The organism is Shewanella sp., assembly GCF_041630135.1.
In the GTDB taxonomy this organism is placed as follows: Bacteria; Pseudomonadota; Gammaproteobacteria; order Enterobacterales; family Shewanellaceae; genus Shewanella.
Genome location: NZ_JBFKLW010000022.1, coordinates 1 through 57,564 on the forward strand (window position 1 = coordinate 1; position 57,564 = coordinate 57,564).

The 57,564-nt window shown below is 53.4% G+C and carries 50 protein-coding genes and 1 pseudogene; 39 read left to right on the forward strand and 12 right to left on the reverse strand.

The features are described 5' to 3' along the window. From ABYK60_RS07990 to ABYK60_RS08000, 3 genes are all read left to right on the forward strand, one after another. The coding region (locus ABYK60_RS07990) for a CoA-acylating methylmalonate-semialdehyde dehydrogenase (RefSeq protein ID WP_372871450.1) at positions 1-1,293 on the forward strand (1,293 nt) is incomplete at its 5' end. 39 nt (positions 1,294-1,332) lie between these two features. Further along, positions 1,333-1,698 (forward strand): cupin domain-containing protein, encoded by a 366-nt coding sequence (locus tag ABYK60_RS07995; RefSeq protein WP_372871451.1) that lies wholly within the window; start codon positions 1,333-1,335, stop codon positions 1,696-1,698. Between the two features lie 109 nt (positions 1,699-1,807). Next, positions 1,808-2,536, forward strand: a complete 729-nt coding sequence (locus ABYK60_RS08000; RefSeq protein ID WP_372871453.1) for a TorF family putative porin — start codon at positions 1,808-1,810, stop codon at positions 2,534-2,536. A gap of 68 nt (positions 2,537-2,604) precedes the next feature. Here the strand turns inward: ABYK60_RS08000 and ABYK60_RS08005 are convergent, their stop codons facing one another. Further along, the gene (locus ABYK60_RS08005) at positions 2,605-2,787 is read right to left on the reverse strand and encodes a hypothetical protein (protein WP_372871454.1); all 183 of its coding nucleotides are present in this window, start codon (positions 2,785-2,787) and stop codon (positions 2,605-2,607) included. A gap of 161 nt (positions 2,788-2,948) precedes the next feature. Here ABYK60_RS08005 and ABYK60_RS08010 point away from each other — a divergent pair, with 161 nt between their 5' ends. The 7 genes from ABYK60_RS08010 to ABYK60_RS08040 all read left to right on the forward strand — a co-directional run bounded on the left by ABYK60_RS08010 (position 2,949) and on the right by ABYK60_RS08040 (position 9,598). Continuing rightward, positions 2,949-3,293 carry a DUF3634 family protein gene (locus ABYK60_RS08010; protein WP_372871455.1) on the forward strand — a complete coding sequence of 115 codons (345 nt, stop codon included), beginning with the start codon at positions 2,949-2,951 and terminating at the stop codon, positions 3,291-3,293. Positions 3,294-3,565: 272 nt separating this feature from the next. After that, positions 3,566-5,662: an alkyl/aryl-sulfatase gene (locus ABYK60_RS08015; protein WP_372871456.1), complete on the forward strand. Its 2,097-nt coding sequence runs from the start codon at positions 3,566-3,568 to the stop codon at positions 5,660-5,662. Between the two features lie 64 nt (positions 5,663-5,726). Further along, positions 5,727-6,671 carry a LysR family transcriptional regulator gene (locus tag ABYK60_RS08020; RefSeq protein ID WP_372871457.1) on the forward strand — a complete coding sequence of 315 codons (945 nt, stop codon included), beginning with the start codon at positions 5,727-5,729 and terminating at the stop codon, positions 6,669-6,671. A gap of 144 nt (positions 6,672-6,815) precedes the next feature. Further along, complete coding sequence (locus tag ABYK60_RS08025; protein ID WP_372871458.1) at positions 6,816-7,712, forward strand: DUF6662 family protein; 897 nt, start codon at positions 6,816-6,818, stop codon at positions 7,710-7,712. A gap of 43 nt (positions 7,713-7,755) precedes the next feature. Next, the gene (locus ABYK60_RS08030) at positions 7,756-8,307 is read left to right on the forward strand and encodes an FMN-binding protein (RefSeq protein ID WP_372871460.1); all 552 of its coding nucleotides are present in this window, start codon (positions 7,756-7,758) and stop codon (positions 8,305-8,307) included. A 5-nt stretch (positions 8,308-8,312) separates the two neighbouring features. Beyond that, positions 8,313-9,122, forward strand: a complete 810-nt coding sequence (locus ABYK60_RS08035) for an FAD:protein FMN transferase (protein ID WP_372871461.1) — start codon at positions 8,313-8,315, stop codon at positions 9,120-9,122. Beyond that, on the forward strand, positions 9,119-9,598 hold the full coding sequence (locus ABYK60_RS08040; protein WP_372871462.1) for a hypothetical protein: 480 nt from the start codon (positions 9,119-9,121) through the stop codon (positions 9,596-9,598). Before ABYK60_RS08035 ends, ABYK60_RS08040 begins: the two co-directional genes overlap by 4 nt. Before the next feature lies 1 nt (position 9,599). Here the strand turns inward: ABYK60_RS08040 and ABYK60_RS08045 are convergent, their stop codons facing one another. Continuing rightward, complete coding sequence (locus tag ABYK60_RS08045) at positions 9,600-10,175, reverse strand: hypothetical protein (protein WP_372871463.1); 576 nt, start codon at positions 10,173-10,175, stop codon at positions 9,600-9,602. Then, positions 10,172-13,051, reverse strand: a complete 2,880-nt coding sequence (gene glnE, locus ABYK60_RS08050; protein WP_372871464.1) for a bifunctional [glutamate--ammonia ligase]-adenylyl-L-tyrosine phosphorylase/[glutamate--ammonia-ligase] adenylyltransferase — start codon at positions 13,049-13,051, stop codon at positions 10,172-10,174. The genes ABYK60_RS08045 and glnE overlap by 4 nt, the downstream gene beginning before the upstream one ends. Before the next feature lie 198 nt (positions 13,052-13,249). On the opposite strand from glnE, the gene ABYK60_RS08055 reads away from it, so the two are divergent. The 8 genes from ABYK60_RS08055 (at position 13,250) to ABYK60_RS08090 (ending at position 20,004) form a co-directional block, all read left to right on the forward strand. Then, positions 13,250-14,227 (forward strand): hypothetical protein, encoded by a 978-nt coding sequence (locus ABYK60_RS08055; RefSeq protein WP_372871465.1) that lies wholly within the window; start codon positions 13,250-13,252, stop codon positions 14,225-14,227. A gap of 21 nt (positions 14,228-14,248) precedes the next feature. Further along, positions 14,249-15,148 carry a DUF350 domain-containing protein gene (locus ABYK60_RS08060; RefSeq protein ID WP_372871466.1) on the forward strand — a complete coding sequence of 300 codons (900 nt, stop codon included), beginning with the start codon at positions 14,249-14,251 and terminating at the stop codon, positions 15,146-15,148. 13 nt (positions 15,149-15,161) lie between these two features. Continuing rightward, positions 15,162-16,886 (forward strand): polyamine aminopropyltransferase, encoded by a 1,725-nt coding sequence (locus tag ABYK60_RS08065; protein WP_372871467.1) that lies wholly within the window; start codon positions 15,162-15,164, stop codon positions 16,884-16,886. A 101-nt stretch (positions 16,887-16,987) separates the two neighbouring features. Continuing rightward, the gene (locus ABYK60_RS08070) at positions 16,988-17,401 is read left to right on the forward strand and encodes a YjfI family protein (protein WP_126167876.1); all 414 of its coding nucleotides are present in this window, start codon (positions 16,988-16,990) and stop codon (positions 17,399-17,401) included. Between the two features lie 11 nt (positions 17,402-17,412). Then, on the forward strand, positions 17,413-18,102 hold the full coding sequence (locus ABYK60_RS08075; RefSeq protein ID WP_372871468.1) for a PspA/IM30 family protein: 690 nt from the start codon (positions 17,413-17,415) through the stop codon (positions 18,100-18,102). An 86-nt stretch (positions 18,103-18,188) separates the two neighbouring features. Next, positions 18,189-18,836 carry a hypothetical protein gene (locus tag ABYK60_RS08080; protein WP_372871470.1) on the forward strand — a complete coding sequence of 216 codons (648 nt, stop codon included), beginning with the start codon at positions 18,189-18,191 and terminating at the stop codon, positions 18,834-18,836. Further along, on the forward strand, positions 18,833-19,162 hold the full coding sequence (locus ABYK60_RS08085; RefSeq protein ID WP_372871471.1) for a hypothetical protein: 330 nt from the start codon (positions 18,833-18,835) through the stop codon (positions 19,160-19,162). The genes ABYK60_RS08080 and ABYK60_RS08085 overlap by 4 nt, the downstream gene beginning before the upstream one ends. A 26-nt stretch (positions 19,163-19,188) precedes the next feature. Beyond that, positions 19,189-20,004, forward strand: a complete 816-nt coding sequence (locus ABYK60_RS08090) for a potassium channel family protein (protein ID WP_372871473.1) — start codon at positions 19,189-19,191, stop codon at positions 20,002-20,004. Positions 20,005-20,115: 111 nt separating this feature from the next. Here ABYK60_RS08090 and ABYK60_RS08095 read toward each other — a convergent pair whose 3' ends face one another. Further along, positions 20,116-21,603, reverse strand: a complete 1,488-nt coding sequence (locus ABYK60_RS08095) for an inorganic triphosphatase (RefSeq protein WP_372871474.1) — start codon at positions 21,601-21,603, stop codon at positions 20,116-20,118. Between the two features lie 209 nt (positions 21,604-21,812). Here ABYK60_RS08095 and ABYK60_RS08100 point away from each other — a divergent pair, with 209 nt between their 5' ends. From ABYK60_RS08100 to ABYK60_RS08120, 5 genes are all read left to right on the forward strand, one after another. Further along, entirely contained in the window at positions 21,813-22,493 is a 681-nt protein-coding gene (locus tag ABYK60_RS08100; protein WP_372871475.1) for a TIGR00153 family protein, read from the forward strand. Positions 22,494-22,507: 14 nt separating this feature from the next. Then, positions 22,508-23,779: an inorganic phosphate transporter gene (locus ABYK60_RS08105; protein WP_372871476.1), complete on the forward strand. Its 1,272-nt coding sequence runs from the start codon at positions 22,508-22,510 to the stop codon at positions 23,777-23,779. A 123-nt stretch (positions 23,780-23,902) separates the two neighbouring features. Beyond that, positions 23,903-24,505 carry a TIGR04211 family SH3 domain-containing protein gene (locus ABYK60_RS08110; protein WP_372871478.1) on the forward strand — a complete coding sequence of 201 codons (603 nt, stop codon included), beginning with the start codon at positions 23,903-23,905 and terminating at the stop codon, positions 24,503-24,505. Between the two features lie 274 nt (positions 24,506-24,779). Continuing rightward, the gene (putA, locus tag ABYK60_RS08115; protein WP_372871479.1) at positions 24,780-27,956 is read left to right on the forward strand and encodes a bifunctional proline dehydrogenase/L-glutamate gamma-semialdehyde dehydrogenase PutA; all 3,177 of its coding nucleotides are present in this window, start codon (positions 24,780-24,782) and stop codon (positions 27,954-27,956) included. A 115-nt stretch (positions 27,957-28,071) separates the two neighbouring features. Further along, on the forward strand, positions 28,072-28,248 hold the full coding sequence (locus ABYK60_RS08120; RefSeq protein WP_372871480.1) for a helix-turn-helix domain-containing protein: 177 nt from the start codon (positions 28,072-28,074) through the stop codon (positions 28,246-28,248). A 72-nt stretch (positions 28,249-28,320) separates the two neighbouring features. On the opposite strand, the gene cydC is transcribed toward ABYK60_RS08120, so the two are convergent. From cydC to ABYK60_RS08135, 3 genes are all read right to left on the reverse strand, one after another. Next, complete coding sequence (cydC, locus tag ABYK60_RS08125; RefSeq protein ID WP_372871481.1) at positions 28,321-30,048, reverse strand: cysteine/glutathione ABC transporter ATP-binding protein/permease CydC; 1,728 nt, start codon at positions 30,046-30,048, stop codon at positions 28,321-28,323. Then, on the reverse strand, positions 30,045-31,832 hold the full coding sequence (cydD, locus tag ABYK60_RS08130) for a cysteine/glutathione ABC transporter permease/ATP-binding protein CydD (protein ID WP_372871482.1): 1,788 nt from the start codon (positions 31,830-31,832) through the stop codon (positions 30,045-30,047). The genes cydC and cydD overlap by 4 nt, the downstream gene beginning before the upstream one ends. A gap of 323 nt (positions 31,833-32,155) precedes the next feature. Then, a complete protein-coding gene (locus tag ABYK60_RS08135) occupies positions 32,156-33,256 on the reverse strand; it encodes a DUF3626 domain-containing protein (protein ID WP_372871483.1) in 1,101 nt (366 codons plus the stop codon). A 285-nt stretch (positions 33,257-33,541) separates the two neighbouring features. Here ABYK60_RS08135 and nirK point away from each other — a divergent pair, with 285 nt between their 5' ends. The 5 genes from nirK (at position 33,542) to ABYK60_RS08160 (ending at position 37,701) form a co-directional block, all read left to right on the forward strand. Beyond that, complete coding sequence (gene nirK / locus ABYK60_RS08140) at positions 33,542-34,723, forward strand: copper-containing nitrite reductase (RefSeq protein ID WP_372871484.1); 1,182 nt, start codon at positions 33,542-33,544, stop codon at positions 34,721-34,723. Positions 34,724-34,770: 47 nt separating this feature from the next. Next, entirely contained in the window at positions 34,771-35,616 is an 846-nt protein-coding gene (locus ABYK60_RS08145) for a hypothetical protein (protein ID WP_372871485.1), read from the forward strand. A gap of 13 nt (positions 35,617-35,629) precedes the next feature. Further along, complete coding sequence (locus ABYK60_RS08150) at positions 35,630-36,256, forward strand: SCO family protein (RefSeq protein WP_372871486.1); 627 nt, start codon at positions 35,630-35,632, stop codon at positions 36,254-36,256. Between the two features lie 17 nt (positions 36,257-36,273). Then, entirely contained in the window at positions 36,274-36,735 is a 462-nt protein-coding gene (locus tag ABYK60_RS08155; RefSeq protein WP_372871487.1) for a copper chaperone PCu(A)C, read from the forward strand. A 192-nt stretch (positions 36,736-36,927) separates the two neighbouring features. Next, on the forward strand, positions 36,928-37,701 hold the full coding sequence (locus tag ABYK60_RS08160; RefSeq protein WP_372871488.1) for a Crp/Fnr family transcriptional regulator: 774 nt from the start codon (positions 36,928-36,930) through the stop codon (positions 37,699-37,701). Between the two features lies 1 nt (position 37,702). Here ABYK60_RS08160 and ABYK60_RS08165 read toward each other — a convergent pair whose 3' ends face one another. Then, positions 37,703-38,212 carry a hypothetical protein gene (locus ABYK60_RS08165; RefSeq protein ID WP_372871489.1) on the reverse strand — a complete coding sequence of 170 codons (510 nt, stop codon included), beginning with the start codon at positions 38,210-38,212 and terminating at the stop codon, positions 37,703-37,705. Between the two features lie 224 nt (positions 38,213-38,436). Between ABYK60_RS08165 and ABYK60_RS08170 the strand changes: the two genes are divergently transcribed. Then, the gene (locus ABYK60_RS08170; RefSeq protein WP_372871490.1) at positions 38,437-40,062 is read left to right on the forward strand and encodes a DEAD/DEAH box helicase; all 1,626 of its coding nucleotides are present in this window, start codon (positions 38,437-38,439) and stop codon (positions 40,060-40,062) included. Between the two features lie 63 nt (positions 40,063-40,125). Here the strand turns inward: ABYK60_RS08170 and ABYK60_RS08175 are convergent, their stop codons facing one another. After that, complete coding sequence (locus tag ABYK60_RS08175) at positions 40,126-40,911, reverse strand: MerR family transcriptional regulator (protein WP_372871491.1); 786 nt, start codon at positions 40,909-40,911, stop codon at positions 40,126-40,128. 225 nt (positions 40,912-41,136) lie between these two features. On the opposite strand from ABYK60_RS08175, the gene yqfB reads away from it, so the two are divergent. The 10 genes and pseudogenes from yqfB (at position 41,137) to ABYK60_RS08225 (ending at position 53,914) form a co-directional block, all read left to right on the forward strand. Further along, entirely contained in the window at positions 41,137-41,466 is a 330-nt protein-coding gene (gene yqfB / locus ABYK60_RS08180; protein ID WP_372871492.1) for a N(4)-acetylcytidine aminohydrolase, read from the forward strand. Positions 41,467-41,598: 132 nt separating this feature from the next. Continuing rightward, positions 41,599-42,393: pseudogene (locus ABYK60_RS08185) on the forward strand (PhzF family phenazine biosynthesis protein). 150 nt (positions 42,394-42,543) lie between these two features. Beyond that, positions 42,544-43,023 (forward strand): CopD family protein, encoded by a 480-nt coding sequence (locus tag ABYK60_RS08190; RefSeq protein ID WP_372871493.1) that lies wholly within the window; start codon positions 42,544-42,546, stop codon positions 43,021-43,023. A gap of 235 nt (positions 43,024-43,258) precedes the next feature. Continuing rightward, positions 43,259-44,026 carry an FKBP-type peptidyl-prolyl cis-trans isomerase gene (locus tag ABYK60_RS08195; RefSeq protein ID WP_372871494.1) on the forward strand — a complete coding sequence of 256 codons (768 nt, stop codon included), beginning with the start codon at positions 43,259-43,261 and terminating at the stop codon, positions 44,024-44,026. A gap of 487 nt (positions 44,027-44,513) precedes the next feature. Then, positions 44,514-49,733 (forward strand): S8 family serine peptidase, encoded by a 5,220-nt coding sequence (locus tag ABYK60_RS08200; RefSeq protein ID WP_372871495.1) that lies wholly within the window; start codon positions 44,514-44,516, stop codon positions 49,731-49,733. A gap of 284 nt (positions 49,734-50,017) precedes the next feature. Then, the gene (locus ABYK60_RS08205) at positions 50,018-50,899 is read left to right on the forward strand and encodes a MipA/OmpV family protein (protein WP_372871497.1); all 882 of its coding nucleotides are present in this window, start codon (positions 50,018-50,020) and stop codon (positions 50,897-50,899) included. Between the two features lie 56 nt (positions 50,900-50,955). Then, positions 50,956-51,300 carry a DUF3019 domain-containing protein gene (locus ABYK60_RS08210; protein WP_372871498.1) on the forward strand — a complete coding sequence of 115 codons (345 nt, stop codon included), beginning with the start codon at positions 50,956-50,958 and terminating at the stop codon, positions 51,298-51,300. Next, complete coding sequence (locus tag ABYK60_RS08215; protein ID WP_372871505.1) at positions 51,300-52,001, forward strand: response regulator transcription factor; 702 nt, start codon at positions 51,300-51,302, stop codon at positions 51,999-52,001. The genes ABYK60_RS08210 and ABYK60_RS08215 overlap by 1 nt, the downstream gene beginning before the upstream one ends. Continuing rightward, positions 51,995-53,233, forward strand: a complete 1,239-nt coding sequence (locus ABYK60_RS08220; RefSeq protein WP_372871500.1) for a sensor histidine kinase — start codon at positions 51,995-51,997, stop codon at positions 53,231-53,233. Before ABYK60_RS08215 ends, ABYK60_RS08220 begins: the two co-directional genes overlap by 7 nt. 117 nt (positions 53,234-53,350) lie before the next feature. Further along, positions 53,351-53,914 (forward strand): peptidylprolyl isomerase, encoded by a 564-nt coding sequence (locus tag ABYK60_RS08225; RefSeq protein WP_372871501.1) that lies wholly within the window; start codon positions 53,351-53,353, stop codon positions 53,912-53,914. A gap of 170 nt (positions 53,915-54,084) precedes the next feature. Here ABYK60_RS08225 and ABYK60_RS08230 read toward each other — a convergent pair whose 3' ends face one another. The 3 genes from ABYK60_RS08230 to ABYK60_RS08240 all read right to left on the reverse strand — a co-directional run bounded on the left by ABYK60_RS08230 (position 54,085) and on the right by ABYK60_RS08240 (position 57,460). Beyond that, complete coding sequence (locus ABYK60_RS08230) at positions 54,085-55,206, reverse strand: hypothetical protein (protein ID WP_372871502.1); 1,122 nt, start codon at positions 55,204-55,206, stop codon at positions 54,085-54,087. Between the two features lie 96 nt (positions 55,207-55,302). Then, the gene (locus tag ABYK60_RS08235; RefSeq protein WP_372871503.1) at positions 55,303-56,187 is read right to left on the reverse strand and encodes a DUF2927 domain-containing protein; all 885 of its coding nucleotides are present in this window, start codon (positions 56,185-56,187) and stop codon (positions 55,303-55,305) included. 406 nt (positions 56,188-56,593) lie between these two features. Then, positions 56,594-57,460: a hypothetical protein gene (locus ABYK60_RS08240; RefSeq protein WP_372871504.1), complete on the reverse strand. Its 867-nt coding sequence runs from the start codon at positions 57,458-57,460 to the stop codon at positions 56,594-56,596. Between the last annotated feature and the right edge of the window lie 104 nt (positions 57,461-57,564).

The window sequence follows — 57,564 nt, forward strand, 5'->3', positions numbered from 1 at the left end:
ATTCTGTTTAAGTTTAAGGCGCTGGTCGAAGCCAATATGGACGAGCTGGCTGAGCTTATTACCCGCGAGCACGGCAAGGTGCTGGACGATGCCAAGGGCGAGCTTATCCGTGGTCTCGAAGTAGTGGAATTTGCCTGCGGTATTCCGCATCTGCTCAAGGGTGAACACACAGCTCAGGTAGGCACAGGTGTTGATGCCTGGGCCGTCAACCAGGCGCTGGGGGTAGTGGCAGGTATCGCGCCATTCAACTTCCCGGTGATGGTACCCATGTGGATGTTCCCCATCGCCATCGCCTGCGGCAACACTTTCATCATGAAGCCTTCTGAAAAAGACCCAAGCTCAGTGATGCGTATTGCCGAGCTATTGAAAGAAGCCGGTCTGCCCGATGGTGTATTCAACGTAGTCAACGGTGATAAAGAAGCCGTAGATACCTTGTTGACTCATAAAGACGTACAGGCAGTAAGTTTCGTGGGTTCAACTCCGATTGCCGAATACATCTATGCCACAGCCTCGGCTCATGGCAAGCGGGTACAGGCCCTCGGCGGTGCCAAGAACCATATGCTGGTGATGCCGGATGCAGATCTGGATCAGGCTGTGAACGCCCTGATGGGTGCAGCTTACGGCTCGGCAGGTGAGCGCTGTATGGCCATTTCCGTAGTGCTTGCTGTAGGTGATGCGGGTGATGCCCTGGTTGAAAAACTGCTGCCCAAAATTGCCGCCCTCAAGGTGGGCAACGGTCTGACTCCCGAGATGGAAATGGGCCCGCTGATTTCGGCTCAGCATCTGGACAAGGTTTCCGGCTATGTGGAGGCCGGCGTACGTGAAGGCGCCAAGCTACTGGTTGATGGCCGCACGCTGTCAATGGAAGACAAGGCCAATGGCTACTTCCTCGGCGCCTGCCTGTTCGATGAGGTTACGCCCGAGATGACTATCTACAAAGAGGAAATCTTCGGCCCAGTGCTCTGTATCGTACGCGTCCCTGACTACGCCAGCGCCCTGCAGTTGGTAAACGAGCATGAGTTTGGTAACGGCACTGCCATCTTTACCCAAAGCGGTGAAGCGGCACGCCACTTCTGCCATCACGTGCAGGTGGGCATGGTGGGTGTAAACGTGCCAATTCCTGTGCCGATGGCTTTCCACAGCTTTGGCGGCTGGAAGCGCTCTCTGTTTGGCCCACTACATATGCACGGCCCTGACGGCGTACGTTTCTACACCAAGCGCAAAGCCATCACGGCTCGCTGGCCACAGGGCAAGCAACTGGCTGCAGAGTTTGTCATGCCAACCATGAAGTAAAACCGTTGGGGCGCCTTTGCGCCCCTTTTGGAGCTATGGATGACTATCACGGTCAAAGATATTCAACACTTTGCCAATGCAAAAACTGAAACGGAGCGCTACTTTCTCGCCGATGAAAAGCGAATAGAGGGCAATCCTGAACAAGCACTTACCAACCATTATTCCAGTGGCTGCGGCCAGTTTCACGTCGGGATATGGCAAAGTGCTGGCGGCAAATGGAATGTCAACTATACTGAACACGAATATTGTGACATCCTCGAAGGGTGCAGCATCATCCGCGACGCAGACGGCAACAGTCTGACAGTGGAAGCTGGAGACAAATTCGTAATCCCCGCCGGTTTTCAAGGCACATGGGAAGTGGTTGAACATTGCAAAAAAGTCTATGTGATATTTGAGCAAAACTGATTTGTAAAACCCGCCATGAGGTCACAGCCCAGTGCTGATGTTTGGCAACCAATGAGGACGGATGCTTCGGCGTCGTCCCTGTCAACAAAAGTAAAATGGAGAATCAAGCGTGGATAAATATTTCAATAAAAACAAGCTTGCACAGCTGACCGGGATCCTTCTGACAGGTGCGCTGCTGTCACCCCTGGCCAACGCCGGCGAACTGACCGGTGAAGTTGGCGTTGCCAATGACTATCGCTTCCGCGGTATCTCCCAAACTGACAGCAGTTTGCAGGTATCTGGGGGAATCGATTACTCAACTGATTCAGGCTTCTTCGTAGGTGCCTGGGCCAGTAACGTGGATTTCGGTGAAGAGGACGGTACCAATATCGAACTCGACGTATACGCCGGCTATTACCATGAAGTAAATGATGATTTATCTTTTGACGTCACCCTGTATCGCTACAATTATTTCGGCGAAACCAGTGATTATGACTACTACGAAGCCAGTATTGGTGCCGACTTCAGCGGTTTACGTATCGCCTACTGGTATACCAATGACTACAGCGGCTCAGACTATGATTATCAATACCTTGAGATGAATTACAGCTGGGAGTTTGCCGAAAACTGGAGCCTGGATCTCCACGTAGGTAACAACTTCGGTGACGCCGTAGAAGATGAAGAATTTGGCTTTGGTGACAGATTTATCGACTACTCCATCGGCGTATCCACTGAAGTCGCCGGATTCGGTCTGTCGCTGGCCTGGTTGGATACCAACATCCCCAGCTACGCAACCATCAAAGACGACCTGTTCAACAGCGAAGGAACTGTACTGGCCAGTGTCAGCTACGCTTTCTAAGCGACGGTCTTTCTCCCTTCCCACCAATAAAAAACCGCCCTCAGGGGCGGTTTTTTTACTATGCCATGCTATTTATCAGCATTGATTCTCGGCACATTGCCCCGCTCCAACTGCAGCTGAATCATCCGCCAGTCACGACTGAGCTTAGTCAATTCGTCTTGGCGTTCAGGGAAAAAACGAGTCATGTTTTCAATCATTTTGGCTTGTGCGTCACACATTTGTGACCAGCTTGCCGCATTGGTAAGAGGCATATCGTCATCCTTAACTCTGGGGGGAGGCAAAATCCATTATCATATAGCACGACTTTAGTATGCGAATTCACGCTCCACAAGTGTCATAAATGAGACAGGAACCACTTTTCAGATAAAAACTTAAGGGGTATCTTAAGAAAAAAGTAACAACGGAAGACAATATGACAGCTAACTTACTGAAAATTTTGTTTATTGCCATTGGTATTTATATTCTCTACCGACTGATATTCAGCAATAAAAAAGGCCTTACGCTGTTTGAGATCCATTTCAAAGAAGGCCGTATGACCAGTCACAAGGGCAAGATCCCGGAGAAGTTCGAGCGGGAATGCCGTCAGCTGGCAAAGGCTGAAAAGCTCACCGGCACTATCCGGGCCGAGCGCGCCGGCAATGTACGACTGCATATTTCAGCCAACGTGGCCGACGGCGTTGCCCAGCGGATCCGCAATCTGTTTCCGTTTGAGCTATACGATCGCAAAACCGTCGACCACAGCAAACAAAGCCTCTGACAAACTTAATTGAATCACTTCCATTTACGTCGACCTTAGGGTCGGCGTTTTTGTTTTCCTGGCTGACGTTTTGTTGCCTATGGCGCGTGTTAAAAGCTTAGCTGTTACGCCTGAGGCACCGTTCAGAGGCACCTATATCAGGCTGCTTTAATCCCCCACCATACATTCACAACATAAATATCAAAACCACACTTACATGCATTTATTGAAATACATTGTCTTTTTAAACTCGGTGCTATCGGCAAAATGCCTATTCATCAAGGAGCACCAAGATGCTAAAACTTTCCGTTGTCTCTGTGGCTGTCATTGCAATCTTATCAACGCCTGTCGCATCGGCAGGTACTGCCCATGGCGCGGGTCAGGATGAGCATGCCCTGACCACCAGCTTCAGTTACCAGGGCAAACCGGCAACCGAGGCCACCAAGGCCCACAACGCCGCTGTTGAAGCCAGCCTGAACTTTGCTGACCAGGCCGCGTTCAACAACACCCGTGCCAAGCTGATTGCCACACTGGATGATGCCAGTGCCGCGCAACTGGCAGATAAGTTCGAGTTCATCGGTGACAAAACACCGGAGACCGTAAACCCATCTCTCTATCGCCAGGCCCAGCTCAATAATGAAGCCTATGGCCTGTATGAAGTCAGAGACGGCATTTATCAGGTGCGTGGCACCGACCTCGCCAATATGAGCTTTGTCCGCACCGACAATGGCTGGATTGTGTTCGACCCACTCACTACCTATGAATCCGCCAAAGCAACCCTCGACTTTGCGCTCAAACATCTGCCCGGCGGCGATAAGCCGGTAGTCGCCATGGTGTACTCCCACTCCCACGCCGACCACTTCGGCGGTTCACGGGCTGTAGCCGAGCGCTTCCCACAGGTGAAAATTTACGGCTCCCACAACATCACTTCCGAAATGGTGGATGAGAATGTGCTGGCGGGTAATGCCATGGCGCGAAGAACCTCGTATCAGTACGGTGCCACTTTGTCATACAACGACACCGGCATTGTGGATGCAGCGCTTTCCAACGGTATCGCCAAAGGCGAAATCACTTACATAGTGCCTCACTTTGAAACCAACGCGCAGGGCCAGAAGTTCGAGAAGATAAACATCGACGGCCTCGACATCATCTTTATGGACGCCTCGGGTACCGAAGCGCCGTCAGAGGCGGTCGCCTATATTCCGTCGATGCAAGCCATTTGGGGCGCCGAGGTGATGTATCACGGTATGCACAACGTCTACACACTGCGAGGTGCCAAGGTACGCGATGCTCTAAAGTGGTCAAAAACCATCAATCAGATGCTTGAAACATGGGGCGATAAGGCCGAGTTTCTGTTCGCTGCCCACAGCGCCCCGGTATGGGACAAAGCCAATATTCAGGCCTATATGAAACTGCAACGGGACAACTACGGCTTTGTGCACAATCAGTCTCTGCGGCTGGCCAACTCCGGCGTGGTGATGCAGGACATCGGCTGGGAAATCGAAAAAGTGCTGCCTGATAGCATTCAGAAAGCCTGGCATACCAATGGCTACCATGGCACTTACAGCCACAATGCCCGCGCCGTATACAACATGTACCTTGGTTATTTCGATATGAACCCGGCGAACCTCAACCCCCTGCCCACCAAGGCAGAAGCGACTAAATTTGTGGAGTATATGGGCGGTGCCAAGTCGGTGCTGAAAAAAGCCAAAAAGGATTACCGCCAGGGTGAATACAACTTTGTCGCCACAGCCCTGAATAAGGTAGTGATTGCCGAGCCCGAAAATCTCGAGGCCCGTAACCTGCTGGCCGACACTTACGAGCAACTTGGCTATCAATCCGAAGGCGCTGGCTGGCGAAATGTGTACCTGTCCGGCGCTCAGGAGCTCAGAGTAGGCATTCAGGACGGCGAGTTAAAATCGGCCTCAGCCGACGTAATCGCTAACCTGCCGATTGGCAGCCTGCTCGATTACATGGCCACCCGGATAGACTCGCTTAAGGCGCAGCATCACAGTTTTGGCATGAATCTGGTACTGCCGGACATTGGCGAAACCTATTACGTAGAGCTGGCCAACGGCAACCTGAATAACATCAAGGTCGACCAGCCCAAAGCCGGGGCCGACCTTACACTGACCCTCAACAATCGTGATGCCATCGCCATGAATCTGGGCCAGGTCAGCCTCAAGCAGCTGTTTGAAAGCGGCAAGGCCAAATCAGCGGGCGATACCCAGGTGCTGGCCACCCTGAAAAGCCTGATGGTGGATTTCGACCCACGATTTGAGATTGTGCCGCTGCCAAACGAAGCCGCCGCCGAAGCCAATCGCAGCATCTACTATCAGGCCAGCCCGGCTCACAGCGACAATCACTGGGGGCGCAGGCATCAGCACTAACCCACTCCCTTTCTGAGGCAGCAGGCGCTGCCTCTTTTTTTATGCAGTGATAGGAGGTACCTTATTGTTTTACCTGAAACAAATACAGGGTTACATGGGCGACTACGGCAAGCTGGATCTCAACCTGTTGCGGGTGTTTTTGTGTGTTTATCAGCACAGCTCTTTTACCCGCGCAGCCGATATTCTGGGGTTAACCCAATCGTCGGTCAGCAACGCCATTGCCAGACTCAAAACCCAGATAGGCGAAGAGCTTTTTGTTCGTGCCGGGCGCGGCATTACCCCCACCGCCGCAGGCCATCAGCTGTATCAGGGCTTATCTATCGCCATGGAAGACATTGCCGCCACCCTGGATGCCTTCAAAGCTTTCAACCCGGCCACCAGTACCCGCCAATTCACTGTATATACCTACGAAGCAGCAACCCACACATTGCAACCGCTGCTTGAACCTCTGCTTCGTGGGCTCAAACTTGGCATTGTATTTAAAGATATGACCGCCGATCCCGAAGGCGTTTATCAGGCGCTTTACAGTGGCAGCGCCGACATGGTGATTGACATACTTCCCCCCTCAGGCAACAGCACCAAAAACCAACTGCTTATTGAAGAAGAGTTTGTCTGCGTGGCTGCGGGCAATCACCCGCGGATCCGAGGCGACCTGTCAGCCGAGCAGTTTGCCGCCGAGCGTCACTGTGTGCTCAATCTGAGTCGCCACGGCCTGAGTCTGGGGGAAATCTTCTGCGAAGAGCCTTTGCCAGAACGGCGTATCTATAGCGAGAACAGCAGTGAAATCAGCATGATGGCAAGCGTCGCCCGCAGTGAAGCCATTGGTATCGCCCCCTCCAGACTGGCCCACGCCTACGCACCTTTACTGCAATTACAGGTGCTGCCCTTCCCATTCAAGAGCCGCCCCATTCCGGTTTACATGGTTTGGCCACGACGGGTCGATAATCAGCCAGCCCACCGCTGGTTAAGGGAAATACTTAGCCAGGCCGTCTCCCAACAGCAAACTTAAAATAAACTTAAAGTTATTTATCGTTTCAATATCAATAGCATAAGAAAATAACCACTCAAAACATTAATACAAACCATTTTCATTTGCATCTTTATTATCTAAAATGCGCAGCAGTTTGGACATAACATCAAGATGGGAATGAACATGAAAGCAACAAAATTTCAGCTGTGCACCCTTGCCCTGCTGACTGCAGCTGTCAGCCAGCAAAGCGTTGCCGGTGAAGATCTGTTTGGTTATATCAAGGGCGCCGAAGCCCTGCCAAAAGGGGCTTCCGAGCTGTATCAAAAAATCACGGTTCGTGATGGCAAGAGCCTGGGTTCGTATCAGGGCATCGACTTCGAAACTGAATACGAATACGGGGTTTCCAGCAAGTTTTCATCGTCGGTATCAGCCAAATTTATGTCGCTCGATACCGATGGTCTGTCAATTGATGGCTATCTGCCCGGCGCCAAAGACATCGGCTTTAAAGCCTCCGGTGTGGAGGTCGGAATGGCTTACATGTTCCTGAGCCCCGCCATGGAGACGCTGGGCCTGCAGGCCAGCCTGTCGCTGGATTACGACTGGATTGACAAACACTCAGGCTACGACAAGGACACACTGTCGCTGGAGCTTGGCCTGCAAACCCAGAAGTATCTGCTGGAAGGCGAGCTGGTATGGCTTGGCAACCTCGCCGTAGAAGCCACCTATGCCGATCGCGCCCCCATCGACAATCTGCCTGAAGACTTCGATTGGCCAACCGATCCGGAAATGGAAATCGAACTTAAATTTGGCACAGGCCTGAGCTACCGATTCGCACCAAACTGGTTTGTCAGCGCTGAAGTGCTGTACGAAACCGAGTTTGAAACCGAAGTCGGACAAGAGCGCTGGTCCTGGTTTGCCGGCCCGTCTATCCACTATGGCAGCGCCAACTGGTGGGCAACCCTCACATGGCTCCCACAGCTGGCCGGAGGCGGCGAGCAGTTTGATGGCCAGGACACCAGCCTGCACCTGATAGAAAAAACCGAGCAGGAATGGCGCTTTAAGGTTGCCTATAACTTCTGATGCTGACCGGGGCATGGCCGCCATGCCCCTATCGGAGCCTTGTATGTCAAATTCTGTTTTCAATAACAGCCTCTGGTTTATCCCTATGGCTTTTGTGGCGGCGCCAGCTGTGGCCGCAGATTACCTGAGTATTCCCCAGGCGCAGCAGCTGCTGTTTCCTGCCGCCGGCAGCTTTGTGGAACGCCCAACGCTGTTTGACAGCGATGCCCGCAGTGCCATCAAGTCGCTCGCTGGAACCCGTCAACGTCAAGACCATCAACCTATATGGAGGGTGGAAAAGGACGGCCAGCTACAAGGCTGGTTTATCGTCGATGATGTGATTGGCAAGCACGAATACATCACCTATGCCACCGCCATCAGCCCCAGTGGCGAAGTCCTTGGCATAGAAGTATTGAGCTACCGTGAAACCCATGGCGGCGAGGTGCGCGAAGCCAATTGGCGAGCCAACTTTACAGGCAAGACCCTGAAGGATCCCTTCAAGCTGGAAGAGGACGTACCCAACATCAGCGGTGCCACCCTGAGCTGTCGTAACCTGCTTGACGGGGTAAAACGGCTACTGGTGATCCATCAGCTGTTTTTAAGCCAGCCTGCCTGACAGCCGTGAGCATCAGACGCGCCCGGCCACTGCTTGGCACCTTCTGCGAAATTTGCATCAGTGACGCAGGAGACGCCAACCCCAATGCTGCCGTTGAAGCGGCTTTTGCCGTTTTAAAACAAATTGATGTGCAGCTTTCATTTCACCGGCCTGACAGTGAACTGTCGCGTCTGAATGGGAGCGCTGGCGAGTGGCTCAGCCTCAGTCGTCACAGCATGCGGGTGCTCAAACTGGCCAGAAGCCTTGGGAAGTTAAGCGGCAATCGCTTTAATATCACCCTCGGCGGTGAGCTGGTCAGTCTTGGTGCCCTGCCCCTGCACCAAGACGCCCCCTATTTGCCACGTGGCAACTGGCAAGACATTGAGCTTAAGCCTAATAAAGCCCGGCTTAAACGCCCTGTGCTGCTTACTCTGGATGGCATTGCCAAGGGCTACGGGGTGGATTTGGCGGTTGCCAGCCTCAAGCGCCATGGCATTAAATCTGGCTCTGTCAACGCAGGCGGCGATTTAAAGGCGTTCGGCGACATTGCCACCCGGGTGCAACTGCGCTCCGATGAGGGCTTTGAAGACAGCCTCTGGCTTTGCAATCAGGCACTGGCAAGTTCACGCCATGGCGCTATGCCAACATCCGCCTTTCCGGCGCTGGTTATCACCGACAGCCAGCCATCAGCAACAGCACAGCTGCACACTGTCATAGCCCCTTTTGCCTGGCGTGCCGACGCACTCACCAAGATTGCCGCCTTCGGCGAACCCGGCCTTGTCCGCGCCCTTGGCGGCCTATTGCCAACCGAATTGATAGCGAGACACACACCATGAAACGCCTGAATGGTTACCCGGACAGTTTTTTCTATTTACTGCTTACGGCCATGTTTGCCTGCAGCCTGTCAGGCCTTGCCATGTACCCCTGGGTGATGGAATTTAAACTGCAGTGGGAGCTGGATTTCAGCTTGCCTGGCAGCCTCAGGCAGGGGATTGTGAGCACCCATGCCCTGTCAGCATCAATACTGCTGATACTGCTGGGTGCACTGTGGCAAGTGCACATTCGCGCAGGATGGCGCAGAAAAGAAAACCATTTCAGCGGTAGCTTTATGGCACTGGCGCTGCTGCTGTTGATGCTAACCGGGATTGGACTGTATTACCTGAGCAGCAGCAATAGCCAGTTGGCGGCAAGTTTACTGCACTCAGCACTTGGCCTAGGGCTTTCACTGAGCTTTATCCGGCATTGGTTATGTGGGATGCAGATCCGCAGCGCTCATATCCGGCAGGTCAAACACCGCCGGAAAAAGGACTGAATCATAACAGAGGTTCAAGCCTTGGTTGATACAGCCCCCGCACTACACTAACCAGGGTTTCAATACGGGCATCACTGAGCTGACGGTAGTCAAAATAAGGGCAGACTATCACCCGATTTTCCCTATCGATGGCAAAGGATTCATTGAGCCATTCGAGGATAAAACCAGCGTCATTGCGTTGTGCCAGCGCCTGACCATACCCCCTCCCCATGATGATATGCAGCGGCGCAGCGGCAGCAGTTTTGGGGGGTGGTACTGAAAACATCAGCGCAGTAGCAGAACCAGCCTGCAATAAACAGGCATCACGATAATCCTGCCACCGCTCAAAGACAGCAACAGGTGCCAACGCCGGACGCAGCGCCTCAACTATCAGCGGCTCTTTTGCCAGAGCCCACAACAGCTTGGCATATACATTGAAGACTTTTCGCCAGCCATTGCCACAGGCATGGCCAATAGCCGCAATCTCGCCATCAACCATACTCTGCCAGCCCTGAAGCTGTTCCAGATGCATAAAGGCCGGGCGTTTATCGATACAGGCTGCTATCAGATATTCGCCGTCGCCCAATCCACAGCTCACTCGCCGCTCTCCAACTGTTCAGGCTGACCGTCACCCAGAATGTCCCGATAAATTACCAGCACCCGCTCACTGTGATCCGATACTGCAATATAAGGCAATTGACCGGCCTCCTGCTGTAGCGTCAATCTATGATTTTCATCCCTCAGGGTGCAGTAAGCCGCAATCAGCTGCTGGGCCAGATTCAACGGCAGAATGTCCAGTTCGGCCGCCGTCTGGAAGATCCGCACATTATCAGACCATACGCTTAACTCATCGTGCTCGAAGCTGTTTTTCAAAACCAGATACTGGGCGATAAATTCGATGTCGGCGATGCCGCCGGGGCTTTGTTTGAGGTCAAACAAGTCCCCAGTCACCTTCAACAGATGCTCACGCATCTTGGTGCGCATCTCCCGCACGTCCTGTCTCAGCTTGTCAGCATCACGCCGTAAACCCAGAACCTCGGCGCGGATACGACTGAACTGCCCGGCCAGTTGATTATCACCAAACACAAAACGCGAACGTACCAGCGCCTGATGCTCCCAGGTCCAGGCCTCTTCGCGCTGGTACTCACCAAAGCGCTCAATCTCACTGACCAAGAGCCCCGAGGCACCGGATGGCCGCAGGCGCATATCCACTTCATACAACTCACCTGAGGTCGTTCGGGTAGAAAAGAGGTGCAGAATGCGCTGGGCGAGCTTGACGTAAAAATGGCCAATCTCAATCTGGCGATCACCATTGGTAACGCCACTGCCCTGATGATTATGCAGAAATACCAAATCCAAATCTGAGCCGTAACCCAACTCAATGCCGCCGAGCTTGCCATACGCTATCACCGCAAACCCCATCTCACCGGGTTCAAGGTGACCCGGCACCCCGTGACGCGCGGCAACCTGGTTCCAGGCCTGATGCACCACCTGCTCTATAATCGCCTCGGCAAGGAAGGTTAAGTGATCACTCACCTGCATAATGGGCAACACCCCCGTCACATCAGCGGCGGCTATCTTAAGCTGTTGGATCAGCTTGAACTGTCGCAGCGCCTCCATTTGTTGCTCCATATCCTCTTCAGGCACCCTGAGCAGGTACTGGCGCAACTCACTGCCGTAATCATCCAGCGAGGTAATGTCGTACAGTGCAGCCGGGTCGATAAGCTCATCCAGCAGCATGGGGAACCTGGCCAGCTGATCGGCAATCCAGGGGCTGGCGCAGCAAAGGCTGACGAGCTGCGCACGGGCGCCGGGGTTTTCACACAGGAGTTCAAGGTAAGTGGTTCGGGTCAGCACCTGTTCGACCACATTAAACACTGGCGCAAAGGCTGCCGAGGGTTTGGGCATGGCCACCAACTCGCCAAGCAGTTTGGGCATCAGCCGGTCGAGGGTTTCCCGGCCGCGGGGGCCAATGGGACGCCGTGCCATGGTTTCGCGCCAACCCTTCAGCAGCGGCCAGAATGCGTCATCATCAATTTGCTGATCTTTCAGCAGCGCCTCGGCGTGATCTTCTTCCTGCACATTCCAGAACTGCCAGGTCCAATGCTCATGATTTTCTTCAGCTTCTTCACCACCAACCGTATCGCGGAAATGCCGGTGAATTTTCCCCATCGCCGCTTCGATATGGGTGCGAAGGTCAATTTCATTAGCCATGCCCAATGGCGCGCAAAGCCGTTGCCAATCGAGGCGATTGTCCGGCAGAGTCTGGGTTTGTTTATCATCGATGGCCTGCAGCAGGTTTTCGACCCGTCTGAGCAGCACATAGGCATTTTTCAGCTCATCCACCGCCAGATATTCCAGTTGTCCCAGACTGTAGAGGGTGTCGATGGCGCCAAACAGACTTTGGGTGCGCAGGCTTGGCTCGCGGCCACCGCGGATAAGCTGGAAACTTTGCACCACGAATTCCACTTCGCGAATGCCACCGGCCCCGAGCTTGATATTGTCGGTCAGCTGGCGACGTCGCACTTCCTGGGCAATTTGCTGCTTCATCCGTCTCAGGGATTCGATGGCAGAAAAGTCAATATAGCGGCGATAAACGAAGGGGCGCAGCAAACTGTGCAGCTCATCGCTGTAGCCGCACCAGGGGCCGAGCGCACGGGCTTTGACCATGGCATAACGCTCCCAGTCACGGCCCTGTTCCTGATAATAATCTTCAAGGGCGCTGTAGCTGACCACCAGCGGGCCACTGTCGCCGTATGGGCGCAGGCGCATATCGACTCTGAATACAAAACCATCCACTGTGACCTGCCCCAACAGGTTTACCAGCCTTTGCCCCATGCGGATAAAAAATTGCTGATTATCCAGTGCCCGTCTGCCACCCTGGGTTTCGCCGTGTTCGGGAAAGGTAAAAATCAGGTCAATATCGGAGGAAAAATTCAGCTCACGGCCACCCAGCTTACCCATGCCGAGGATCATCAACGGCTGCGGTTTGCCTTGAGTATCAGAAGGTGTCCCCAGGCTTTGGCACATATCACGATAAAGCCAGTCGCGGCCGGCTATGATTAGCGCCTCCGCCAGGGCAGAGATATCCAGCAAAGATTCTTTCAATGCAACTCTGCCGGTAAAATCACGCCAGGCAAGACGTGCCATTTGAAAGTTCCGGTAACGGCGCAGCACCGCCTTGGCTTCTTCTTCTGTGCCGGCATGTTGCAGCTGAACATGCAGTTCCCTGTCAAAACTGGCACGATCAACGGTATCGAGTAAACCACCAAACAGCAGATTAATGCGTTCAGGATGGCGCAGCATCTCACGGGCAATAAAGTCACTCAGCCCGGCCAACTGGCATAGTTCTGTCCTTTGCTCATCATTCAGCGCAGCCAGACCATCTGGCCAGTGATTCACCAGCGACTCCAGCCATTTTGTGCCCTTATCAAGAATATCCTGCGGTATTTCCAGCTGCTGCGTTTGCGACATACTAATCCCTGGCGCCTAAGTATCGACATATTATGTCGAGAATGATATAGGTAGTGCATTGCCGGCGACGGGATTGACCCGGGACGACTGTGACCGGTTAAGGTTACTATAAACCTTCGGCGATGACCTAGAGCGATAATATATCACTGATATTTGGTCAGGTTCCCGGTTATAAATGGCAGGATAAACGGAGTTAAAATGACAGGATGGCTTAGCCGCATACTGCTCCCTCTGGGCGCCGTATTGCTGATGCTGACTCTTGCCGGCTGTTCCGATAATGGAGCGGCCGAACAGGCAAGGCAAATTGAAAAGTATACAGAGCTGAACAAAGGGCGTTTGGCAGCCCTCGGCGCCATGCTGGATAAGGGCGAAGTACGGAACGCAACCCTTATCAGACACTATGCCGAGCAGCTCAATCAGAAAGACCCCTCATTGGCTCCCATAGTGACAGCGCTGGCCTCGGATGCAGGTAAGGGGCCCTTGTTCGAGAGTCTTCGGCGACGGCTTGATGAGGCCCAAAACCCCGCTAACTTTGTCGATGAAACCATGCGGCTGGATGAGCTTGAAAATCTCTATCAGGCAGCGGATCCGGCGCTCTATAACGACATGTTGTCCGACCCGTTAAACGCCCTTGCTGACATGTCCGGCGGCAGCCTGCCACGGGTGAATGCGGTCAGCCGTGAGTCGGAGCTTACCGGTAATGGCGACGACTTCGGCCCCGGCAGCCAACTGATTGGTAACCCTACCTACGGCGAGTGGCAGACCGGCAGTAATGGCACCTCATTCTGGGCCTGGTACGGCATGTACTCCATGTTTTCCAATCTGTTCCACCGCCCGGTGTATTACGACAACTGGTCCAGCCGTCGTCACTACAGTTACTACAACGATGTAGGCCGATATCGTTACAGCTCTCCTCGGGATGTACTCAAGCAGCAGCAGGTTTTCACCCAAACCAAAAAGCGCTTTGACAATCAGGGAAAACGCTTCGACAGCCCCTACGCCAAGACCCGCAACGGTGCCACAGGTCTCTCACGCCAAAGCCAGCAGGCGCCCAGTGTAGCTCAGGCCACCAAGGCCAGCACCGAGCGGCAGAAGTTTCGTTCAAATTACGCCAAGGACAGCAGTTTCCGAAACTCAGGAAACCGTACCAGCCGCAGCTCCCGTCGCGGCAAGTGATAACAGAATAAGGATAAAAAGATGACACTGTTACAAGATTATGGCCTGACACAGGAACTGCTGATCATTTTGGCCATCGATCTGGCCATCGCCGTTCTGCTGCTTACCGCAATGCGCTATCTGCAGGGCTGGAGCGTCAAGGTAAACAGCAGCAAAGAGCTGGCCGAAAAGGACAATTTTGCCTTTGGGATCAGCACAGCCGGTGCCGTTCTGGCGTTGGGAGTCGTGCTGACCGGCGCCATCACAGGTGCCGCCGCCCCCAACTATGTAACTGAAGCCATCGGCATGAGCACCTACGGCCTGTTTGGTATGCTGCTGATTAAAGTTGGCCGGGTGATGCACGACAAAATCGCCCTCAACAACATCGATAAGAACGCTCATATTCTCAAAGGCAATGTGTCCGTGGCACTGGTGGATGCCGCCGCCGCTGTGGCTACCGCCATCATCATCCGCGCCAGCCTGCTGTGGGTGGACGACCTGACCATCAATACCTTTATCGCCATTACCACAGCCTTTGTGGTGTCTCAGCTGATGCTGGTTCTGCTGACGCGGATGCGTGAAAACCGCTATAGCACCCGTAATCAGGGAGCCTGCATGCAAGAGGCGCTGGCCAAAGGTCATACGGCGCTCGCTATCCGTCATTCGGGTCATATGCTGGCCATGGCGCTCACCTTCAATGCCGCCAGTCACTTTATTATGTTTGAGCCCACGGCCTATGTGGTCAACCTGCTTAGCTGGCTGTGTTTCTCAGTGGTGATGCTGCTGGTTCTGAGCCTGCTGCTTAAGTTGGTAAAACTGTTGGTACTGGCACGTATTGACCTCGCCGATGAAGTAGAGCGTCAGCACAACGTGGGTCTTGCCGCGGTGGAAGTGGCCATCAGCATTGCTATTGCGCTGATCCTTACCGGCCTGATGGCATAAGGTGACGAATAAAATGCAAAACGCGCCTGCAGCCAGCAGCGCTAACGTTATGCCGGTGCCCGCCAGACACCTTGGCTGGGCTGACGATGCCCTGTTACTGGGGATTATGGCCGCCCTCGCCGGCTGCGGCCTGATTTACGAATATCTGCTGAGCCACTATGCCGGGCGCATCCTCGGCGCCATGGAAGCGGCCATCTATACCATGATTGGTCTGATGATTGTGGCCATGGGTGTGGGTGCCTTTGCCGCCAGAGCCATTCGCAATCCTTTCATTGGCTTTGCCCTGCTGGAGTTGGCAGTAGCGCTGCTCGGCGCCGGCAGCGTTCTGCTGTGCGCCGCAGCCATTGGCCTCACGCAAACCCTGCCACAACTGCTCGCAGATACCTTTGGCCTGCCGCCGGATCTGATGCCAAATGGCGGCCTGTTGGGCGCGCTGCAAAAAGCGGCCCAGTATCTGCCCTATATGGTAGGCACATTGCTGGGGCTGATGATTGGCATGGAAATTCCGCTGATTGCCCGGGTGCGCCAGGCGCTGTCAGATGAGCATCTATTACATAACGCCGGCACCATTTACGGCGCCGACTACATAGGTGCAGGCGTAGGCGCTGCCATCTGGGTCGGGCTGATGCTGGCAATGGATATTCAGCTGGCCGCAGCGCTCACAGCCAGCGTTAACCTGTTGGCGGGCTTTGCCTTTATCTTCCGTTTTCGCGCACGCCTGAGCGGTTTTGGCTGGCTGCTTGCCGGGCATATTCTGGCATCCTTTGCGCTGGTGCTGCTCGCGGTAAAAGGGCCGCCACTGGAGCAGGACTTCAATAATCTGCTCTACAAAGACAAGGTTATCTACACTGAGGCCACCCGCTTTCAGCAGTTGGTGTTTACCGAACGCCCACGGGGTCAGGCCGAGCCTGTGTATTCCCTTTACCTCAATGGCAGGCTGCAATTTTCCACCCAGGATGAGCATATCTACCACGGCTTTTTGGTGTGGCCACCTATGATGGCCGCTACGCGCCAGCAGCGGATATTGATTGTCGGCGGCGGTGACGGCCTGGCAGCACGGGATGCACTGCGCTGGAATCCACAAGAGGTGGTACTGATGGATTTGGATGAGCAGCTGGTGACGCTGTTTCAATCGCCACCACCGACCATGCCAAGACGCCTGGCCGAGCGGCTAATCCGCCAGAATGCTAATGCCCTCAATGATCCGCGGGTGCGGCTTATCTTTGATGATGCCTTCAACGGCATCGACCGCCTGATTGCAGCCGGTGAACACTTCGATGTGATTTTGGTGGACTTGCCTGACCCCAATCATCCGGACTTATCCAAGCTGTATTCGGATTTGTTTTATCGCAAGCTCAAAGAAGTGCTCAGCCACGATGGCGCGATAGCAATTCAGTCCACCTCTCCCTGGCACGCCACCCGCGCCTTTTTAAGCATTGGCAAAACCCTCGAATCGGCGGGTTTTAAGGTGGCAAGATATCATCAGAATGTGCCGAGCTTCGGCGAATGGGGCTGGACCCTGGGCACCCTCAATGGCTCACCCGAGCAGCGGGTTCTGGACGGCACGGCACCGGCTCACCCCTGGGTAAACAAAGAGATGATTGGCGCAGCCTTTGCCTTCCCACCCGGGTTTCTGCTGCGTGAACAAGAGGTGGACATCAACCATTTCGGTACCCAGGTGATTTATCAATACCACCTGGAAGCCTGGAAAGAAGAGAGCGGTATCAACCTTTTTTAGCAACTCGCCAGGGCGGCGAAATTTCGGCCAAGATAACGCTTGACATATTATGTCCCGATGTTATCTTGAAACACAGACATAATATGTCAGAGAGGACGACTATGAATATCCACGCTATCGCCAATCACCTTAACGGACTGGGTGACAACAGCCAGACCGGTTTCCGGTTTGACTGCTATCCCATCGAAGGTGACGTGGAGGTGTTGCAGGTCAATATCGTAGGCCGGGAGGAGATCCCGATTTTTGTGTCGGTTACCGATAACCAGGTGCTGTGTATCAGCTATCTGTGGGGTGAAGACGAAGTCAAACCCGAAACCCGTGCCGATATGTTTGAAACCATGCTGGAGCTGAACATTCCCATGCCACTGTCGGCCTTTGCCAAAATTGACGACAAGTATGTGGTGTATGGCGCACTGTCACTCAAATCCAGCATGGCCGAAATCGAGCAGGAGCTCAGCGTCCTGTCCGATAACTGTCTCGAAGTTATTGCCGAAATGGCCGATTACCTGAACTAAGGAGCTGCATTATGGGCATTCTCAACAAGATCCTGACCGCCTTTCGCGGTGGTGCCAACGAAGTAGGCCAAAGCATTGTCGACGCCAATGCCACACGCATTTTCGAGCAGGAAATCCGTGACGCCGAAAAACACCTGACCAAAGCCAAGCGCGACCTGACCGAAGTGATGGCCAAGGAAATGGCCGCCGCCCGCGAAGTGGATCGCCTCAAGCGTGCCATTAGCGAACACGAAGGCTATGCCACCCAGGCGCTGGAAAAAGGCAACGAAGCACTGGCGCTGGAAGTGGCTGAGAAAATCGCCCAGCTGGAAATGGAGCTGGCCGAGCAGCAGTCTTCAAACGAAGCTTTCTCCAACAACGCCGCCAAGCTGAAAGATCTGGTGAAAAAGACTGAGCGTCAGCTGGCCGATTATCAGCGTCAGCTGTCGATGGTCAAAACCACGGAAAGCGTGCAAAAAGCCACCGCCTCCATCACAGACTCTTTTGCGTCGAGTAACTCCAAACTACTGAACGCCAAAGATTCGCTGGAGCGCATCAAGGCCCGTCAGCAACAGTTTGACGACCGCATGAAGGCAGCCGAGACCCTGGATGCCGAAAACAGCGACAAGTCGCTGGCTGCCAAACTGGCAGAAGCCGGCATTGGCGAGCAAAAGAGTGACGCCAACGCGGTACTCGAAAGGCTCAAGTCCCGTAAGGGCTAAGCACCAGCTTGATAACACCCGGTCACAGTGCCGGGTGTTATCGTTTGCTTTTCAGGGCATACATTCGCTTCACATGGAGGCACCCAATGAGCTTTCTTAAAGGCCTGTTTGGCGATAAGTCGCCCAAGGCCAGGGTTATTCGTCACCCCCGTGAATTAATGCGCGGCGATATCATCAGTCTGGATAACGATTTTGGCTTGCCGGCGCAGCTTCGTGACCAGTCACTGGAAGTGATTGCCATTAACACCTACGAGTTTGAGCGCAACCAGGAAATCGAGTGGCAACTCAAGGGCGCGGGTGGCGATACCCTGTTTATGACCCTGGTTGATGACGATGAGCCTCAGGTACATTTAAGCCTGAAAATCAGCCGCGCCGAAGTTGAAACCCTGTTTGGACTCGACGCCTTTGGAAATATTTTTGAAGAAGACTCCCAGGCCAGTCTCAGCACCCAGCATATCCCCGAGAGACTTGAGCAGTGGCTTGGAAATCAATACCATGAAGTGAGTTTCGCCTTATTCGGCTATTTTCACCGCGAGGATTATCGTGGCCTCAAACCGCCTCAGGATGCCAATGGCGCCACCGGCGAGCCCTTCGAACGCTATGAACTGGAAGACGACAGCGAACAGTTCAGCCTCGAAGTGGAAGTGTTTGAAGGTGGCGAAACCGATGTTCTCGTCGGCCTGACAAGACCGCTCAGCCTCATTCGCGAGTACTGGCCCGGAAATCATTCATGACCAAGACCAAACACCCGCTGCCGGAAACATGGCAGCAAAATCAAAAGGCCGCCAAGGCGACTCAGGTGGCCTTCGATCTGGATGAAAAATTTCAATACCAGATCCGCAAAGCCGCCCTGGATGCCAATCGCAGCCCATCGGATCAGATACGCACCATATTAGGCTTGGCGGTAGCCAAGCGCCCAACCCGGCCCAGATTAACTGTATCGCTGAGTCCTGAGGATTATGTGGCTCTTGCCGAGAAATACGGCCTCAGCGCCGATGCACAACTTGAAATCAAAAAACGGGTACTGGAAGACCTGGTTCAGTTTGTTTCAGAGGACTGAACAAGGTATCCATCAGAGGGAATCAGATGTCTGAACCGACACAGGGCCATGTAAGGCGCATCAAGGCACCTGCGCCCATCGAACTGGCGATGATGCTGCTGTCACTGCTGGCGGTTATTGTGGTGCTGGTGATGACCTTTGGCCGGCTCGACGAGGAAACCTACCGCCTGCTGTTTATGATAGACACGGGTATTTGCAGCATCTTTATGCTGAATTTCTTTACCGGTCTGTTTCGCGCCAAAGACAAACTATTTTTTATCCGCCACCACTGGATAGATTTTGTCGCCAGTATTCCTGCCATCGAAGCGCTGCGTTTCGCGCGACTGTTCCAGATTTTACGGGTTATCCGCCTTATCCGCATGAGCCGCTCACTGCTGTCGCAGGTATTGCGTCAGCGCAAGCAGGCCACCTTGGCCAGCCTGCTGGTTGCATTGGTGACCATATTAACCCTGTCATCTGTGGCCATATTGCTGGTTGAATCACCCGCCGAAGGTTCCAATATTCTCACCGCCGAGCAAGCCATCTGGTGGGCCATGGTGACCATTTCCACCGTGGGCTATGGCGATCATTATCCTGTGACTACCGCGGGCCATATTGTAGGCTCCATGGTGATTGTCTGTGGCGTCAGCTTCTTCGGTATCATCTCGGGCTATATGGCCTCGGTGTTTGTGGCGCCGGATGAAGAGGAACGTCAGGAGGCACACGCCGAAAACCTGCGCCAGGAGATGGAGCAGGCGCTTAAACGCATGGAAGAAAATCAGGCGATTATGCTCAGAGAAATGGCGGCAATGCGCAGGGCTCTTAAAGACGTGCACGACAATAACGATGATGCCCACACATAACCTGATGCTTTCCCCGGGCACCGAAGTCAGTCACTACCAAAAAGCCCGCCAATAAAGGCGGGCTTTACTTTTTAATATTCCCAATGGATACGTCGGCGTAGCTCCCGCCTATTAACGCCAGTAAGGCACCTGAGCCAAAGCACTCTTGTAGCTTTGCTGCAAAGCATGCATCAGACTCAGCGCCTTATCTTCGAGCCAGTCCAGCATTTCAGAATCGGCTCCTGCCATATCACCAAGCAATTCATAAGCACGCAAGACATCTATCCCCCGGCGTAAGTCCTGCCATGGCGCACGGTACAGTCTGCGGGTCTCGGGACTGTAAAGCTCACCATAGGCAAGGCCGACCAACAAAGCGTCATCAAGGGCAGCGGTCACGGTGAGAAAATCACTGGTAGAAGCTTTGGCAGGCATCAACTTCTGGATATCCTCCCAAGACGCCTGCTGCATCTGGTTGGCAAGCTGTCTTATGTCCATAGTACTCTCAAGACGGTTACCAAATAACAGAGTCACCAGTTCCAACTGCACCTTGCCATAGACCGGCAGACGCCACAGAGACTCGAGCCTTGCCGCAACACTCTCCTGCCCCATCCAATTTTGCGCTTCGGTTTGCCAGCGAACCGCATCGGTGCGCCGACCAAACAGGGAGTCACGGTTTTCGGCAATGGCTGAGAGCGCTATGGCATCGTCAACAAAAACGAGCGCACGACGAATTTGACCAAAGCCACTTTGCAGCGATTCTGTCAGCACACCAAACTGACGACAGCTGGCTTCAAGCAACCCAATACAGGTCCTTAGCCTTGCCCACAGTGCTGCGGCACTTTGAGGATCGCTAATCGACTGACCTATGGCATCTTCAAGCAGCTGCCAACGCTCGAGCGCCGTTTCAAGCATGGCAGCAAAAGCCTCGGCCGCGCTGCAGTTGGGCGGCAGCGGCACTGTATCGAGCTGCGCCAGCACAGATTTGCTGCCAAGTCCCGCCAGGCGGTAACCCCGCTGAGCCTTACTGGCCTTGCCAAGACGCATAGGCACCCGTGATATCAGCTTTTCTGCGAGTGCGAGCAAATCGCCAGCCTGGCCAGATACAAGCTCAAACTCCAATTCGCACAAAGGCTCTTCCCGATTCCCACTGCGAATAATGCCTTCATCGAGAGCTATCTCAATTTGGCTTGTCCCTTCGGTCACCAGCCAGGTCAGACGGCGAAAGTCGGTATGAAACACACAATTGAGCTTAGCCTGGGTATCTGCCAAATCGGCCCCTGCCGGCCAGATATGCGCCGGAAACAGCGCCAGTTCCGGGATATCAGTCTCAATATCAACATTATATTCAGGCCGGCTGTGAATACCGCCGACCACTTTTCCGGCAGTTTTGATGGTTTGCTCACGCTTGTCGTTAAAGCCACGGACCCGTAACCCCATGTCCCAGCGTCTAAGCTGCATGTCCTCAGTATCGAAGTACCCATTACTGAGCATGACATCAGCCTGAAAACCGGCTAAAAATAGGCGATTAATCTCAGCAATGAGCTGTTCTTTATAGGCGGGAAGAAAAAAAAGCTTGAGTTCTATCTCGGTTTCCATGAGGTTCAGACCTTGCTGCGTCATTAAAATTTCATCAAACAGACATCCGAGCGTCACAATGTCACACAGCTGTCATAATTCACCACTATGATTTGCGGCGCGGGTTAGGTTATAACCCGATAGTATAAAGACTGACGTCTTTTAGGTAAAAACACAGTTTCAATACGGGGACGCATGGGTTAACATGCGCCCGCAATTTCCAATAGTGGAATAACCTAAATAGGTAAACGGCTATGCCAGTAAACTCCATTTTGGGCGTGTTTGCAAAATCGCCAATCAAGCCTCTGCAAGAGCACATCGACAAGGTGCACGAGTGTGCCAATATCCTGGTTCCCTTCTTTGAAGCCACAACTTCCGGCGACTGGGATAAAGCAACCGAACTTCGCAAGCAAATCAATAAAGCAGAAAAAGACGCGGACTCACTGAAGCGTGAAATCCGTCTGACGCTGCCTGGCGGTCTGTTCATGCCTGTTGAACGAACCGATCTGCTGGAACTGTTGACCCAGCAAGACAAGATTGCCAATAAAACAAAAGACATCTCCGGTCGAATCATCGGCCGAAACCTGGTTATCCCTACACCCATCCAGGAACCTTTTATGGCCTACCTCAAGCGTTGTCTGGACGCGGTAGCATTGGCCAAAGACGCCATTAACGAACTCGACGAACTGCTTGAAGCCGGTTTCCGTGGTCGTGAAGTGACCCTGGTAGAAAAGATGGTCAGTGAACTCGACGCTATCGAAGAAGACACTGATGATCTGCAAATCGCCGTCCGTCGCGGCCTGTATGCTGTTGAAGAAGGCATGAGTCCTGTTGACGTGATGTTTCTCTATAAAATCATCGAATGGGTCGGCGATCTGGCTGATCTTGCCGAGCGAGTCGGTTCACGTTTAGAGCTGATGTTGGCTCGCGTATAACGAAGGTTTCTATTATGGCTGATATTTTTGTCACCTATGGCCCATGGCTTATTGGCATTGCGGCTGCGTTCGGATTCTTGATGGCTTGGGGTATTGGCGCCAACGACGTGGCCAATGCCATGGGCACCTCCGTAGGCTCCAATGCAATTACCATCAAGCAGGCAATCATCATTGCGATGATCTTTGAATTTGCCGGTGCCTATCTGGCAGGCGGTGAAGTAACCAGTACCATCCGTAAAGGCATCATCGATGCCAGCTATTTCACCGATGTTCCACATTTGCTGGTATACGGCATGATTTCAGCGCTGCTGGCAGCAGGGATCTGGCTGGTAGTTGCTTCCGCGCTGGGCTGGCCGGTTTCTACCACCCACTCAATCATCGGTGCCATTGTTGGCTTCGCTGCTGTGGGTGTCGGTACCGAAGCCGTAGCCTGGGGTAAGGTTACCGGTATTGTAGGTTCCTGGGTCGTAACCCCGGCCATATCTGGTTTTATCGCCTTCCTGATATTCCAGAGTGCCCAAAAGCTGATTTTCAACACCGACAGCCCGCTGGATAACGCCAAACGTTATGTGCCCTTCTATATGGCACTTGCCGGTTTTGTTATGTCGCTGGTAACCATCAAGAAAGGCTTGAAGCACGTTGGTTTGCACTTCTCAGCTGCTGAGGCTTATGCCCTTGCCATAGCTGTTGGTATTGTTGTTGCCATTGTGGGCAAAATCTTCATCAACCGCCTCAAAATGGCCGATAAGAGTGATCGTCACACTCAGTTTGCCAACGTTGAGAAAGTGTTTGCAGTACTGATGGTCGTTTCTGCCTGTTGTATGGCATTCGCCCACGGTTCCAACGACGTTGCCAACGCCATTGGCCCTCTGGCTGCAGTGGTTTCTGTGGTAAACAACAACGGTGAAATTACATCCAAAGCACCGCTGGATTGGTGGATCCTGCCCATTGGTGCTTTCGGTATTGTGTTTGGTCTGGCCATCTTTGGTAAGCGTGTAATGCAAACCATTGGTAAGAACATCACCCATCTGACCCCAAGCCGTGGTTTTGCTGCCGAGTTGGCTGCCGCCTCTACCGTGGTTATCGCCTCCGGTACCGGTCTGCCTATCTCTACCACTCAAACGCTGGTAGGTGCGGTTCTTGGTGTCGGTATGGCTCGTGGTATCGCCGCTATCAACCTGGGTGTTGTGCGTAACATCGTGGTGAGCTGGGTTGTAACCCTGCCTGCAGGTGCCGGCCTCTCCATCGTGTTCTTCTACATCATCCGCGGTATTTTCGGCGGTTGAGATTTCAGTCTAAATCACTGAACAAGAGCCAAAATCAGGAGGGAAGTCGCAAGACTTCCCTCTTGCATTGAGCGCCCCAAATCCCTAGCATGGTGGCATACTTTTGCTGATGAGATCTTATCTGTGCTCAGACCTCTTTTTGTTGCCGGAGCTCTGCTCCTTTCCCCCGCGCTGATGGCCGAAAGCCAGCCCCGCTTTATCTCCGATAATATCTACGTCTATATGCACAATGGCCCGGGTACAAGCTTTCGCATTCTGGGTAGTGTCAGCGCAGGCACACCGGTGACCTTCACCGGTGAAACCGCCGACGAGTATGCCAAAATCATCGACAATCGTGGCCGTGAAGGTTGGGTTCGCGCCGATGCCCTGAGCAGCGACAAAAGCCTCAGACAACAGCTGGAAGAAGCAGAACAAGCTCTTGCTGAAAGCCAAGCCGCGCTGGTTTCCAACAAGACTGAGTATGAAGATGTTGATGGCACCATAAGCGCATTACGTGAACAACTCGCCAAGGCCGATGAATTGGTGCGCATTGCCTCCGCCGAAAAGGTAAGCGCGCAAGAAGCCCGAGATAAAGCGCTGGCAGAGGTACAGTCTCTCAAAGAAAACGAGCGCGTTCGCCATTGGCAGGAAGGTGGCATCATTGCCGCTATCGGGCTGCTTCTTGGCGTGATCCTGGTTTACCTGCCCAAACCACAGCGCAAGCGTCGAAGTCGCTGGATGAATTAATTCAAAACCATTGTTCAAAAACACCAAGGCCCTGGCAAATTCAAACACCGGGGCCTTGTCAATTGTGCATTACGCACACCCCGTTTAATCCAAATCAAACAATCTTCACATTGTTTACCCTGCCAGTGTCACCGATCACAATTTGCATGTATAATTCACGCGCCCGAGACGTCAAATTGTATACAAAATGAAAAAAGACGTCCGCCGGAGCCTTGGGTGTCGCCATGCCGCACTGCCCGATTCCCCCTTAACCGGCCCAGATGGAAAGATAACTATGTTCAAAGCGAGTGAAGTACTGGCAGGTCGTTATGACAACGCCAATCTCGACGAATTGTTCAGTCTGATCAGTCAAAACTACATAGTTGATGAGGAGTCCTACCTCAAAGAACTGATTGAACTGGTTCCGTCGAGCGACGAAGAGATTACCCGCATTACCAGCCGTGCCCACGATCTGGTCGCCAAAGTACGCCAGTATGAAAAGAAAGGCCTCATGGTAGGCATAGATGCCTTCCTGCAACAGTATTCTCTGGAAACTCAGGAAGGCATTATTCTGATGTGTCTTGCTGAAGCCCTGCTGCGTATCCCAGATGCCGAAACCGCCGATGCGCTTATTGCGGACAAACTCTCCGGCGCCAAGTGGGATGAGCACATGTCCAAGAGTGACTCAGTGCTGGTGAACGCTTCCACCTGGGGTTTGATGCTGACCGGAAAAATCATTCAGCTCGACAAAAATATTGATGGCACGCCAAGCAATTTGCTGGGCCGTCTGGTAAACCGTCTGGGTGAACCTGTTATTCGTCAGGCCATGCTCGCTGCCATGAAAATCATGGGCAAGCAATTCGTGCTGGGGCGCACTATCGAAGAAGGCCTTAAAAATGCCATCGACAAGCGCAAGCTTGGTTACACCCATTCCTATGACATGCTGGGTGAAGCAGCGCTGACCACCAAGGACGCCGAAAAATACTTCCGCGATTACGCCAACGCCATTCAGGCATTGGGTACCGGCCAGTTCGATGAAAACGAAGCCCCGCGTCCAACCATTTCCATCAAGCTCTCAGCCCTGCATCCACGTTATGAAGTCGCCAACGAAGACAGGGTAATGACTGAGCTGTACGACACGCTGATCAAGCTCACTGAGCAGGCGCGCCGCCTTAATGTCGGCATTCAGATCGACGCTGAAGAGGTCGATCGTCTTGAACTGTCACTGAAGCTGTTCAAAAAATTGTATCAATCCGATGCTGCCAAAGGCTGGGGATTGCTCGGTATTGTGGTACAGGCCTACTCCAAGCGGGCCTTGCCAGTCCTTATGTGGCTGACCCGTCTTGCCCGGGAACAGGGGGATGAAATCCCACTGCGTCTGGTGAAAGGCGCCTACTGGGACAGCGAACTGAAATGGGCACAGCAAGCCGGTGAAGGTGGCTATCCTCTGTTTACCCGCAAGGCAGGCACTGACGTGTCCTACCTCGCCTGCGCCCGTTATCTGCTGTCTGAGGCCACCCGCGGAGTTATCTATCCACAGTTTGCCAGCCACAATGCCCAAACTGTAGCCGCCATTACCGACATGGCCGGTGACCGCAAATATGAATTCCAGCGCCTGCACGGCATGGGGCAGGAACTGTATGACACAGTGCTGGCCGAGGCCGCGGTATCTACAGTAAGAATCTATGCCCCAATCGGTGCACACAAAGACCTGCTGCCTTATCTGGTACGCCGCCTGCTGGAAAACGGTGCCAATACCTCATTTGTACACAAACTGGTTGATCCCAAGACTCCCATTGAGTCACTGGTAACTCACCCTCTTAAAACTCTGCAAGGCTACAAGACCCTGGCAAACAACAAGATAGTGCAGCCAGCCGATATCTTCGGTGCTGAGCGCAAAAACTCCAAGGGACTCAATATGAACATCATTTCCGAATCTGAGCCTTTCTTCGCCGCGCTGGAGAAGTTTAAGGATACCCAGTGGAGCGCAGGCCCACTGGTCAATGGTGAAACCCTGTCAGGCGAAGTCCATGACGTGTTAAGCCCTTACGACACCACTCAAAAAGTAGGCCAGGTAGCCTTTGCCAATGAAGCCGCCATCGAGCAGGCGCTGGCCGGTGCCGATCGTGCCTTCGCTTCCTGGTGCCGTACACCGGTTGAAACCCGCGCCAATGCACTGCAAAAGCTGGCTGACCTTCTGGAAGAAAACCGCGAAGAACTGATTGCCCTCTGTACCCGTGAGGCCGGTAAGAGCATTCAGGACGGTATTGACGAAGTGCGTGAAGCCGTTGATTTCTGCCGTTATTACGCCGTTCAGGCCAAGAAGATGATGAGCAAGCCTGAACTGCTGCCCGGCCCCACTGGTGAACTGAACGAGCTGTTCCTTCAGGGCCGCGGCCCATTCGTTTGTATCAGCCCGTGGAACTTCCCGCTGGCCATCTTCCTCGGTCAGGTGGCGGCTGCTCTGGCAACAGGTAATACCGTTATCGCCAAACCTGCCGAGCAGACATGTATCGTTGGGTATCGCGCTGTACAACTGGCTCACCAGGCTGGCATTCCAAAAGATGTGTTGCAATTCCTGCCTGGCACAGGTGCGGTAGTCGGCGCCAAACTGACTTCGGATGAGCGTATCGGCGGCGTTTGCTTCACCGGCTCAACTGTAACCGCCAAGGTCATCAACCGTACCCTGGCTGGCCGTGACGGTGCCATCATTCCGCTGATCGCCGAAACCGGTGGCCAGAATGCCATGGTGGTTGATTCCACCAGCCAGCCTGAGCAGGTGGTGAATGACGTTGTATCTTCAGCCTTCACCAGTGCCGGTCAGCGCTGCTCTGCCCTGCGGGTACTCTACCTGCAGACCGATATTGCTGACCGCGTATTGGATGTACTCAAGGGTGCAATGGATGAACTGACCGTAGGTAACCCAAACTCGGTGAAAACCGACGTAGGCCCGGTAATCGATGCGGCAGCAAAAGCCAATCTGAACGCACACATCGACCACATCCAGCAGGTTGGACGCCCAATCCACCAGCTGCGTCTGCCTGAAGCGTGCGCAAATGGCCACTTCGTTGCACCTACTGCTGTGGAAATTGATTCCATCAAGGTGCTGACCAAGGAACACTTTGGCCCCATTCTGCACGTAGTGCGCTACAAGGCTGCTGATTTAGGCAAGGTTATCGACGACATTAACTCTACCGGTTTCGGGTTGACGCTCGGGATCCACAGCCGCAACGAAGGCCATGCGCTAGAAGTGGCCGACAAGGTGAACGTGGGTAATGTGTACATCAACCGCAACCAGATTGGTGCTGTGGTTGGCGTACAGCCGTTCGGTGGTCAGGGCCTGTCTGGTACTGGTCCAAAGGCCGGCGGCCCACACTACCTGACCCGTTTTGTGACCGAGAAGACCCGTACCAATAACATCACCGCCATCGGTGGTAACGCCACCCTGCTCTCTCTGGGTGACGCTGATTGATAATGCTTTTCGCATAAAAAAGCCGGGCACATGCCCGGCTTTTTGTTTTTTTGCCTTGGGCAGACTTTGTCTATACTTGAGAAATCCCCATAGCAAACCACACAGGACAGGCCAGATGAGCGATAAGAAGCTGACATTGGACGAAGTTGCCAAAATCCTCAACAAGACTCCGGTGACCATCAAACGATACGCCAGAGAAAATCTGCTTTCTGCCGAAGGCGAAGGTGACAACCTGTTGTTCAAAGAAGACGAAGTAATGCGCTATCTTGAGTTTTCAAAGCGGCTCGGTTGAACACAAAATCCATAATTGCGAAATAAAAACAGGGCCAAGGCCCTGTTTTTATTTTACTGACACCGACGCGTTTCAGCCCTTGGCAAGCGACAACGCCCGATACGCCGGGTGGCTGCCAAGCAGCTCATCATGGCTGCCGCTGGCCACAATCCGGCCATTCTCCAGCAAATGAATCGCGTCCATTTGCCCCATGGCGGTCAGACGATGGCTAATCATAATCAGGGTTTTGCCCTCGGCGTGGGCAAACAGCTGCGCCAGCATCCGCCGCTCGGTGCGTCTGTCGAGCCCTTCGGTGGGCTCATCAAGCAGCAGCAACGGCGTGTCTCTGAGCAGCGCCCGGGCAATACCAATCCGGCGCTGCTCGCCTCCGGACAATATCCGGCCACCCTCACCTATCCAGACTTTAAGCCCTTCCTCACCCTCAGCAAGGTAAGCCAAATCCACTTTGGCAAGTACATCCAGCAACGCCTCATCGCTTGGTTTGTGCGCGCAGGCAATGACAAGGTTATCCCTGAGCGCGCCGGCAAACAGGTGTACCCGCTGGCTCACCACTGTCATAGAGGCACGCAGGGCAGATTCCGAGAGCTGCGCAATATCCGTATTGGCGATTGAAATGCTGCCCCTGTCTGCATCATAGCCCCGGGTCAGCAGGGTAAAGAGACTCGACTTGCCTACTCCGGTTTTACCCAGAATTGCCACTCGTGAGCCCGCCGTGACGGTCAGCTCAAGGCCGCTGAGCACCTGGGTATTGGCATCATAGCCAAAATGCACCGCATCGAAACGCACATCACCGGCAGCGGCCTGAGTCTGCATGCCAAAGCCAATGGAAGACTCAGTATCTATCAATCCCTTCACCCGGTCGCAGGCTGCAAAGCAGCCTGAGAGCTGGGTAAAGGCGCCAGCCAGCGGCATCATCATTTCCATTACCGCCAATGAGGCAAACAGCACCATGGCCGCCAGAGGCCCCGGGGGCACCCGCTCACCCACTCCGGATGCCGCCAGATACAAGATGGTCAGCACCAGCGCGCCATGGGCGAGAATAATGGCCGCCTGGGACAGGCCCTGCAGACTCGCCATCCGCGCCTGGGCTTTTTGCCAATCGCTTTCCATACCATCGAGCACATTGCGATAGCCAATCAGGGCGCCAAACAGCGACAGCTCGGCAATGCCGCCGAGATACTCCATGGCCAGCACCCTATAACGACGCTTACCGTTTACCACGGCGGCAGCGCTGTATCGCCCAAGCCAATAAAAAGTTAGTGGGATCAAAAACAAACAACCCAGCAAACCACCGCAAATCACCAAGGCAAGCCTGGTGTCGAACCAACCAATAAAGGCAAACAGCGCCAACAATACAGCTAAAAAGGCCCCCATGGGCACCATCAACCGCAGATAAAAGTGGTCCAGAGTATCTATGTCGGCCACCAGCCGATTTAAGAGCTCACCACGGCGAAAGTGACTCAGCTCGCGATCGCCAAGGGGCATGAGCGCGCGCCATACCTTCACCCTGAGCTCGGTCAAAAGGCGGAAGGTGGCCTCGTGGGTCGCCAGGCGCTCGCCGTAACGGCTGGCGGTGCGGGCGATGGATAAAAAACGCACCCCGCCTGCGGGGGTAAAGAAGTTAAATGCCTGAGCGGTCGCGACGCTGAGCCCGGCCACCGCCGTGGCCGATAAAAACCAACCGGAAAGCGACAGCAGCCCAATCCCCGCCAGCAGCGTGGTGATAGCCAGCAGCAAGCCGGTGAACATCATCAGCCATTGGCGTTTAAGCAAGGGCAAGAAGAGCTTAATCAGACTCATGATGCATCTCCCTTTGCTAAGGCCAATTCACAAGCTGGCAGACCAGACTCTGCTAACAGCGCAGCAAAGAGCCCCCGGGAAGCAGCAAGTTCGCTGACACGGCCCCGCTCAACAATGCGCCCGCCTTCCATCACCAGCACCCCATCAAGGCGCTCAAGCTCATCCAGGCGGTGGCTGACCATCAGCAGGCTTTTTCCCTGACTTTCACTGTAAATGGCAGCCATCACCCGCTGTTCACTGTCCACATCCAGACTGGCGCCGGGCTCATCAAGCAGGAACAGCTCAGGTTTTCCTGCCAGCGCCCGTGCCAGGGCAAAGCGCTGTGCCTGACCCACTGAAAGCCCGCCACCACCCTCGGCAATGCTGTGCTCCAGCCCTCCCGGAAGGGCTGCGACAAAATCACCAATCTGCGCCTTATGGCACAGAGCCAACAGCGCATCGTCATCAAGGTTGCGACCCATGGCGATATTGTCCCTCAGGGTGCCGTGGAACAAATGCGGCTCCTGACCAAGCCAGGCTATCGTTCGGCGCCAATCATCCATGTCCAGTTCGTTGAAGTTCACCCCACCCACGGAAAGCTCACCACTGATGGGCAAAAAGCCCAACAAGGCATTCAGCAGGCTGGTTTTACCTGAGCCAGATGGCCCAACAATCGCCAGCCGCTCCCCCGCCTTAAAGGTAAAGCTAATGGGCCCGGCGAGTTTGGTCCCCTGATGGCTGTAGATACACAGATCTTTGGCAACAATTTCAAGCTGCTGCGGCAACGCTTGCTGGCCCTGATGCGCTGAGTTTTCGACGCTTAGCAGCTCAGACAGCGCTTCAGCTGCCGCCACCGCCTGCGCCTTGGCATGGTAGTGAGTGCCCATGTCGCGCAGAGGCTGATAAAACTCAGGCGCCAACATCAGTACAAACAGGCCGGTAAACAGGCTGATGCACAAATCGTAATGGCCAAAATCCAGATGGCCGAGATAGCTGAAGCCAAAGTACACCGCCACCAGGGCTATGCTGATGGCGGCAAAAAACTCCAGCACAGCCGAGCTTAAGAAGGCCATTCGCAGCACCGCCATGGTGCGGCTTCTAAATTCATCCGACGCCTTTTCGATGGCTTTACCTTCAGCATCGGCGCGGTGAAACAGCCGCAAGGTCACCAGCCCCTTGAGCCGGTCCATAAAGTGGCCGGAGAGCCGCTGCAGTGCCGAGAAATGCTTGCGATTGGCATCGGCTGCGCCCATACCGACCAGGATCATAAACAGTGGAATAAGCGGCGCTGTGCCCAGCAGAATAAGGCCAGCAGCCCAGTTGAGAGGGAACACACAGGCAAGAATAATCAGCGGAATAAGGGCCGCAATCGAAAGTTGCGGCAGGTAGCGGGCGTAAAAATCATGCAGATCTTCAATTTGCTCAAGCACCACTGCACCCCAGCTGCCAAGGGGCCTGCCCTTAACAAATGCAGGCCCAAGTTCCGTCAGCCTATTCAATACTGCCCGTCGCAAACTCAGGCGCAGCCGCCGCCCTGCTTCAAAGCCGAGCCGCTCGCGCCCCCAGGCGCACAGAGCCCTGGCCACCATCAGTGCTGCCAGGGCGGCAAACTCGCTGACAAAGGCTGAAGGTGCGGCGCCTTCCATGACCACGGCCGAAAGAATACGCGCAATAACAAAGGCCTGTGCTATTAGCAGCACGCCAGCAAACACACCGAGAGCAACGCTGAAAGCCAGAAAAGGCCCACAGGCGCCTTTCTGGCTTTTTAGCCACTGGGAAAGTTGTTTTTCGAGGGATTTATCCATGAATATCCTGCATTCAAGCCCATAGTCGGGCCCTGCACCTTGACCCAACAACTGGGCCGGAACGACGGCAGTAAGGCAGTATCTCAGCGTTTTCTTAACGAATAAACCCGGGCAGACTGATTTGTTAAGGGATTCACAAAATTTGCGCCAGATCAAAAAAACCTTAAGCCTGAGTTAAGGAAGGTGCGAATAAATCCCGTGCGTACTGCGGGAAAATTGATAGCGGAACGATGCAAGGCGCAGCTTGCGGTGAAGGCGCCGGCGTGGCCCGCGGCAGAAACCGCGACAAGCCGCGCCCAGCGAAAACAACCATAGCTTCGGCGTTATTCAACCAAAGCAGGTACAGGAGTACAACAATCTGTGGTGGAGCCGTAGCGAACCAAAAGGTGCCACAGCCACTTAAGCTCGCTGAGTACCTCAGCCTGATGCCCACGTTCGCGCCAGCGAGTGGGAAAACGGCTCACTTCCCTCGCGGCAACGCCAATGGAGTAAGCATTGATTTGGCCGTCAATCGCCACCCTTTTGGCCAGTGATGGCATGGTAGGGCCACGAAAATCTGTAACCACATCCTCCACAGATAACGACAATCCCTGATGCCACATCAGTTCAATTTCATATCGTCCTGCGATAGCGACAAGCAGCCGCTCGATTTCTGTGCCCCTGAAGCTGGGATCAGCCACCAGGGCTGCCATATCTTCATCAAGCCTTAGTGAGCCATGGATCTGTGCCTCGATGTAATGGTCAAGATTACCAGCCAGAGGCCGCGTAAAACGATGCTCGACATCTTCTTTAAGGGTATCAAGCAGCCTGTCTATTAATTTCCCGGGTGACAGACCGTGCTCCCCCAGAGCATAACGACGCTCGAAGCTCTCAGTCAGCAATGCCGCCATCACCAACTCAAACGCCTCGGCGGTGCCCTTGTCCACCGGGTTGCGGTAAGAATCATGAAAACAAAAAGTGGCTCTTTCCAGCACTTCTGGCTTGGTCAAAAAGTAACAACTGCCAAAACGGGGAGCAGGTCCATTGGGCGCACGCAGCAGGTCAAGTGCGCCGTATTTGGGCCTTACCGTCAACTCGCTACTCACATCACCGAAGAAACTGCGCTCCCAATGATCGCGGGCACCACCTATCTCTGGTGACAGTAATCCACTGGAAACCCGGGTTTCAAACTGACAACGATAACGCCCATCCTGCATAAGGCCTTCGGCGACCATCAGGCCCCGGCTGTCAAACCTGTCGGGATGAAAATGCAACGCCACCTGACAATCGCTGGCAATCGCCTGCATGGCCGCATTAAATCGTGAAGGAGAAATATCAGACATTTGCAATACATTGCGAATGACCGCCAATGCGGCATCCCGGCGACTGCGGGCGTAATGACTGAGGTTATCTATGGCTGCATGGGGCGCTCGGGCCATGGGCATTGCAGTACTTCCCGGGGCTTGCCCGAAGGTGTTGAGAATTACCGCCAAGATAGCAAAGGTTTGCCCCAAGCTCCATGAATATTAATGCAGTTCAATTCATTTATTTTTATCCATTTAGCTCATGAACTTAGCGCTACCGCTGACGTTAAGGGAAAGTTTTTTTGCCAGTTGACTTGTATCAATTGCTTTTTTGATAACGGCGCTAATTTAGTCAGCAACCGAAGCAAAATCCATCATCACAAGAGCCACAGGCTCACACAATACGAATATCCAGTGGAGTTATATATGAAAGATAAGACAGAACAGCAACATCCTGAATTCAGTCAACAACGTCGTAATTTCCTTGGTGGCTCCGTTGGCGCCGGTGTGGTCGGTTTGGGTCTGGCCTCGGGATTGATGGCCACTGGCGCACAGGCAGCCGGTACCAGCGCCAAAGCCAAAAGCGATCGCATGGCAAATTACACCGCCGACCAACTGGAGCGGGTAAAACAGGAACTGGTCCCCCCACCTATGGTGCCAAAGCACGATCAGGTTGCCGCTGGCAAACCCAAGGTAGTTGAAGTCAGACTCGAAATCGAAGAAAAGCAGGTAGAGCTTGAAAATGGTGTAAAAGCCTGGGTGTGCGCCTTTAACGGCAGCGTACCCGGTCCGCTGATTGTCTGCCATCAACACGACTATGTGGAAGTGACGCTGGTCAATCCTAAAACCAACGTGCTGTCGCACAATATCGATTTACACAGCGCCACCGGCGCTCTGGGTGGCGGCGAGCTGACCCTGGTCGCCCCCGGCCAGGAAGTGTGCTTCCGCTTCAAGGCAACCAAGGCAGGTACTTTTGTTTATCACTGCGCCCCGGGCGGCGTAATGATCCCATGGCACGTGGCAATGGGTATGCATGGTGCCATCATGGTTCTGCCACGGGAAGGTCTTACCGATGGTGATGGCAACCCTCTGCATTACGACCGCGCCTACTACATTGGCGAAGCCGACTTCTACGTACCCAAAGATGAAAAGGGTCAGTACAAGCAGTACAACCTGCTGATGGAAAGCATGGAGGAAGTTCTGGCCACCATGAAGACCCTGACACCTTCTCACATCGTCTTTAACGGCGCTGTGGGTGCACTGACAGGTAAGAATGCCTTGCCTGCCAAAGTGGGTGAATCGGTACTGTTTATCCACTCTCAGGCCAACCGCGATACCCGTCCACACATCATCGGCGGTCATGGCGACTATGTGTGGGCTGCAGGCTCATTTGCCGACCGGCCACAGCGGGATCTGGAAACCTGGATGGTTGCAGGTGGCAGCGCCGCTGCAGCTCTGTACACCTTCAGACAGCCCGGTCTGCACGCCTATGTTAACCACAACCTGATCGAAGCCATCATGAAAGGCGCAGCTGCGCATATCAAGGTTGATGGTGAATGGGATGACAACCTGATGGTACAGGTAAGAAAACCCACTGCCATTGCCTGACCGTCCCGGAGCCGGGCTCAATAGAGCCCGGCTATTAAGGAGTTTTTATGGGCCGCATCCTGTTTATTTTTGTGTCTTTTCTATTGCTTAACGCCAATACCAGTGTGGCCTTCAGCGCTGAAAGAGACTATGTTATCAACGCCTTTGTATATAACTGGTACGGTAAACTCGATACCGGCAGGCTGCCAACAGACATGATGACTGCCGACGCCTCTATTGCACTCCCCGAAATTGGCGACACCACTCCTCAGTCACTCGCTCATGTAGGCGCACACCATATTCTGTCCATCAAGACACAATCGTTGGACGAAGCACTGCTCCCTGTGGATGTCACTCTGGAATATCTGCCACTTTCCGCAACAGGCCTGAGCCGTGGTCATTACCTCGAAGTCAGACTGTATCTTGAGCCCGGGCAACTGACATTAAGCAGGTTGGAGACGCTGGTTCATGAAGAAGATGACTTCGACTCAAATTATCGCAGCGCAAGTGAGCTAAACCTGATCAGAGCAATGATTTTCAACTGGACAGCTCAACTGGACAATCCCGATACACAATGCGACATCTGCCCCCAGATTGGTGTTACCACCTTTGAGGGTGCAGAGCGCGGCGCAAAGAATGCCAATGCCTACCTTGCCAAATTATCTACCCTGGGTCACAGCCAAAGCCGCCGGGAAATCAAAAATCTGATAATAACACCTGCCACTCAGCCCAATAACTATTCCGTCAGCTTTGAATATCAGTGGCGCGCTACCAACACCGCATCAGAACAGGAGCTGGCACAGATTGCCGTGCAAATGCAGGTCATTATTGAAAATGGTACGGCGCGGGTGATGGAATACCACGAAAGCTACTTGCCACCCGTCACCGATCTTGGCGCGGAAATCCGTTGTTGATAGGAGAATTGATATGAAAATGAACCTGTTCGTGCCAATCGCACTGGCTACAGCCCTGATATGTCACACTGCGTCAGCAACCATGCCAGTGCTTAAGGGCATAGGCGGCGACTTCAGTATGCAAAGCAGCAAAGGCAGTACCGTCTCGCTCACCGACTTTCGCGGCAAGGTCGTGATGATGTTCTTTGGCTACACCAACTGTGCCGATATCTGCCCCACAACCATGGCTCACGTCAGTCAGTTGATGCAGCGACTGGACAGCGAAGATCGCAGCCGGGTACAGGTGCTCTTTATCAGTATCGACAGTGACTATGACACCCCAACGCACCTCAATAAGTACCTGAGCTATTTCGACCCAAGTTTTATCGGCTTGGTGGACGAACGCGCCAAAATAGATGACGTAGCAGCCATGTATCATGCCGACTACAGCAAACTGGCAGACGACAAGGTCACCACCGAGTACAAAAAGCTCAGCATCGAATCCAAAGGGTCTGAAGGCAAGGGCTATCTGTACTCCCACACCGCCAAAATATTTGTACTGGATCCGCAAGGCAGGGTCAGGGGCTTTTTCTATACCGGCACGCCCCTGGACGAAATGCAAACCGAAATCGCATCCCTGTTAAATCCGCCTGCGGCCTGAAAACTCAAGGAGTATGTATGTTGATGAAAAAACGCTATCTGGCTGGTCTTGGTGCCCTGCTGCTGGCTAACCTGGCTCAGGCAGGAAACCTCATGGTGCATGATGCCTGGGTGCGTGCAATGCCCCCTACTGCAAGGGCGCTGCCTTTATATCTCACTCTCCACAATGGCACTGCCAAGCCAGTGTCCCTGACCGCTATTACGACCAGCGATGGCCGGGTCGAGTTACATCAAAGCCTCCATGAAGGCGACAAGGTTAAAATGCAGCGCCTTGAGCACATTGAAATAGCCCCCAATGACATGGTCAGCCTGGCACCGATGGGACTGCACGGCATGATTCTCGATATGTCACGGGTTCCCGCAGAAGGAGAAACCCTGCATTTTGTCGCTCACTTTGATGACGGCAGCCAAAGCCAGATTGATGCGCAGGTAGTAAAAGCCGCCACCGATATGGCGAGCGGACATGAACACCATCACTGACGAAAAATGAGTACCTGATTGGTTCAAATTCAGGTCTTCGCAAAAGTCGCGATCCAGATCAAAGAATCAAAGGTATATGTGACTTAGTTTACCTTCAAAAGGAAAGATGCATTAAGCAGGCAACTTTTGATTGGCAGTGAACGCCAGCATTGAATTGCTTTGCGGCTTTCCCTGCCAATTGAAGGGACCAAGATGATCACGGATACCAAGACCAGCCAAACGATCCAGGCACACCACCTGTTTTCCGCATTTAACAGCCACGAACTGGCGGTGCTGATGAGCAGCGCCAGTCGTATCCATCTGGCACCGCAGCAACACCTGTTTCATCGCCAGGACGAGGCTAAACGCTTCTATTTGGTGCTGGAAGGTAATCTGCAACTGTATATCACCAGCAGCCAGGGCCAACTAAAGGTGCTGGAAGTGGTTCGCCCCCAAAACACCTTTGCCGAAGCATTGATTTTCAATCAGCAGCCCTACTATCCGGTATCAGCACAGGCGGTACAGGGGTGCGAACTGATCAGCTTTGATGCCGAAACCTACCTGAGTTTGTTGAAGCAAAATTCTGAAGCCTGTCTCGCAGTCATGGCGGCAATGAGCACCAGGCTGCATAAAGATGTCCAGGAAATAGAAAATCTGACCCTGCAAAATGCTGAAAACAGGCTGATGCTGTTTTTGGTACGCCACAGCAAACGCTCGGGTGCCAACAGTGGCGAGCTGACACTGGATGTGCCCAAACGCACCCTGGCATCACGCCTATCCATTCAGCCAGAGACCTTCTCCAGGCTCATCAAAAAAATGAACAGTGAAGGCATCATTGAAGAATCCAGGGGCCTTATCAATATTCCCGATCTCGCCAAGCTTTACGCCAATATCCAGCAGCCGGCCAACAGCAGCTGTGGTCGCTGCCCCATGGCAATGGCAAGGGAGCCCAAACGGCAAAGTATCATTCCGACCAAGGCAGATTGAATCAGTTCGTCCTGGTCTTACAACCTTCAATGAGAGTTTGAAAATGGCCGCCAAGGTCTTGCTGGGCATAGGATTCTGCCTGAGTACTCATGGCCGCAAGGCTTTTGGATGCCCCAGCGATCCCTTGTTCCTCAATCAGGACTTTGGCATAAGCCGCTATGTCGGCACCTTTTTGCAGCAGACTGGAGGCGCTTTCAAAATTCAATTCCTGCGACAGCAGACTTTCAAGATCTGCCAGAAGCTCATTCACAGGGACAGACTCTGCCAACGCCCCTTCCACGGTTGCCAGCTTCCCCAGTGGGTCCTTGTCCAGGCGATCGGCAACGCAGGCCGCCACTGAACCTGCATGCGCACTGCTGGCCACAGCTTCCAGCCCCTGGGTACGAATTTGTTCAATCACCTGCCTGATTTCCACATCCCTATTAAGCCATGCCAGTTCCAATGCCGCTCTTTCATCATTACCGAACCAGCCACAGCCCGACAATGCCAGCGACACTGGCGCGACAATCATTAACTAATATTTCATGTTTCATCCTTTTTAACTGACAGTCAGTTGCCATTGTCAGACAGTGTTACCGTTCCCCATTAATCAGGCATGAAAAGCAAACAGCTCTGCACATTCGCAAAATTCCGTTCCTGCCGTAGCGATAACGCCTATGCTTTGGTAAGCTTGCGCCCCCGCGCAAAGACTGGCCTTTGCAATGGGCATATTTCCTGCCAGCACGAGTACACTGCATGAGTTTTGCCTCTCTGGGCCTGTCGGCGCCCATTCTCAAAGCCCTCGAGCAAAAGGGCTACCAAACCCCCTCTCCTATTCAGGCACAGGCCATTCCTGTGGTACTGGAAGGACGGGACCTGCTGGCCGCTGCCCAAACCGGCACCGGCAAGACCGCCGGATTTACCCTGCCCTTGCTGGAATTACTGTCCAAAACCCAAAAGGCAGGCTCCAGGCAAGTTCGGGCGCTTATTCTGACTCCTACCCGGGAGCTGGCTGCGCAAATCGGCGAAAACATCCACGCCTACAGCAAGTTCCTTCCGCTTAAAAGCACTGTGGTATTCGGAGGTGTGGGTATTGGTCCACAAATCAGCCAGCTAAAGCGCGGCGTAGATATTCTGGTCGCCACCCCCGGCCGCTTGCTGGATTTGCATCAGCAAGGTGAAGTGAGTTTTTCCGGGCTGGATATTCTGGTACTGGATGAAGCAGACCGCATGCTGGACATGGGGTTTATCCACGATATTCGCCGTATTCTCAAACTGCTGCCGGCAAAGCGGCAGAATTTGCTGTTCTCGGCAACTTTCTCGGAAGAAATCCGCACCCTGGCTCACGGCATCCTGCACAATCCCGCAGAGGTATCTGTAACGCCTAAAAACAGCGCCGCCGAGAGCGTAACACAGTGGATTGTGCCGGTAGACAAAACCCGCAAGCCAGCACTGTTGGCTGAAATGACCCGAGTTAATAACTGGCAACAAGTACTGGTGTTTTGTCGTACCAAGCATGGTGCAAACCGTCTGGTGCGCCAAATGGACGCCGAAGACATTAAGGCTGCCGCCATTCACGGCAACAAGAGCCAGAACGCCCGCACACAGGCGCTGGCCGACTTTAAACGCGGCGCCATTCGGATGCTGATTGCCACCGACATCGCCGCCCGTGGTATCGACATCAACGAACTGCCCAACGTGGTGAACTTCGAGCTGCCACACGTACCGGAAGACTATGTTCACCGTATTGGGCGTACCGGCCGCGCCGGTGCCAGTGGTGAAGCTGCGTCACTGGTATCCAATGAAGAAGCCAAGCAATTAAGGGATATCGAACGCCTGATCAAGCAGTCGCTTCCTCGCAAGGAATTTGTCGGTTTCGAGCCGGTTCATGGCCTGCCAGCCAGCGAAAATCAGGGCAAGTCCAAGTCTGGCCATAAGCAGGGTGGCAAGCCCGGCAATAACAGCCAGGGCCGCAAACCTCAGGGCCAGAGCCGTAATGCCCAGCCCAAGCAGCGGCAGGGCAGCCGAGCTCAGGAAGAGCGCAACCAGCAGGACAGAATCCAATCCCGCAGCGAACAGCCGCGCCGTGAAAGAGCCGGTAACGACCAGACTCGCACTGACCAGCCGCGAAGTGATAAGCCGCGCGCTGACAAGCCCCGCAGCGATCGCCCCCGCGCAGACCATGGCCGCAACGACAAAGCTCGTAACGACAGTTCCCGCAGCGACAGCAACCGTCAAAGCGGCGCTCGCAATGACCGCGCGAAGACAGACAGAGCTGCCAACAGCAAACCCCGCAGCGGCAATCGCGCTCAAGGCCAGCACTCACAAGGCCAGCAGCGCCCGCGCGGCAATGCCAAAAGTGGCGAACGCAATCAGGGCTGAACTTGCCCGGGTGGGACCATAAAAAACCGGCAAACAGCCGGTTTTTTAATGGCACGCTCAAGCTCAGTCGCTGGCGGCATAGGCCAGCAGACCATCGTGCATCAGCGCGGCCGAGCCTTCACCGAAGCGGTCGTAAAACGGCCTGAACCTGTCGTCGGCAAGGTACATGGCGGCCAGCATGGGAAGCTGCGCCCTGGGGCACTCGCCATTGGCACTGAGCCACCGATGCTGACGCGCCATCAGCGCCTGCACCTTCTCAGATTCAGGTGGCTCGCCCAATAAGGCGGCAAGTGCCATGGCAATGGCCTCACCTTCTGCGCCCAGCACCGCCTTTTGCGATGGCGCCAGTGCGTCCCGGCCGCGACTGCCTCTAACAACCGCTTCCTCCCCCCACTTTGCTACCGCTTCTTTACGCAGTGCTGCTTCGCTGCGCACCTTGTCACTGAAGTCGCTGAAAAGCGCCGTTGCTGCATGTTTATCTGTCATCCAAGACTCCTGTGACCCGTTCTCGAGCCTGTCGATGGTCAATGCCAACATGCCCCGAAGTTTTTCAAAGTGGGCGATGCGGCCGCCAAGCTGTTGATATTGGTCTTTAAGGCAAGCGAGCATCTGTTGATCTGAACGGTACTCAGGGTTGTGTATCAGCGCTTTGATATCGGCGCGTTTGAGCCCCAGCTCCCGATACATCAGGATCTGCTGCAGCCGGATTAGCTCCCTGTCACCGTAAATCCGGTAGCCACCGGCACTGCGACCACTGGGGCTCAATAATCCCGTTTCATCATAGTGATGCAGGGTTCGCACACTCACCCCGGCCAATTTTGCCAACTCACTGACACTGTACTGCGCCACGCGTTCTCCTTAAAAACCATCCATTACTCCATGCCTGTCAGGGCACAACAGCGAGTCTTGTGCCTTACGTAACGTGAGACACAAGGAAAGTTTTACCATTTCAGGCAAATTTGTTTGAGCTCTTTCAAATGCGTGCAGAAAAAGCACCGCAGTCAGACGTTACAGCGTTAAAATGGCATCATCCCGGGACAAAGCGCCCTTTATTTGAGCCTAGGAGCCTACAAAGTGCATCCAACTAAAATTACCTTTTATGAGCGGTTTGAACCCATCATTCTCTCCGGCGACAAAACCATCACCATCCGTGACGAGGCCGAGTCACACTATGTGCCGGGCACCCGGGTCGCCGTCCATACCTATGAAACAGACCGCTGGTTTTGCGATATTGAAATAGGCTCAGTCACGCCCATTCAGTTCGATGCCCTGAACGAGGAACATGCCCGTCAGGAACACCTGTCACTTAAGGATTTGAAAGCTGTTATCCGCGACATCTACCCTGAGTTAGATTCACTCTACGTGATTGAATACCGTCTTATCTCTGCAAGCCATGCGGGCTAATTCTTAAGGCTGACTTTCATCTTCTTCGTCCCCTGAGTGGGATCCCTTGGTTGACTCAAGGCAAACAAGCTGAAATAACAATACCTTGCACAGAATACGAATCTGTTTCCGATTTTGCTTCAAGGAAGTCCCATGGAAATAACCCTGTATCAGGTCGATGCCTTCGCTCGCCGGGTATTCGAAGGCAATCCGGCCGCAGTGTGTCCGTTGCCACACTGGCTGGACGATAAACTGCTCGCCAGTATTGCCAATGAGAACAACCTGTCGGAAACCGCGTTTACAGTGCCGATGAACGGCGGCTACCACCTGCGCTGGTTCACGCCCGCAGAGGAGGTGGAACTGTGCGGTCACGCCACGCTGGCGGCGGCCCATGTGCTTTTCAACCATCTGGGGCATGAAGGCAATGAGCTTGCCTTCCAGACACTCAGTGGCGTGCTCACAGTGACACGCAGCAATGACATGTACACCCTGGATTTTCCGGCCACTGTGCCACATCCCACCGAGGTGCCCGCCGCCCTGATTGCAGGTCTGGGCATGGGCGCTGAAGCGGTACTCACCGGGTTTGATTACATTGTCGTGCTCAAGGATGAAGCGAGCGTAAAAGCCCTAACGCCGGACTTTCCCCCCTGGCACAGCCTGCCCTAGAGAGGCGTGGTTGTCACAGCGCCCGGCGACGAGGTGGACTTTGTCAGTCGCTGCTTTTTCCCGAGGCTCAAGGTGGACGAAGACCCGGTAACAGGGTCGGCTCACTGTGAACTGACACCATACTGGGCCAAAAGGTTGAACAAAACACGCCTTACGGCCCGGCAATTGTCGTCCCGTCCCGGCAGCCTGTTGTGTAAGCTCGTCGGCGACAGAGTCAGGATCTCCGGTCAGGCAGTGGATTACCTTAAAGGCACTATCCTGCTGCCCGAGGTTAAGGGCTAAAGCCTATTCCCATACGCAGGCGAACCAGCGTGAACTCCTGGCAGCATACTTTTTCCGGGAATTAACCTAGATCAAGGCGCCTTAATGTTCCTCCCTTAAGCTTGCCAAAGCCGCCCTTCACATCGACAGGGCGCTTTGGGAGCCTTTACCTTGTACGCCACGATTTTATTGCTGCACCTGCTGGGGGCAATTCTCTGGACAGGTGGCCATTTGGTTTTAACCTTAAGCATCCTGCCCGCCGCCCTGAAAAACAAAGATCCTCAGCCTTTACTGGATTTTGAGTCGCGCTTTGAAAAACTGGCCATGACAGCCCTTGCGGTGCAAGTCACCACAGGGATGATGCTGGCGCGCCACTATTTGCCCAACCCTGCACTCTGGTTTGCCGAGGCTCAGCCGTTTTCGGCCATCATCAAGGCCAAGTTACTGCTGTTGCTGCTGACACTCCTCACGGCCCTGAGTGCCAGATTCAGGGTACTGCCCCAGCTGGCCACCGAGGCTGCGCGCCTCCCCCACGAAAAGACCAACTGTCGCCTGCTTTACACCATGGCTGGTCACATCGTTGTTGTGACCCTGCTGGCGGTGGCCTTTGTTATCGCAGGTCTGAGCGTGCGCACCGGCTGGCTGTACTAGCACCAAGCCATTTATTGAATCAATTTATAAAATTAATCAACAAAACAACTGGATAAATAAAAAACCCTCTACATTCTCAAGAACACGGCGCTAATCAAACATCCGCTTGAAATGCATGGGTCTCCTGCATTCACAGCTCATAATCGCTTGTACAAAGGCGCACAATTTATGCGTTGAGTCTGTAAATCCGTAACCGTTAGTATGAGTTCTTTTACAAAGATGTTACGGAGTCCACGTGAGCCACTATACACATCAAAAGTTCGTCCTTCCGCTGCTGACTGCGACGTTACTCATGGGTTGTGAACCCAAAGTTCAGTCTCCCCCCCCTGCACAAAATGCCATCACAGCCAATGCCGAAACAGCGCAATCGGCAACGGTCGAAAAGTCCTATGCTGTGGGCTCCCAATTTGGCAACTTTGCCCGGGAGTACCTTAACGCACAGGCAGAGATCAATGAGCCACTCGATGAAGCCATTATCATCGCGGCCTTTGGCGATGCACTGCGTGATAAGGCCAGTATGGATCACGAGGTTGCAGGGAAGCTCGTCAGTGAAATGCGTCTGGCGACCCAAAAACGACGCGCCGAGCAATTCAAGGTACAGCAGCTGGCAAGTAACAGTTCTTTTTTGGTGGAAAACAGCAAAAAACCTGGGGTGACCACCACAGAATCGGGATTGCAATACGAGGTACTGACCCTGGGTACAGGCCCAAAACCGGGCCCCAAAGACATAGTAAGCGTGCATTACGAAGGACAGCTTATCGATGGCAAGGTGTTCGACAGTTCGTTTAAACGCAATGCTCCAGCCACTTTTTCACTCGACCAAGTCATCAAAGGCTGGACCGAAGGGCTGCAGTTAATGCCGGTGGGCAGCAAGTTCCGCCTTACCCTGCCCCATGATTTGGGATATGGCAGTCGTGGCGCTTTGGGCGGAGAAATCCCACCCTTTGCTACCCTGGAATTCGTCATTGAGCTGCTGGATATCCAAACCCCAACGGACAAATAGCCCAGAAATCATGTACCCCACGAGCCGCTGTAGAGGGTTCTGACCAGCGGTTTTGACCCGACTTGAAGGTCGGGTCGACATTACAGTATCCCGCTTCCATCCATTTCCTCTTGGCCCTGCCGCCACACAGTTCGCTGCGTTGAATTTGTCACAGGATAACCATGCCAATGCTCACCAGCTATGGCACTCCGAGGCGTCATCATTGAAACCCGCAAGGGCCAGCAAAGCCACCCCAAATGTACAGTAATTGTAAAAACATTGTTTACTCGAAGCTAAAGACGCCAACGCCCAATCACTCTGACTTCAGCGCACATACACCATCCCGAAACAGTCGCAAAACCCACATATCGCAACCCCCTTGCCATATGACTCCCTCTGCAGATTTGCATATAACAATGTCCTCCCGGTTACAGAATCCGGGCTGACATACGCAAACCGATTAACAAAATTATTACTAAAAAGCACAAACACCCTTTCAGGAGGACGTGTGAAGTTAAAATCCATCACTCTGGCCACCTTGGCGGCACTGTACGCCTCAGGTATGGCAGCGGCATCGACAGATATCATCCCTGTTGCCGGTATCAATGCGCTGAAGCAGGTTCAACTGCCTTCCGTCGAAGAACAACAACGTACCAAGGTAAACAAGGTTGAAGCCTACAGCTCCCGTGTTAAGACCAACAGCGGCAAGAACGTACAACTGCAGCGTGCCACTGCCGCTGACAAGTTCAAGCCTGAAGAGGGCGTCAGCGGGGAGCAGGTTTACATCGTTGAGCTCTATGGCAACACAGTACAAGACTCCTTTGCCGACAGTCGTGCGCTCACCCAGGGTAGCCAGCCCTTTGGCCTTGCCTCAGTAACAGGCCTGAAAGGCGACGCCCTGAAATCACCGGAAGCCGCCTCGATTGAACGCGCTATCCTTGATAAACAAGACTCTATCTTGTCCGAGGCTTCATCGGTTGTTGGTCGCTCACTGGAAACCCCACTGCGCTTTACCAAGGCTATCAACGGTTTCACCACCAAGATGACCCAGGACGAGGCACTGCGCCTTGCCAGTCTGGGCGCAGTCAAGAGCATTAGCCGTCGCCAAATTTTTGAACTTCAGACCGATGTTGGCCCTGGCATTGTAGGTGCTGACAAGGTGTGGACCGGTAACACGGCCAGCATGATGCCCTACATGGGTGAAGGTGTGATTGTTGGTATCATCGACACAGGTATCAATACAGATCATTCCAGCTTTGCGCCAACCGGCGATGATGGCTATACCGTGGAAAATCCATTGGGGGCCGGCAACTATCTGGGTGATTGTGCCAAGGCCGAATTCGCTGATCGCTGTAACGACAAGCTGATCGGTGTCTTCAGCTACGAAGAAATTACCGATCAGTATTCTGCCGACGAATTCCAGGACCCAAATAAGCCCTGGTGGGAGCCATCGGTCGAGATACGCCCCCGCTTCGGTGAGGATTACCATGGTCACGGCTCACACACAGCCTCCACCGCCGCAGGCAACGTGAAAAAAAATGTGCCTTACCTGGCGTCAGAAGGTGCTATGGGTGATGGCATACCCTCGGGTTATGAATTTCCGCAAGTGTCCGGCGTAGCGCCCCATGCCAACGTGGTCTCCTTCCAGGTGTGTTATTCAGCCGACTTTGCGCCCTATGCCGGTTGCGCCAGTGATGCCATTGTGGCCGCTATTGAAGATGCCATCGATGCGGGCGTGGATGTTATCAACTTCTCTATTGGCAGCCCCATGGGCAGCGAACCCTGGTCAGCCCCAACTCAGAAAGCTTTCCTGAATGCCCACGAGGCTGGCATCATGGTTGCTGCCGCGGCCGGTAATACAGGCACCAACGGTTCACAAGAAGTCTTCGGTTATATCGACAACACTTCGCCCTGGATTTTGACTGTTGCCGCCTCTACCACGGGTCGAACCCTGAATGTGGAAGGCAAAACCATGACCGGCTTCAGCGGCGGTGATACCACTCCCCCTGCGCCCCTGATGGGCGGCAGTATCAGTGGTGAAGTGACAGGTCATCTGGTCTTGGCGAAAGACTTTGGTGACAAGCTCTGCGCCCAGCCGTTCCCCGAAGGCACCTTTGCCGCCGATGATATCGTCATCTGTGAGCGCGGAGAGGTTGCCCGCGTCGCCAAGGCAGACAACGTCAAGGCCGGTGGTGCCGGTGGTTTTGTGCTCTACAACACCAACTTCAGCAGCAGCAACCCTGAAGGCATGGTCGTCAACGACATCTATTCCCTACCCGGTATCCATCTCAGTGCCCGCGACTGGACCTATAAGCTCAAGCCATGGCTGCTCAGCGGTACTGACCACATGGCCACCATTACGGCGTCCGAAGTGGTGCGCAATGTGGATCCGACCCAGCAGGATATTCTGGCAGAGTTTTCCTCTCGTGGCCCTGCGCCATACAACCCAGAGCATCTGGTGCCCTCAGTCACCGCGCCCGGCGTGAATATTTTCGCGGCCAACGCGGATGACCAGCCTTTCACCAGTGCCCCGGCGGCCAGTGACTGGACCATCATGAGCGGTACCTCCATGGCAAGCCCGCACACCGCAGGCGCCATGGCACTGGTACGTGATGCCCATCCGGACTGGACACCACAACAAGTTCAGTCGGCACTGCAGATGACGGCAGAGCAAGTGGTAACCTACAAGCCTTACAGCTGGGCACAAAACTTCCTTGATGCCGGCATTTACCGAGCAGGCTCAGGTCGCATCAACGTGGCCAATGCCATCAACACGGGTCTTGTCATGAATGAGACCGCAGCCAACTTCCGCGCTGCCGACCCAAGCAACGGCGGCATGCCAACCCGTCTGAACCTGCCCGAACTGGTGAACCTTAACTGTAAGGCACCTTGCAGCTGGGTTCGTGAAGTGACCGCTACCGAAGACGGCACCTGGGCGATCAGCACTGAGACTGATGAGTACAGCGTGCGCCTCAAGGCCATGCCGGAAACCTTTACCCTAAAGGCCGGTGAAACCCAATCCGTGGTCATCACCGCAGATATCCTGGACTCACAGTCCCATAACGGCAGTGCCGAGCAGGAAGTGCATGCCCGGGTGTTCCTGAGTTCCAACAACCCTGAAGTACCACAGATATACTGGCCAGTGGTGTTCAAGTATGACGAGGGCAGCCTGCCAAGTGCCATCAATCTGGAAATGAACCGCGGCAGCGGCAAGCATGTACTGAGCAATATCATGTTGCCCCAGCTGAACGATGCCACTTTCACGGCCGCCATGCCGGTTAAGGGCGACAAGCAGCTCGTTACCCTGCAGCAGAACGAACTGAATGTAGGTGGTTTCGGTAACCGTCGTGTGGTCAATGACGACGACTTCCTGTACACGGTGGATGTGCCTGCCAACAGCGCCCGCATGGTGGTGGAAGTCCTGGGTCTGAAAGACTCCACTGCGCCCATTGATATCTACCCCATGTGGGGTGGTGATGCCGACATCTATGTAGGTATTGACCTCAACAACGACGGGGTCCCTCAATGGGAAGAAGAGGCCATATGTTATTCGGCTACCTTCGGCAACGATGAATTCTGCAACATTGATAACCCTGAAGCGGGTACCTACTGGGTGGTGATAGATAACTACCGTGGCCCATCCTACGTTGACCGCCCCACCGACACCTTTGAGGTTGCCACAGCCGTGGTTTCCAAAGATGCAGCAGGCAATGTCAGCGTTTCAGGCCCCAGCGTTACCGACGGTATTAATCCCAGTGAACTGACCCTGAATTGGGAGTTGCCTGAGTCCGTTGAAGGTGAGGTGTACTACAGCGCCCTGATGGTTGGCACTGATGCCAACAACATCGCCAACGTGGACACAATAGCAACCCGCATGTACCGTGGCGCCAACGAGTTCACCATCAAGGGTTCCCAAACCCAGGCGCTGGCCGATCAGCGGGTAAGCGTGACTCTGCACCTCAAGGAAAACCTCGATGGTTATGACCGCGACTTTAGCCTGGATGTGCAAATTCCCGACAATCTGTACCTGATTGAGGACAGCCTCAAGGTATCCCGTGCCGCAGCAGGTGAGCTGGCCGTTACCGACACTGGCTTTAGTCTGGCTGGTACACAAGCGTCCACTCTGCACGCCGCACCCGAGTACAGGATCACCACCAGCAAAGACGACGCCATGTGCCGCCTGCCGAACCTGGGACAAGGTGAAGACAGCAAGTACCTGGATCTACGTCAGTTTGGCTTCCCAACCCAATTGGGTGGTGGCTATCAGGATGTGTTTGAGTTCGACCTGCGCTCCGTTTGGGGTAAAGATGGGCGCATTTCGCTATTCAACAACTTCCAGTACGAGAAGACACCGATAGTGCGCATCAACCCCATAGGCTATCTGCAGTTGGATGAGCTGCCGGACTTCTTTGGTGATAACCAGGATCTCAATCAGCCCAGTTTCCCTTACCTGCCGATTGCCCCCCTCTGGCGTGGCGTTCACTATAATGACAACGGTCTGGATTGGGGACGTCAGTACGCCCCGCTGCAGCCAAACGTGTATAGCGACAAGAACAACAAGGGTATTTCCCTTGCCTATACTGCGGCCGGGATGATGATTGTCGAATGGGACAATGCCACCATTGCCGATGCGTCATGGGACTACGTCAACAAAAAGATTGTCTATACCTCCCGCGGCGACTCGGTGGACTTTGAAGTACTGCTCAACAGTCAATACGGTTTTGGTGATGGCGAATATGAGATGTACTTTGCCTACGACAACCTGAACTGGGGTCCAACTGATGGTTTCAGTACCATAGGTCTGAAAGGCTTCGTGGGTCCGCGTGACCCATGGGGTCCAACCAATGGTCCTATCGGTGCCCAGTACCTCTTCGGTGATGCACGGGATAAGATCGAAGACGAAATGGTGATCTGTTATGACTATGCCGGCCCAGAGTCGTCCCAGTTTGACGTCACCTTCGACGTTCTCGTCAAAACCAATGCCGCCGGTCAGCCACAAAATATAGTGGCAACCCTTAACGGCACCGACGTGGAGCAAAGCGAGCTTAGCTACAGCATCAACGTCCCCAGCAACCTTAAGATTGGTACCATCAAGGACTACACAATCAGCGAGGACTCAAGTCTGGAAGATGTCATGGTGGCCTACAGCGATAGCAACACTGTGCCTAACGTCATCAAGGTAACCGGTGAGCACATCACCGCAGTGGTCAATGGCAACGAACCCGGTGCTACCTTCGACCTGGTTCCGGAAGCTGACTTCTTTGGTCAGACTGAAGTGACTGTCACTGTGTCTGACGCCAACAACCCCGGCGATGCCGTCAGTACCAGCTTTATGCTGACAGTCACACCGGAAGCCGACGCCCCTGTGGCCAAGGTAAGCGACGCCAACCTTACCATTACCGAAGGCGACACACTGACCCTGGATGCCAGCGCCTCTATGGATCCTGACGGTGACAGCCTGACGTTCATATGGGAAGGCGACGGCAATATTGCTGACAGCACCGCAGCCGTTACTCAGGTAACAGGTTTGGCTACTGGCAATCACAGCTTTACAGTCACTGTGTCTGATGGCGATGAAACAGCCAGCGCCGAAGTGGCGGTCAAGGTCGTTGCCAAAGCCTCACCTGCCGAACCGGCAGCGCCAGCTGATAAAGATGGTGGTGGTGCTCTTGGCTGGTTGGCCTTGCTGTTGATGCCATTGGCGGCACTGCGTCGTCGTTCTCGCTAATGCGAAATTAATCGACGCGTTGAATAAAGGCCCCTCCTGAAAGAGGGGCCTTTTGATATTCAATTTCAGATGTATAAGTCAAATACCAGCCTAGTTTGTAGCAAATTTGTCGCAACAACGCCTGATACACTTTGATAAGGTTATTATTAATGCGTTAATTAGAAAGACATTTTAATTGTTATTTTTTCCACCTAAATTTTCAGACGCAAGACGTTACATTGCTTTTACATTATCACTTTGCTAGTGTGCCCTGTCCGAATGGATGCGCTGGCTAACTGAATAACTTGAAAAATAATTCGCATAAAATTGAGGGTGTCTTGTTGTTTCGTTTACTATTGATATTGTTGATATTTTCATCTACTGTCAGTGCGAATAAAAATACACTGCCTGATTCCAATGGCACCTTGGTTCCGGTGGGCAGCTGGTATCTGGGACTGAGTGTGGGTGTTGGCGCGTTGAAAAATCCGTTGCGTGGCCAGGACAATATCCCTCTCTACGTACTGCCGGAATTTCGCTACTACGGTAAAAGATTCAGCGTCGAAAACCTGGACGTCTCCTTCACCTTATACGATGCCCCCGCATACAGTCTGGAGCTGGTAGGGCAGCAAAATATGGATGGTCTGCTGTTCCCGGGCGACAACCGACGTCTTATGGCCACCTTCACTGGCATGATCCCCATTCGCTCCCGGGATGTGGTTGAAACCGCTGTCGAACTTCCCCCCCTTTATCCAGATCATAAATCCATGTCTTACATGGCTGGCGTGGCAGCCCGTTATTTTGGCTGGTTCGATGCGCAAGTATTGGCCCTGACTGACGTCAGTAAAGTGCACCATGGTTATGAGATCAGCCTGAGTTTAGGGAAACAATACAACTGGAAAAACATCAACTTTGAAGCGCAGTTCGGGGCAACGTACAAAAGCAGTAAATTAACCGAATATTATTATAACGGTGAATATCAGGAATTATTCTATCAAGATTATAATTACCGGGCAGATTCAGCCATCAATCCTTATATTCAATTGTCCGCAGCGTATGACCTTGGAAATAATTATTTCGTAAGTGGAAACATTCGAAACATATGGCTTGACGACACAATTCACCGCAGTCCAATTTTTGAAGACACTCACCTATTAACTTACTTCATCGGCATCAAGAAATTATTCTGAGGCAAATGATGGCAAAGCACATAATCATAATAACCGGCTTGCTGATAGTGATGTTAATGCTACCAAGAACGGCTCATGGCGATAACGGGATCATAGAGTCTTTTGAAGTGATTCCGGTTTATTGTGTTGTGGAGCAAGGACAACATTGTCAGGGCGAATTCAGTTTTCAGTGGCAACTGCACACAGAGAGCGATATTTGCATTTTTCGGCGTGCACAAGAGTATCCACTGTACTGTGGCAGTTCCCCCTTGCGCGGTGAGATCACCTTGGCCATAGATGTGCCGATCGACCATGAATTTGTGATGGTTGCCAGTGGTAATCATGCTGTTGCCAAAGTGCAATTGCTGGAACTTGGTGTTGATGTGCGCCGTACCCGTCGTCACCTTTGGAGTGTGTTTTGATGAGAGTAGCCAACCAACTGCTGCTGGTAGAGGATGATTATCAGCTGGCTCGCTCCGTAAAGCGCTTTTTGACCAAAGAAGGCTTTGAAGTACACCATTTTGTGAATGGTGATAATTTGGCGGAGTTAATAGCAAGTAATCAATTTGACTTGATACTATGTGATGTCATGCTGCCCGGGACAAATGGCTTTGACATTGCCAAAAGCCTCAGGCAGAGCTTTAACGGCCCCTTTATTTTTATGACCGCACTGAGCGATGTAGAAGACCAGCTACAAGGCTTTAATCTCGGTGCCGACGACTATATCTGCAAACCCGTTCCGCCACCGCTTTTAGTGGCACGGATAAAAGCGAATTTACAGCGACACAAGCCCCAGGTAAAAACCACTGAGAAAATTCGTTACGGCAACCTGGAAATCGATAAACAGCGGCGAACAGTTTTGGTAGGGGGAGGGCTCCTCCCCCTTTCCCGCTACGAATTCGATTTGCTGTGGATTTTACTTGAGCACCGGGAAGAACAAGTCAGTCGCGAGTATTTGTTTACCAAAACGGTTGGCCGGGAATACAACGGTATGGACCGAACGGTTGATGGCCGGATCAGTCGTTTACGTAAGCGACTGGAAACCAACAAAAAGGTTCGTTGCCGTATCTATACGTCCTGGGGTCAGGGTTACATGCTGTCGGAGAAAGACCTGAATTGCTGACCCGATTTCTGGGCTATTACGCCCTGGTTGTCATGGTAACCTTTGCCGTTATTTTTATTGGTGACTACAGTTTTCAGCGTTACCAGCAACGCGCAGAAGTACAGGTAGATCTGCATTATCTGTTTGAGGTGGCTGACGACTATTGCCGGTCTCAGGTTTGCCAAATGCACACTTCTCTGCCTTTTTCGCAGCTCTCCCTGATAGACACCCGCAGTATTCAAATGCCAGCGGAAAGCTGGCAACGATTGGCGACGGGCGAAATACTGGCACTGTCGATGGGGGAAGATGAGATCTATTATCGCGCGATGACACAGGACATGTTGTTGCAATTTGGCCCCATCCCGGCCAAACCTCACCCGGGTTGGTATGTCACCGCCTTTTACTTATTATTGGCAACGCTAATCCTGATGGGGCTGTACCCGCTGTTTCGCGACATGTATCGCCTCAGGGAAGTCAGCCTTCGCTTCAGTAAAAACCGTCAATTCGAGTCACTGCAACTGCCAACATCACGCTATTTTCAGCCGGTTAACGATGCCATCTTTTGGATGGTGAATAAAATTGCGCGTTTGTTGGCCCTGCAAAAAGAACTCTCCCATACCCTGTCCCACGAGATGCGCACCAGCCTGAGCAGACTCAACTTCACCCTTGCCATATTGGACCGGGACAATCTGGAAGAGTGCCGTGACACCCTGCAAGAAGACATTGATGAGCTCAATACGCTGGTGAAAGAATACCTGGATTTTTCCCGACTGGAGCATCTAACGCCAAAACTGGATCTGGGGCTGCTCAATTTAAGCGTCCCCATACGCCACTACATTGGGTTACTGGGTCAGTATTCTGACAAGCATATTGAGTTCCATGAACTCTGTACCACGCCAATCGCTGCCGATGAGCGCCTGATGGCAAGGGCTATCAAAAACCTGATAGACAATGCCATCAAGTACTCTGCCTCCAAAGTCCTGATCCGCTGTTCCAGTACTGAGCAAGGGGTGTGCGTGTTGATAGAAGACGACGGAGAAGGACTTCTGACAGACAAAATTGACGAGCTTTTCATGCCTTACGTGCGCAGTGGTGCTGGAAGAAACCAAACTGGATATGGTCTCGGACTTGCCATCACCCGAAAAATTGTCGACTGGCACGGCGGTACAATTGAAGCCGGCAGGAGTGATTCTCTGGGCGGGGCCTGTTTCAAACTGGTACTGCCAGTGTCTGTACCCACACAGGTAAATTAAGTCATACAACGCACCTCAGATTAGCAGGGGAAGGCCTAAGCACTGCCGGGATTAGTGTTTGAATTTCTCACCAATCTCTGTAGCTTAGAACGCACTGTTCCCCAACTGGCCCCAGCTATGCAACTCGCCCACCAGCACCATTCATTTCGGCTGTTACTGCCCTTAATGACACTTTGTCTCGCCCTGATTGGCACAGGGGTGAAGGCAGAAAATCTTGTCACCATAGAAACCAGTCTGGGTGACATGACGTTTGAGTTTTTCCCCAATGAAGCGCCAAGGACAGTCGCCAACTTTCAACGACTCGCTCAAAGCGGTTGGTACGAAGGCAAGTCCTTTTATCGGGTCGTCAAGGGGCATGTTATTCAGGCAGGCAGCCTGGATGAAAACGCAGAGCCCAGGGTGGAAGCCGAGTTCAACCAGCATCCCCACATCAAAGGCACCTTGGGGCTTGCCCGGGACGAAGACCCCAACTCAGGCTCCACGGAATTTTACATCTGCCATGAAGCCAGGCCACACCTGGATGGCCGCTATACCGTGTTTGGCCAACTGGTTGCGGGCGAAGCAGTACTCGATGCCATCGCTAATCAGGAGGTGATTGAAAAATACTATGATGAAGACAAAAAAATCGCCTTCCACGAGCCCAAAACACCAGTGTTAATCAAGGCCATACGTCGGCATTAACCCAGATAAGTTCGCTCCTGATGTAAGACATGGCACCGGGCTCGCCCGATTGGGCAGCGTTAGGCAAAGTCTCGCCGAAGAGACCTGAGGTATATCAGACACGTTCATAAAAAAAAGCTGCCTGTGGCAGCTTTTTTATGGGATTTAATTCTGTTTCAGCCGGATTGATATCACTGGCCAAAGGCCGGCGAAATACAGCGTTTCACGCTGTAGCTGTACCCCAAAGGGATACTGTCGTCTTTCAGGACTTCCAGAATTTCATAGTCATTCAGCTCCACCACCTTGCTGCCTTCGGTATGTTGGCAACGGGAGCGGCTATCTGATTCATATACATAAATAAAATACGCCAGCATCGACTGCTGTAAGCTGTGGTAGCGCTCGGCCCTGTCCTTCATCTCACGCACCGGCATGGACGCCAGATTGGAGGTTTCTCCGTCGCGGGTAATATGTACGCCAAAGCTGCCGTCAGAATTTTCAAGCTCTTCGGTCACAGCGTCTGACACGGTCCCCGACGCAGAACTCGCCGTTGAGTCTTCAGCAGGGGTGGGCAATATCCCGGTGTCTATCACCTTTTTTTGCACTTTTTCATCGGCCGCGAAAAATCCTTCGTATAAACCCGACGTAAAGGCACTGGAGTCTGAGCCCACACCGGTAAAGGCCCCCAGCATCAAGAGTTGGATAAGCAGCGCGATACTCCAAAACCAACGAACCAGGGCGGTGGTGAACACAAAGCGGTAATGGGGAGGATGCCAGAGGGCATGAATACCAAAGGGTTTGAGCAATAACAGCAGCAACAGGTAAAAGGGCATGGCCACCTGGGCCAGCAGTAACATCAGCAGCGAGGTGATAAAAAACCACCCCGGCAGACTGAGTAAAATTGCGAAGTTATGACTGTAGGGCAAACTGGATGCCGCCACCCCGGTCACCTCATTGACCATGCCCGCAGCATTGCCCAATGCAAAATTGGCCACTGATGCGTAAAACAGCAGGATCACCGCCTTACCCGGCAAACTGTGCCACACATGTAAAAAGCGTGGCCAGAACTCACTGCTCAGGCCAGCCAATACCATCATCGACATTAAGGCGAGAAACCAGGGACCAAAATCCAGCATCAATAGCAGTTCAGCGAGTATCAACACGGTTGCTGCCACATAGCAGCGCTGGGCGAAGTTCAGGCTGTGCCAGAATTGACGTAAACTCACCAGCATGCGGGTAAGAGGGTTGCGGGCCGGTCGGCGGAAGACCGAATTGATACTGTCGCGAAAGCTGTTCAGTGGCGCAGGTAATTCCATGATTATATTTGGCTATTCCATAAGGCCTGAAAACTCCACCTCAAGATACCTTAAAGGTGATTGTTGCACCAGTGTGAAGTCTGTTCACCAGAGCTATCAGCGCCGACCCAGCATACGATACAACTCCCCCTGTTTTACTTTTACAGCGGCACTTTGCAAGGTGCCGTCCGCCTGCCATTGACGCAGCAACGCTCTCACCGCTGTAGTGCTTTGACTGGCGACCATGCCCGGTACCAAATCAGGATGATACAGCAGCCTTATCAGCACCCAGTCCAGTGGTGTTAACAGGTCATCCGGAGTTCGGTCGTTGAAAATCGACGGGAACACCAACTCACTGTCGTTGGGCAGCCCCATCACCTGTGTAAGCTCTTCCACCACACAGGACACCAGTTTGCCATGCATTCTGGCCTGATCCACCGGTATAAACACCTGTGCAGCCTCAATTGTGCCGCTTCTGGTGTTGAAACTGGCATAACAAACGGCACCGTGCAGGTCAGGGATAGCAGAGGCTCCTACACGGTTTGCCACCAGCACCTGCCAGCCTTGCTGACGGGTGAGGTAAATCTCAAGCCGCGCATCCTCTATAGGCACCTTTACAAAGCGGCGACCACTGATGTCACCAAGCTGCTGCAGATGCATCTCTATCATGACGACCGCCAGGGGATCGGCTACGTCTTGATGTATATAGTACTGAATGTCATCAGGCCAACGAGACAACTCAAAACTGCCCGCCGCATATTCACGCCCATGAACCACCGCGGTAAATGCGCGGGCAATAAAGTCAGGATCGAGATAATTACTGTCGTTCGTGCGCGGCACTGCAGCCACGGCCTGAACCAGCAACAGCCAACAGAGCAGTGCCGATTTGACGAAAAACGACTGAAAAGCACACCTGCACAATGCTTTTCTTAAGTACTCAGCAAGGCTAAGCTCGAAGGCAAAGCCCATTGATTCTTCATGGCCACAAGGCAGTTCATTCATATTTACCCCTGTTGGTTACACGCTGTGTGCCAGTTGAGTTACCAAGTTAAGCAGCCCGACTCTCAGTACAGAAAATAGCAATGCACCAGCCCTCGCTGTTCGCCTTCTCTGTAAAAAGTGGCGTCCCCTGATAGCATAGCCGCCGCGCAAATCCGCCACACCATACGCCTTTATACAATTGGCTATTTGACACCTTGCACGTGCCTTCCAGGCTCTGGCCCACCCAGGTAACCCCAGACTTCTGCCAAAATCCTTTTTCGGCCAATTGTTCTACCCGTTTACCTGTTTGTTAACGGACTGAACTAAAACTGACTGCTAGCCCCCTGAAAGTCATGCTATGAGTTACAGCATAAAAAAACGCCCGGAATCCATCCGGGCGTTTAATTTCAGTTAGGCAATATCAGATCTAGTTGCGTCTTCTGCTTCGGCGACGCATTCTGCCTTCGATGTCATTTTTAACTTCTTTTGGCTGAGTTTCTTTAGGCTTGTCCCCGCTCATCGCCAACTCTGGCTCAGGTTGCTCCTGCGCCTTATTTGTAGCAGGCCCGGCTTCAGACTCTGACAGGAAACTGACCTCATCTTTTTTATCGCCTTTAAACACAGACTTAAAGATACTGGTCACTGACTGTAACTTGGCAAGTGGTTCACCTTTTTCAGTCTTTGCATCCTCGAACACTGCTCTCGCTGATGCCTGGTCGCCCGGCACTTGTAAATCCGTCGCTTCCGCTGAAACCAACTCAGATTTGGGCACTTCAGCCAAAGGTGTCACCACTGAGCCGCCGGCCGAGAACTCCTCCGGAGCGAATCCGAACAAGAGTTTATCCATTCCCGCGGGTGGCCTGCTCGCCACAGGGTCCATTGATGTCGAACGAACACTTAACTCTGCAAAGAATTCATTTGGATCCGCCTTGGTTGCAATTGGATCCATTGACGACTTGTAAGCCACGGGGTCATTCATGACTGGTGGCGCAATTTTGTTGATAGAAACCGGTTTGGCTGCCACTGGTTCCATTGCAGGCGTATCAGCAACGACTGCTTTTTTCGCGTCCAAGTCTGACTCAACTTTAACGACCGGCGCAGGCTTGGCTGCCACAGGATCCATTGCTGAATTATCCGCAACGACCTCTTTTTTCGCTTGAGGCTCTGAGCCTGCATTACTGGCTGGCGCAGGCTTGGCTGCCACAGGATCCATTGCAGGCGTATCAACAACCACCGCTTTTTTCGCTTCGGGCTCTGAGCCTACATTACTGGCTGACGCAGGCTTGGCTGCCACAGGATCCATTGCAGGCGTATCAACAACCACCGCTTTTTTCGCTTCGGGCTCTGAGCCTACATTACTGGCTGACGCAGGCTTGGCTGCCACAGGATCCATTGCAG

Coding starts and splice junctions, on each gene's coding strand:
- ABYK60_RS07995 (WP_372871451.1), top strand. CDS start 1,333: ATGACTATCACGGTCAAAGATATTCAACACTTTGCCAATGCAAAAACT.
- ABYK60_RS08005 (WP_372871454.1), bottom strand. CDS start 2,787: ATGCCTCTTACCAATGCGGCAAGCTGGTCACAAATGTGTGACGCACAA.
- ABYK60_RS08010 (WP_372871455.1), top strand. CDS start 2,949: ATGACAGCTAACTTACTGAAAATTTTGTTTATTGCCATTGGTATTTAT.
- ABYK60_RS08015 (WP_372871456.1), top strand. CDS start 3,566: ATGCTAAAACTTTCCGTTGTCTCTGTGGCTGTCATTGCAATCTTATCA.
- ABYK60_RS08025 (WP_372871458.1), top strand. CDS start 6,816: ATGAAAGCAACAAAATTTCAGCTGTGCACCCTTGCCCTGCTGACTGCA.
- ABYK60_RS08030 (WP_372871460.1), top strand. CDS start 7,756: ATGTCAAATTCTGTTTTCAATAACAGCCTCTGGTTTATCCCTATGGCT.
- ABYK60_RS08040 (WP_372871462.1), top strand. CDS start 9,119: ATGAAACGCCTGAATGGTTACCCGGACAGTTTTTTCTATTTACTGCTT.
- glnE (WP_372871464.1), bottom strand. CDS start 13,051: ATGTCGCAAACGCAGCAGCTGGAAATACCGCAGGATATTCTTGATAAG.
- ABYK60_RS08055 (WP_372871465.1), top strand. CDS start 13,250: ATGACAGGATGGCTTAGCCGCATACTGCTCCCTCTGGGCGCCGTATTG.
- ABYK60_RS08060 (WP_372871466.1), top strand. CDS start 14,249: ATGACACTGTTACAAGATTATGGCCTGACACAGGAACTGCTGATCATT.
- ABYK60_RS08065 (WP_372871467.1), top strand. CDS start 15,162: ATGCAAAACGCGCCTGCAGCCAGCAGCGCTAACGTTATGCCGGTGCCC.
- ABYK60_RS08070 (WP_126167876.1), top strand. CDS start 16,988: ATGAATATCCACGCTATCGCCAATCACCTTAACGGACTGGGTGACAAC.
- ABYK60_RS08075 (WP_372871468.1), top strand. CDS start 17,413: ATGGGCATTCTCAACAAGATCCTGACCGCCTTTCGCGGTGGTGCCAAC.
- ABYK60_RS08080 (WP_372871470.1), top strand. CDS start 18,189: ATGAGCTTTCTTAAAGGCCTGTTTGGCGATAAGTCGCCCAAGGCCAGG.
- ABYK60_RS08085 (WP_372871471.1), top strand. CDS start 18,833: ATGACCAAGACCAAACACCCGCTGCCGGAAACATGGCAGCAAAATCAA.
- ABYK60_RS08090 (WP_372871473.1), top strand. CDS start 19,189: ATGTCTGAACCGACACAGGGCCATGTAAGGCGCATCAAGGCACCTGCG.
- ABYK60_RS08095 (WP_372871474.1), bottom strand. CDS start 21,603: ATGACGCAGCAAGGTCTGAACCTCATGGAAACCGAGATAGAACTCAAG.
- ABYK60_RS08100 (WP_372871475.1), top strand. CDS start 21,813: ATGCCAGTAAACTCCATTTTGGGCGTGTTTGCAAAATCGCCAATCAAG.
- ABYK60_RS08105 (WP_372871476.1), top strand. CDS start 22,508: ATGGCTGATATTTTTGTCACCTATGGCCCATGGCTTATTGGCATTGCG.
- putA (WP_372871479.1), top strand. CDS start 24,780: ATGTTCAAAGCGAGTGAAGTACTGGCAGGTCGTTATGACAACGCCAAT.
- ABYK60_RS08120 (WP_372871480.1), top strand. CDS start 28,072: ATGAGCGATAAGAAGCTGACATTGGACGAAGTTGCCAAAATCCTCAAC.
- cydC (WP_372871481.1), bottom strand. CDS start 30,048: ATGAGTCTGATTAAGCTCTTCTTGCCCTTGCTTAAACGCCAATGGCTG.
- cydD (WP_372871482.1), bottom strand. CDS start 31,832: ATGGATAAATCCCTCGAAAAACAACTTTCCCAGTGGCTAAAAAGCCAG.
- ABYK60_RS08135 (WP_372871483.1), bottom strand. CDS start 33,256: ATGCCCATGGCCCGAGCGCCCCATGCAGCCATAGATAACCTCAGTCAT.
- nirK (WP_372871484.1), top strand. CDS start 33,542: ATGAAAGATAAGACAGAACAGCAACATCCTGAATTCAGTCAACAACGT.
- ABYK60_RS08145 (WP_372871485.1), top strand. CDS start 34,771: ATGGGCCGCATCCTGTTTATTTTTGTGTCTTTTCTATTGCTTAACGCC.
- ABYK60_RS08150 (WP_372871486.1), top strand. CDS start 35,630: ATGAAAATGAACCTGTTCGTGCCAATCGCACTGGCTACAGCCCTGATA.
- ABYK60_RS08155 (WP_372871487.1), top strand. CDS start 36,274: ATGTTGATGAAAAAACGCTATCTGGCTGGTCTTGGTGCCCTGCTGCTG.
- ABYK60_RS08160 (WP_372871488.1), top strand. CDS start 36,928: ATGATCACGGATACCAAGACCAGCCAAACGATCCAGGCACACCACCTG.
- ABYK60_RS08165 (WP_372871489.1), bottom strand. CDS start 38,212: ATGATTGTCGCGCCAGTGTCGCTGGCATTGTCGGGCTGTGGCTGGTTC.
- ABYK60_RS08170 (WP_372871490.1), top strand. CDS start 38,437: ATGAGTTTTGCCTCTCTGGGCCTGTCGGCGCCCATTCTCAAAGCCCTC.
- ABYK60_RS08210 (WP_372871498.1), top strand. CDS start 50,956: ATGCTACCAAGAACGGCTCATGGCGATAACGGGATCATAGAGTCTTTT.
- ABYK60_RS08215 (WP_372871505.1), top strand. CDS start 51,300: ATGAGAGTAGCCAACCAACTGCTGCTGGTAGAGGATGATTATCAGCTG.
- ABYK60_RS08225 (WP_372871501.1), top strand. CDS start 53,351: ATGCAACTCGCCCACCAGCACCATTCATTTCGGCTGTTACTGCCCTTA.
- ABYK60_RS08230 (WP_372871502.1), bottom strand. CDS start 55,206: ATGGAATTACCTGCGCCACTGAACAGCTTTCGCGACAGTATCAATTCG.
- ABYK60_RS08235 (WP_372871503.1), bottom strand. CDS start 56,187: ATGAATGAACTGCCTTGTGGCCATGAAGAATCAATGGGCTTTGCCTTC.